The organism is Spirosoma koreense (assembly GCF_054777875.1).
In genome coordinates this window covers 1-57150 of the sequence record NZ_BAAHAC010000002.1, presented here as the reverse complement: position 1 = coordinate 57150, position 57150 = coordinate 1, and the positions used below count along the sequence as shown (strand labels likewise).

54 protein-coding genes and 1 riboswitch are annotated in these 57150 nt (G+C 51.2%); of the genes, 17 read left to right on the top strand and 37 right to left on the bottom strand.

All coding sequences use genetic code 11. From position 1 onward, the window contains the following. Positions 1-147: 147 nt before the first annotated feature. Together ACYVC2_RS00890 and ACYVC2_RS00885 are read right to left on the bottom strand one after the other, a co-directional pair. Positions 148-1314, bottom strand: coding sequence for a glycoside hydrolase family 43 protein (locus ACYVC2_RS00890; RefSeq protein WP_461100380.1), 1167 nt, complete (start codon positions 1312-1314; stop codon positions 148-150). Between the two features lie 45 nt (positions 1315-1359). Continuing rightward, entirely contained in the window at positions 1360-2286 is a 927-nt protein-coding gene (locus ACYVC2_RS00885; protein WP_461100379.1) for a Ppx/GppA phosphatase family protein, read from the bottom strand. Between the two features lie 55 nt (positions 2287-2341). On the opposite strand from ACYVC2_RS00885, the gene rpsU reads away from it, so the two are divergent. Next, the gene (gene rpsU / locus ACYVC2_RS00880) at positions 2342-2539 is read left to right on the top strand and encodes a 30S ribosomal protein S21 (RefSeq protein ID WP_093830837.1); all 198 of its coding nucleotides are present in this window, start codon (positions 2342-2344) and stop codon (positions 2537-2539) included. A gap of 300 nt (positions 2540-2839) precedes the next feature. Then, entirely contained in the window at positions 2840-3736 is an 897-nt protein-coding gene (locus ACYVC2_RS00875; RefSeq protein ID WP_461100378.1) for a tyrosine-type recombinase/integrase, read from the top strand. Positions 3737-3927: 191 nt separating this feature from the next. Here ACYVC2_RS00875 and ACYVC2_RS00870 read toward each other — a convergent pair whose 3' ends face one another. After that, entirely contained in the window at positions 3928-5736 is a 1809-nt protein-coding gene (locus ACYVC2_RS00870; protein WP_461100377.1) for an SGNH/GDSL hydrolase family protein, read from the bottom strand. A 184-nt stretch (positions 5737-5920) separates the two neighbouring features. Here ACYVC2_RS00870 and ACYVC2_RS00865 point away from each other — a divergent pair, with 184 nt between their 5' ends. Further along, positions 5921-6595 carry an EboA domain-containing protein gene (locus ACYVC2_RS00865; RefSeq protein WP_461100376.1) on the top strand — a complete coding sequence of 225 codons (675 nt, stop codon included), beginning with the start codon at positions 5921-5923 and terminating at the stop codon, positions 6593-6595. A gap of 28 nt (positions 6596-6623) precedes the next feature. On the opposite strand, the gene ACYVC2_RS00860 is transcribed toward ACYVC2_RS00865, so the two are convergent. Then, positions 6624-7298 (bottom strand): porin family protein, encoded by a 675-nt coding sequence (locus ACYVC2_RS00860; RefSeq protein WP_461100375.1) that lies wholly within the window; start codon positions 7296-7298, stop codon positions 6624-6626. Between the two features lie 6 nt (positions 7299-7304). Further along, positions 7305-7979, bottom strand: coding sequence for a DUF4136 domain-containing protein (locus tag ACYVC2_RS00855; protein WP_461100374.1), 675 nt, complete (start codon positions 7977-7979; stop codon positions 7305-7307). Positions 7980-8146: 167 nt separating this feature from the next. Here ACYVC2_RS00855 and ACYVC2_RS00850 point away from each other — a divergent pair, with 167 nt between their 5' ends. Next, positions 8147-9079: a TatD family hydrolase gene (locus ACYVC2_RS00850; protein ID WP_461100373.1), complete on the top strand. Its 933-nt coding sequence runs from the start codon at positions 8147-8149 to the stop codon at positions 9077-9079. Between the two features lie 88 nt (positions 9080-9167). Continuing rightward, positions 9168-10043, top strand: coding sequence for a UbiA-like protein EboC (gene eboC / locus ACYVC2_RS00845; protein WP_461100372.1), 876 nt, complete (start codon positions 9168-9170; stop codon positions 10041-10043). An 80-nt stretch (positions 10044-10123) separates the two neighbouring features. On the opposite strand, the gene ACYVC2_RS00840 is transcribed toward eboC, so the two are convergent. The 10 genes from ACYVC2_RS00840 to ACYVC2_RS00795 form a co-directional block, all read right to left on the bottom strand. After that, entirely contained in the window at positions 10124-10555 is a 432-nt protein-coding gene (locus tag ACYVC2_RS00840) for a BrxA/BrxB family bacilliredoxin (RefSeq protein WP_461100371.1), read from the bottom strand. Between the two features lie 96 nt (positions 10556-10651). Next, positions 10652-10963, bottom strand: coding sequence for a DUF59 domain-containing protein (locus tag ACYVC2_RS00835; protein WP_191038809.1), 312 nt, complete (start codon positions 10961-10963; stop codon positions 10652-10654). Positions 10964-11060: 97 nt separating this feature from the next. Beyond that, positions 11061-11489 (bottom strand): SufE family protein, encoded by a 429-nt coding sequence (locus tag ACYVC2_RS00830; protein ID WP_461100370.1) that lies wholly within the window; start codon positions 11487-11489, stop codon positions 11061-11063. 4 nt (positions 11490-11493) lie between these two features. Continuing rightward, complete coding sequence (locus ACYVC2_RS00825) at positions 11494-11778, bottom strand: type II toxin-antitoxin system RelE/ParE family toxin (protein ID WP_461100369.1); 285 nt, start codon at positions 11776-11778, stop codon at positions 11494-11496. 10 nt (positions 11779-11788) lie between these two features. Beyond that, positions 11789-12007, bottom strand: a complete 219-nt coding sequence (locus ACYVC2_RS00820; RefSeq protein ID WP_461100368.1) for a hypothetical protein — start codon at positions 12005-12007, stop codon at positions 11789-11791. Between the two features lie 26 nt (positions 12008-12033). Beyond that, positions 12034-13272, bottom strand: a complete 1239-nt coding sequence (locus ACYVC2_RS00815) for a SufS family cysteine desulfurase (protein ID WP_461100367.1) — start codon at positions 13270-13272, stop codon at positions 12034-12036. Between the two features lie 89 nt (positions 13273-13361). Next, the gene (locus ACYVC2_RS00810; protein ID WP_461100366.1) at positions 13362-14285 is read right to left on the bottom strand and encodes an esterase-like activity of phytase family protein; all 924 of its coding nucleotides are present in this window, start codon (positions 14283-14285) and stop codon (positions 13362-13364) included. A 100-nt stretch (positions 14286-14385) separates the two neighbouring features. Beyond that, entirely contained in the window at positions 14386-15711 is a 1326-nt protein-coding gene (sufD, locus tag ACYVC2_RS00805) for a Fe-S cluster assembly protein SufD (RefSeq protein ID WP_461100365.1), read from the bottom strand. 78 nt (positions 15712-15789) lie between these two features. Beyond that, positions 15790-16539, bottom strand: a complete 750-nt coding sequence (gene sufC / locus ACYVC2_RS00800; RefSeq protein WP_461100364.1) for a Fe-S cluster assembly ATPase SufC — start codon at positions 16537-16539, stop codon at positions 15790-15792. A 129-nt stretch (positions 16540-16668) separates the two neighbouring features. Further along, entirely contained in the window at positions 16669-17382 is a 714-nt protein-coding gene (locus ACYVC2_RS00795) for an SDR family oxidoreductase (RefSeq protein ID WP_461100363.1), read from the bottom strand. Positions 17383-17613: 231 nt separating this feature from the next. Here ACYVC2_RS00795 and ACYVC2_RS00790 point away from each other — a divergent pair, with 231 nt between their 5' ends. Then, positions 17614-18429, top strand: coding sequence for a porin family protein (locus ACYVC2_RS00790; protein WP_461100362.1), 816 nt, complete (start codon positions 17614-17616; stop codon positions 18427-18429). A gap of 374 nt (positions 18430-18803) precedes the next feature. On the opposite strand, the gene ACYVC2_RS00785 is transcribed toward ACYVC2_RS00790, so the two are convergent. The 6 genes from ACYVC2_RS00785 to ACYVC2_RS00760 all read right to left on the bottom strand — a co-directional run bounded on the left by ACYVC2_RS00785 (position 18804) and on the right by ACYVC2_RS00760 (position 27182). After that, positions 18804-19013, bottom strand: a complete 210-nt coding sequence (locus ACYVC2_RS00785; protein WP_461100361.1) for a hypothetical protein — start codon at positions 19011-19013, stop codon at positions 18804-18806. Between the two features lie 47 nt (positions 19014-19060). Then, on the bottom strand, positions 19061-19528 hold the full coding sequence (locus ACYVC2_RS00780) for a MarR family winged helix-turn-helix transcriptional regulator (protein WP_461100360.1): 468 nt from the start codon (positions 19526-19528) through the stop codon (positions 19061-19063). Between the two features lie 179 nt (positions 19529-19707). Continuing rightward, complete coding sequence (gene ctlX / locus ACYVC2_RS00775; RefSeq protein WP_461100359.1) at positions 19708-20637, bottom strand: citrulline utilization hydrolase CtlX; 930 nt, start codon at positions 20635-20637, stop codon at positions 19708-19710. Between the two features lie 85 nt (positions 20638-20722). Continuing rightward, positions 20723-22231, bottom strand: a complete 1509-nt coding sequence (locus tag ACYVC2_RS00770) for an arginine deiminase family protein (RefSeq protein WP_461100358.1) — start codon at positions 22229-22231, stop codon at positions 20723-20725. Between the two features lie 251 nt (positions 22232-22482). After that, on the bottom strand, positions 22483-23982 hold the full coding sequence (locus ACYVC2_RS00765) for a RagB/SusD family nutrient uptake outer membrane protein (RefSeq protein ID WP_461100357.1): 1500 nt from the start codon (positions 23980-23982) through the stop codon (positions 22483-22485). 20 nt (positions 23983-24002) lie between these two features. Continuing rightward, positions 24003-27182 carry a SusC/RagA family TonB-linked outer membrane protein gene (locus ACYVC2_RS00760; RefSeq protein ID WP_461100356.1) on the bottom strand — a complete coding sequence of 1060 codons (3180 nt, stop codon included), beginning with the start codon at positions 27180-27182 and terminating at the stop codon, positions 24003-24005. 988 nt (positions 27183-28170) lie between these two features. Here ACYVC2_RS00760 and ACYVC2_RS00755 point away from each other — a divergent pair. Next, positions 28171-29523 (top strand): amidohydrolase, encoded by a 1353-nt coding sequence (locus ACYVC2_RS00755; protein ID WP_461100355.1) that lies wholly within the window; start codon positions 28171-28173, stop codon positions 29521-29523. Positions 29524-29606: 83 nt separating this feature from the next. Here the strand turns inward: ACYVC2_RS00755 and ACYVC2_RS00750 are convergent, their stop codons facing one another. Genes ACYVC2_RS00750 through ACYVC2_RS00740 form a run of 3 tightly spaced genes read right to left on the bottom strand, consistent with a single transcriptional unit; the run spans position 29607 to position 32357 of the window. Beyond that, the gene (locus ACYVC2_RS00750) at positions 29607-30404 is read right to left on the bottom strand and encodes an SDR family oxidoreductase (RefSeq protein WP_461100354.1); all 798 of its coding nucleotides are present in this window, start codon (positions 30402-30404) and stop codon (positions 29607-29609) included. 10 nt (positions 30405-30414) lie between these two features. Continuing rightward, entirely contained in the window at positions 30415-31317 is a 903-nt protein-coding gene (locus ACYVC2_RS00745; RefSeq protein ID WP_461100353.1) for a S66 peptidase family protein, read from the bottom strand. Positions 31318-31370: 53 nt separating this feature from the next. Further along, a complete protein-coding gene (locus ACYVC2_RS00740; protein ID WP_461100352.1) occupies positions 31371-32357 on the bottom strand; it encodes an ion channel in 987 nt (328 codons plus the stop codon). Positions 32358-32470: 113 nt separating this feature from the next. Here ACYVC2_RS00740 and ACYVC2_RS00735 point away from each other — a divergent pair, with 113 nt between their 5' ends. The 3 genes from ACYVC2_RS00735 (at position 32471) to ACYVC2_RS00725 (ending at position 36010) form a co-directional block, all read left to right on the top strand. After that, positions 32471-34072 carry a Na+/H+ antiporter gene (locus ACYVC2_RS00735; protein ID WP_461100351.1) on the top strand — a complete coding sequence of 534 codons (1602 nt, stop codon included), beginning with the start codon at positions 32471-32473 and terminating at the stop codon, positions 34070-34072. Positions 34073-34253: 181 nt separating this feature from the next. Further along, positions 34254-35255: a glycosyltransferase family 2 protein gene (locus tag ACYVC2_RS00730; protein ID WP_461100350.1), complete on the top strand. Its 1002-nt coding sequence runs from the start codon at positions 34254-34256 to the stop codon at positions 35253-35255. Then, on the top strand, positions 35204-36010 hold the full coding sequence (locus ACYVC2_RS00725) for a polysaccharide deacetylase family protein (protein ID WP_461100349.1): 807 nt from the start codon (positions 35204-35206) through the stop codon (positions 36008-36010). The genes ACYVC2_RS00730 and ACYVC2_RS00725 overlap by 52 nt, the downstream gene beginning before the upstream one ends. A 119-nt stretch (positions 36011-36129) precedes the next feature. On the opposite strand, the gene ACYVC2_RS00720 is transcribed toward ACYVC2_RS00725, so the two are convergent. Then, positions 36130-36456, bottom strand: coding sequence for a DciA family protein (locus ACYVC2_RS00720; RefSeq protein WP_461100348.1), 327 nt, complete (start codon positions 36454-36456; stop codon positions 36130-36132). 182 nt (positions 36457-36638) lie between these two features. Further along, positions 36639-36743, top strand: a riboswitch (SAM riboswitch). 190 nt (positions 36744-36933) lie between these two features. On the opposite strand from ACYVC2_RS00720, the gene ACYVC2_RS00715 reads away from it, so the two are divergent. The 4 genes from ACYVC2_RS00715 to ACYVC2_RS00700 all read left to right on the top strand — a co-directional run bounded on the left by ACYVC2_RS00715 (position 36934) and on the right by ACYVC2_RS00700 (position 40797). Next, positions 36934-38250: an O-acetylhomoserine aminocarboxypropyltransferase/cysteine synthase family protein gene (locus ACYVC2_RS00715; protein WP_461100347.1), complete on the top strand. Its 1317-nt coding sequence runs from the start codon at positions 36934-36936 to the stop codon at positions 38248-38250. A gap of 72 nt (positions 38251-38322) precedes the next feature. Next, a complete protein-coding gene (locus ACYVC2_RS00710; protein ID WP_461100346.1) occupies positions 38323-39384 on the top strand; it encodes a homoserine O-acetyltransferase family protein in 1062 nt (353 codons plus the stop codon). A gap of 62 nt (positions 39385-39446) precedes the next feature. Continuing rightward, positions 39447-39995: an SGNH/GDSL hydrolase family protein gene (locus tag ACYVC2_RS00705; RefSeq protein WP_461100345.1), complete on the top strand. Its 549-nt coding sequence runs from the start codon at positions 39447-39449 to the stop codon at positions 39993-39995. 73 nt (positions 39996-40068) lie between these two features. Continuing rightward, on the top strand, positions 40069-40797 hold the full coding sequence (locus tag ACYVC2_RS00700) for an esterase family protein (RefSeq protein WP_461100344.1): 729 nt from the start codon (positions 40069-40071) through the stop codon (positions 40795-40797). Positions 40798-40819: 22 nt separating this feature from the next. On the opposite strand, the gene ACYVC2_RS00695 is transcribed toward ACYVC2_RS00700, so the two are convergent. The 6 genes from ACYVC2_RS00695 to ACYVC2_RS00670 form a co-directional block, all read right to left on the bottom strand. Further along, positions 40820-41044, bottom strand: a complete 225-nt coding sequence (locus ACYVC2_RS00695; protein WP_461100343.1) for a hypothetical protein — start codon at positions 41042-41044, stop codon at positions 40820-40822. A gap of 102 nt (positions 41045-41146) precedes the next feature. After that, positions 41147-42226 (bottom strand): lipase family protein, encoded by a 1080-nt coding sequence (locus ACYVC2_RS00690; protein ID WP_461100341.1) that lies wholly within the window; start codon positions 42224-42226, stop codon positions 41147-41149. A gap of 41 nt (positions 42227-42267) precedes the next feature. Further along, positions 42268-42693 carry an META domain-containing protein gene (locus ACYVC2_RS00685; protein WP_461100340.1) on the bottom strand — a complete coding sequence of 142 codons (426 nt, stop codon included), beginning with the start codon at positions 42691-42693 and terminating at the stop codon, positions 42268-42270. Positions 42694-42832: 139 nt separating this feature from the next. Further along, positions 42833-43669 (bottom strand): 5'-methylthioadenosine/adenosylhomocysteine nucleosidase, encoded by an 837-nt coding sequence (locus ACYVC2_RS00680; RefSeq protein ID WP_461100339.1) that lies wholly within the window; start codon positions 43667-43669, stop codon positions 42833-42835. Between the two features lie 24 nt (positions 43670-43693). After that, positions 43694-45013, bottom strand: coding sequence for an NCS2 family permease (locus ACYVC2_RS00675; protein ID WP_461100338.1), 1320 nt, complete (start codon positions 45011-45013; stop codon positions 43694-43696). A gap of 85 nt (positions 45014-45098) precedes the next feature. After that, positions 45099-45824 carry a 6-phosphogluconolactonase gene (locus tag ACYVC2_RS00670; RefSeq protein ID WP_461100337.1) on the bottom strand — a complete coding sequence of 242 codons (726 nt, stop codon included), beginning with the start codon at positions 45822-45824 and terminating at the stop codon, positions 45099-45101. Here ACYVC2_RS00670 and ACYVC2_RS00665 point away from each other — a divergent pair. From ACYVC2_RS00665 to ACYVC2_RS00655, 3 genes are all read left to right on the top strand, one after another. Further along, entirely contained in the window at positions 45823-46038 is a 216-nt protein-coding gene (locus ACYVC2_RS00665) for a hypothetical protein (RefSeq protein ID WP_461100336.1), read from the top strand. The two genes, ACYVC2_RS00670 and ACYVC2_RS00665, sit on opposite strands and share 2 nt — an antisense overlap. A gap of 233 nt (positions 46039-46271) precedes the next feature. Further along, positions 46272-47534, top strand: coding sequence for a diaminopimelate decarboxylase (lysA, locus tag ACYVC2_RS00660; protein ID WP_461100335.1), 1263 nt, complete (start codon positions 46272-46274; stop codon positions 47532-47534). Positions 47535-47608: 74 nt separating this feature from the next. Beyond that, the gene (locus ACYVC2_RS00655; RefSeq protein WP_461100334.1) at positions 47609-48322 is read left to right on the top strand and encodes a YebC/PmpR family DNA-binding transcriptional regulator; all 714 of its coding nucleotides are present in this window, start codon (positions 47609-47611) and stop codon (positions 48320-48322) included. A 115-nt stretch (positions 48323-48437) separates the two neighbouring features. On the opposite strand, the gene ACYVC2_RS00650 is transcribed toward ACYVC2_RS00655, so the two are convergent. The 6 genes from ACYVC2_RS00650 to ACYVC2_RS00625 form a co-directional block, all read right to left on the bottom strand. Beyond that, a complete protein-coding gene (locus ACYVC2_RS00650; RefSeq protein WP_461100332.1) occupies positions 48438-48989 on the bottom strand; it encodes a hypothetical protein in 552 nt (183 codons plus the stop codon). 210 nt (positions 48990-49199) lie between these two features. After that, entirely contained in the window at positions 49200-50885 is a 1686-nt protein-coding gene (locus tag ACYVC2_RS00645) for a hypothetical protein (RefSeq protein ID WP_461100331.1), read from the bottom strand. Positions 50886-51048: 163 nt separating this feature from the next. After that, positions 51049-51552, bottom strand: coding sequence for a hypothetical protein (locus tag ACYVC2_RS00640; protein WP_461100330.1), 504 nt, complete (start codon positions 51550-51552; stop codon positions 51049-51051). A 262-nt stretch (positions 51553-51814) separates the two neighbouring features. Then, the gene (locus ACYVC2_RS00635; RefSeq protein ID WP_461100329.1) at positions 51815-52432 is read right to left on the bottom strand and encodes a hypothetical protein; all 618 of its coding nucleotides are present in this window, start codon (positions 52430-52432) and stop codon (positions 51815-51817) included. A 78-nt stretch (positions 52433-52510) separates the two neighbouring features. Continuing rightward, on the bottom strand, positions 52511-54553 hold the full coding sequence (locus ACYVC2_RS00630; RefSeq protein ID WP_461100328.1) for a hypothetical protein: 2043 nt from the start codon (positions 54551-54553) through the stop codon (positions 52511-52513). 974 nt (positions 54554-55527) lie between these two features. Continuing rightward, positions 55528-57048, bottom strand: a complete 1521-nt coding sequence (locus ACYVC2_RS00625; RefSeq protein WP_461100327.1) for a glycoside hydrolase family 140 protein — start codon at positions 57046-57048, stop codon at positions 55528-55530. Positions 57049-57150 lie beyond the last annotated feature (102 nt).

Below are 57150 nucleotides of genomic sequence, written 5' to 3'. Positions count from 1 at the left end.
TCGGAGAAAATACATGTGACTGTCTTTTGTCCTGCTGACGAAGGAAGCATCTTAATGGATACAGCCTGTAAGATGCTTCCTTCGTCAGCAGGACAAAGAGTCAATAGTATAAACACTTGTGCCTGAGTCTTTTATAAGCGTAGGCGGTTATTTGCCGCTAACCGTCGTCGGAACGCCCGAGGGAAGTTTCTGGGGCGTGGTAGTCGGTCCCAGGATTTTAATCCGGCCCTTGTCGACCTGCATGCGGTCGATAAAAACGACCCGTTCATCACCAGTCTTAGCGGTTCGGCCGTGGTAAACGCAGAACATTTCCCGACCATCGGGCGAGTACGTCACGCTGTTGTGACCCGTGCCCGACACAGAGCCGCCCCGGTCGGTATTTTTCTGCAAAACCGGATTGTTGGCCGCTTTCTGGTACGGACCTAAGGGCGAGCGGGCTGTGGCGTAGCCAATGGCGTAATACTGCCCACCGAAATGGTTGGCTGAATACATGATGTAATATATATTGTCTTTCTTGAAAGTAACCGAACCTTCGGTCCAGCGCCGGTTGACTTCGCGGGCCATAACCGACCGGCTCTCCCATTCGGCCTGTTTGTCGCTGAGAGAAACGGGCGGCCGAAGTACTAAAACCGGTTCGCCAATAACGCCCGATAAATCGGGTTTAAGCTGCACACCATACACCCAGCTTTCCTCAATCTGGTTGAACCAGCCTTTTTTGCGGGCCAGATCGGCTACTTCGCTCTCGACCGGATGTTTATAGCAGCACCGCGAGAAATATAGGTAGGCTTTGCCGTCGGTGTCGAAAAAGACATTGGCATCGATCACTGGGTAACCTGGATCGAAAAGGGGTTGGCTGGCCAAGTCGATAAACGGACCGGTCGGTTTGTCGGCAACAGCTACACCAATCCGGAAATTCTCGACTTCCTTCGTCGGGTTATGCTTCCACTGGGCGCTGTAGAAGAGGTAATATTTGCCTTTTACTTCATATACTTCCGGCGCCCAGTAAGCACCATTAAAGGCGCTGTTGGGTTCGCTCCAGCCATTTTTGTTATTATGAAAATAGACCTGGCCTTCTGGTTTCCAGTTGACCATATCTTTCGAAGAGTAGGTCACAAACCCTTTGTCCGCACCACCGCCTGTGCCATACATATAGTACATACCCTGCGTATGGAGCATGTACGGGTCACCGAGCTGGACCGGCAAGGGATTGGCGTAGGTGGTTTTGGCGGCCGTAGAACTCAGGGTCGTCTGGCCTGGCGATGGCTGCCAGGCCAGCGCAGTCAAAACAAAAAGAAGAAGTTTTAAATGTTTCATTAGGTCGAAGATATCACCGGCAAAGGTAGTCATGCTGAGCCCAACTTATTCACTGATTGAGGCCAGCACACCTTCTTTAAGGGAAAAGGTCGAGGTTCGGATTTGGGGAATGTTGTAGGTTTTCAGGACGAAATCGATCAGGCAAACGGCCACCACGATCATGTCGACGCGCAGTTCGATCATGCCCGGAATCTGCATGCGCTCGTCGTGGTTGCGCTGAACCAGCAGCTGGTAAGCGCGGTAAAATTCAGCGATGGGTAGTGTAAAGGTAGGACGTGCAGAGTCGGGGAGATGGCCCCGTTCGTGCATGTACCACATATCGACCAGCGTATCGAACGAGCCCGACGAACCGACCAGAACCGTCGGCTGATACTGATGAATGGCGTTTGCCAGGGGCAGTAGTTGTTCCTGGAAATAATCGTGAAGCCGCCGGATACTGCCCGGACCGATAGGATCGGTGGTCATGAAGCGTTCGAGAAGTCGCTGGCCCCCGATCTCAAAACTTTGTTTCCAGAACACCCGCGACTGGTTGCCCAGAATGAACTCGACGCTGCCCCCGCCGATGTCCATGATCAGCGCCATGTCGTCGTCCAGCGCGCCAGCGGCCCGGATACCCTGATAAATATAGTCTGCTTCCTGGTCGCCCGAAATAACCCGAATCTGAAGCCCGGTTGCCTGCCGAACCCTATCGATGAATTCCTGCTGATTCCGGGCTACCCGGATAGCACTGGTTCCTATAGCGATTACCTGTTCGGGAGCTACCTCATACTGATCGAGTACCTGCCGGAAGTTGGTAAGTACGGTTAGCGCCCGACCAATGCCTTCTTCGGTAATCACGCCCTGATTGATACCTGCTTTTCCTATTTTGGCGGAGCGGCTTTCCCGAAAAACAGTCTGGTAGGTAGTGCCGGTTTTTTCGGCGATGAGCAGGTGAAATGTATTGGTTCCTAAGTCGATAATGGCTTGCTTCATAGTTGCAAAACTATTATCTTTGCCGTCCGGTTTTAGCTAAATACCATATTTAAACATGCTTATTATTAACGTAAAAGACAACGAGTCGATCGACAAAGCCCTGAAACGCTTCAAAAAGAAGTTCGAAAAGACGGGTGTGTTGCGGCAGTTGCGGTCGCGGACGGCTTTCCAAAAACCGTCGGTAAAGCGTCGCACTGAGATTATCAAAGCCACGTACAAAGAAAGAATGTACGGCAATCACACCGAGCAATAGACCGCCCGGTGATCCGCAGCTAGCCATACGCCACTGAATGCGCAGTCAGTTGGTGTACTGGAAGAAACAGCACAGAAAGCAGCAGGCAGCGATGTCTGCTGCTTTTTTATGACCGGGGTTTTTGTGATTTTACGGAATCACCGGAGAGACTGAACGGTTAGATAAATCTTCGACCAAATTAATGGCCGAATTACCCTGATTCCGCAAATCTTAGTAAACTTGTTAGTGATACGACCGAAACCTGGCAGAATCAATTGAGGTAGCTCATCCGTCACAAATCATCGTAATCAATAAAATCCCATGAATTCCGGTTCTGACTTCCTTCAGCATATTCGCTACGAAAAGCGCCTGAGTCATCATACGCTGACGGCTTATACGAATGATCTGGAGCAGTTCAGTACGTTTCTGGCCGCCGAATGCAGGGTGGAGCAGCCCGAGGGGGCTGACTTCCGGCACATCCGGTCGTGGATTGTGAGCCTGGTTGAAGCGGGGCTGGATAAATCGTCCATTAACCGCAAGATTGCGACGTTGCGTGCGTTTTACGAATTTCTGTTGCGCCGGAAGGTCATCCAGATTGATCCGATGACAAAGATTCAGGCAATGAAAGTCAGTAAAAAACTGCCGCAATATGTCGAGGAAAAACCGATGGAAATGCTTCTGAACGATGTCGAGTTTCCTGACACGTTCGAGGGTGTCCGCGACAAGCTGGTGCTTGAGCTTTTGTACGGAACGGGCATCCGCCTGAGTGAGCTAACGGGCCTGAAAACGACCGACGTGAACCTGTACGAAAAAACGATTATCGTGCTGGGTAAGCGGAATAAGCACCGAATCGTGCCGTTGACGCAACCGCTCTTCGAACTGGTACAGCAATACATCCGGCTAAAAGAAGAGGCCTTTGCCGGGCAGGCAGACGCGGTTTATCTGCTGGTGAGCGACAAGGGCGTTCCGGCTTACCCGGTTCTGATTCAGCGAATTGTGAAGCGCCACCTGACGCTGGTGACGACCCTTGAAAAGAAAAGCCCGCACGTATTGCGTCATACATTCGCGACGCATCTGCTCAACCGGGGTGCCGACCTGAATGCCATCAAGGATCTGCTGGGGCATACCAGCCTGGCTGCCACCCAAATCTATACGCACACCAGCCTCGAACAACTCAAGAAAACCTACGACCAGGCTCATCCGAAAGCGAAGAAGTAAGGGGTAGAGTTTATTTCGACAGAATTTACAGGATGAGTAGAAAGTGTTTAGGAATTTGAAAAGTGAGTTTGTCATTCCGCACCGGCGGACCGGTCGGAATGACAAACTCACACTCTGACCAGCAGTTAAGTACTTATTAAATTTGAAACCCTGGACAGGCTTGTAATGAAAATCCTGTTCATCCTGTCGGACTATTTCCTGCGTTTCGAAACGGGTGTCGGTTCTGCAGCTTTCAGGTATGGTTGAAGTTTGGTTACGAACTGACGATAGCCCTCTGCGTTGGGATGCAACCCATCGCCAAATAATGATTCATCGATTTTTCCATCAGCCTTCAGGAAGACTGTACCCGGCTGGATAAACGTAACGTTTAGCTCACCGGCCGTCTGGGCGATTTTCTGGTTGAGCGCGGCAATTCGGGCCTCTTCATTTCGGCGGGGTAATATGCCAATCATCAAAATATCCGCCTTAGGCTGTCTGGTTTGCATGGCCCGGACCAGAAACGCGAGCCCGCTACTGATTTCAGCGTCCGTATTGAACTGAAGGTTGTTGGTGCCGATCATAAGGACAATCTGAGCGGGCGAATAATCGTCCAGTTCGCCGTGATAGACCCGCCACAACACATTTTCGATGCGGTCCCAACCGTACCCCAGATTTGCCGTTCCCAGCGGCTCCATAATCGCATTCCAGCTATCCGAACCGCGTACGGTTGCCCCGGTCGATTCGCCACCCCAAAAGTGCGTAATCGAATTGCCGAAAAAAACGATGCGTGGGGGTTTGCTTTTCAGGCGGGCCATAATATGGCGGTGGCGGGTTTCCCAGTCGTAGACGCGGGCATCTCGGTACTGTGTTCGGGGCTTCGTTGTCGAAATGTCGCCAACTGGTTCGGCTAGAATCGTACGAATGATGCGTTCGTAGGCGTCGGCGTATTGCTGCATGCCCAGATCCGTCGGATGTGTCCCGTCGACCGTTGCATCGGTATCCAGATTGATGGCTGATTTCGGCAGTAGGTAAATTTTCTGGATGCCCTCGCTCTTCAACTGCGCAAAAGCCTGCTGCATCAGTACGTTGACATCAGTATATAACTGCCGCCGGGTGGGGTTGATACTGCCCTCGCTGTAGCCCGCATGTTCGACCAAAAGGATAGGCGTTTCCGGACGTTTCTGGCGAAGCGTTTTTACCGATTCGATGATCCGGAATTTTATCGAATCGGGTTTGATGCCGACCGTGGCAACTAAATTAGGCAGGCAGTCCAGCACGTACAGCTTTGCGTCCAGTTCCGGCAATAGGGTAACGATTTCCTTTTCCAGCCGTCCGTTGCCCGAAAAACCCAGGTTAATGAGCGGCCGATCTAATTTGCGACTCAGAATAGCGGGCCAGGCCATGCCCGGCCGCGAAGCACAGGCTCCCTGGGCAATGGATGTACCGTAGACCACAATGGGTTTATCGGCCCGAACGGGCAAGGGAGTTAAGGTCACGCCAGTGGGAACACCAATTTCCAGCCATTTAACGGAGTTATAAAGCGGAAGATACAGCCGGTACTCGCGCCCTTTCTGATGATAGCTGTCGTTGGCTTCGAGGTTTGCAAACTGATACTGAATCGTGTCGCCGAAGGTGTACTTGCCCGCGCACCAAAGCCAGTCGCCGTCGCTATTGCCGGCGTACAGATCGATGCCGCTGACTCCCGTTGCGGGCATATGTGGGAGAGCCTGCTTGCCTGTAACCGCATACCGAACGACTACCTGATCGGTGCTGGCCCGGAATCGGATCATCAGTCCGGCTCCGTTGTGCGACAAGTTCCAGACCGGGCTACGGACGGTTTTTTCGGCCTGAGCGGGGAGCCTGTCGTATGGACTTTGCAGGCTTTTTCCTGACCAGCCCTGGCCTTCGATTACGGCCATGTCTGTCTGAACCGGATTCCACCAGACGTAACTGGTGTTTGGTTGAGCGAAAACAAAGTGCTGTATGAGCCCAAGAAGCGCAACGAGTAGCGTTTTTTTCATCACAAAATAGCGAACCTGAACTTTATAAAGGTGAGTATAGCAATAGCCTAATGTGTTTTTGAATAGAAAGAGTCAGGGCTTTTGCGGATAGCCCTGCCACGTTCATTGAAGCAGTGGCAGAAACCGTAGCACGGCTATCCGCAAAAGCCCTGAGAGTAATAGTTTCTTCTGGTACTTTTGCAGCATGAATATTTCTCAGATGAGCCAGACGCTGTTTTATTTGATCGAACAGCAGGCCAATTCCGAAAAAGCGGTCGGCTATCTCCGTCAGCAGGCCGATGCGTTTCAGGCTAACCCACAAACGGCCACCTTCTACCGGGTATTTACGGCTATTCCACGCTTTGTCGGAAAACAACCTATTGAGGTGCCGACGGATATGGCGTTTGCCATCGAACGAATCCGACCGGGCTTTACCGTGACGGGCTGGACGCTCGACCGGCTAGCGCGGGTGTGGTGGCTGCTGCAACTCCCGATCGACGACCAGCCGACGTATACTCAAACCATCTCGCAGCTGTTTAAGGCGGGCGAACTCAACGAACTGGTTGCTTTGTACTCCGCTTTACCGGTGCTGGCTTATCCGGAAGCGTGGCGGTTTCAGGCAACGGAAGGGATTCGAAACAACATTGCCGATGTGCAGTCGGCCATTATGCTGCATAATCCGTACCCGATGGATTATTTCGATGAAGCAGCCTGGAATCAACTGGTGCTGAAAGCGTTTTTTACGGATAAGGACATCACACAGATCAGCGGTCTGGATGAACGCAAAAACGCCCGGCTGGCCCAGACGCTGGCGGATTATGCCGCCGAACGCCGGGCTGCCGGACGTAGTTTACCGCTGAATATCGAGCGGTTAATGTAAGGAGTAGTGCGGCCGACCGTCCACGTTACTAATAGAATCGGTACGCAATCCCGGCCGAAATCATCAGCGATGGGCTGCTGTTTTTGAGCAGATCGTAATTGAAGAACACGTTCTGGTACTGCGCCTGAATTTCGGCGCCGAAGCCCTGCTCGCGTCGGCCGTAGTATTTTACCCCAATAGCGGGAGCAATTGCCCCTTTGAAGCCATTTTTCTGATCGGCCAGCGTGCCAAAATAATTGGTGTAATCGATGAAAGCACCACCACCAGCGAACTGAACATAAGGTCGGATAGCAGCCGCATTATCCGCAAAATAGTACGAGAGTGACACCATAGCCGGAATAACCGACAGGGTTCGGGTTTGTACCGCCGAAATATCCTGTCCGGTGTTGCCATCCACGTAGTTATAAACCGAGCGCCCCAGTCGTTGCTTGTTGTACTGATAACCGGTTTTCAGGCCAATCGAGAACCGCTTTGGAAAGAGCCATTCGCCTTCCAGCGCAAAGTTAGTAGGCGACATCCGGTCAATGTATCCCTGCTGACCGCCCATCGGAAAAGCCACTCCGTAACGGGCCGATATATTGAAGGTGACGTATTCATTGTAGGGTGACTGAAACAGGTCATCACCCGAATTGTCGTTTCGATATTGCGCCCAGGCCGTTGTGGTTAAGGCCATAAACGCAAGGACTCCTATGATCGATTTCATAATGGCTTATTCAGTTGCCCGTAAGTAAGGCGATTGATTAAAAATAGCGCTGGTTGCTGCGTCGACAGACTGCGGGTCGGTAATGTCTGTCCCGCGGATCGTAGCGTCGAAAATGACGTTCAGCGACTGCTGGTTGTTGCCGGTAGTGGCCTGAGGTCTGTTTTTTAGATCCACAATCTGGATTTCCCAGTACTGGTCCGTTACCTGATAGGTGTAGTAGCTTGGGTAATACGGATAATAACCGCCCAGTCCACCTAATCCGCCGTAGCCGCCATACCCCCAATAATTCGAATAATACGAATAAGGGTTGCTGGCAATGCCCGTATACTGGTTGTTGACCCGGATGATAGCGATACCCAGATCAGCCGAATCGCCTTTGCTCGCGCGTCTGAAGCCATTGGTGGTCATGGCCGAAGCTACATTCGAAACGAACCGGTCAGATACGCTGGTTTTAACGGCTGCGTAACTATCGTTAGACTGAACGATGACCGAATCGGGCAGGCTAAACGTTTTATACTGACCGAAGTTGATCGAACGGTCATAGTTCGTGATATAAACGGGACTATCCGCCGGGCTTAGATCATTGATGGCATTCTCGCGACAGGCGGTCAGGGTTCCGCCGATCGTTAGCAGTAGGATCGCCCAAAGGCCCCCTTTTCCTAACCTGAGATGATGAAGCATATGCATGGTTGATTTGTTGTTGTACTAACTATAAAACGAATAGATCACAGCGAAGTTTGCGTAATCACAATTAAAATCTAACTAAAAAGGGTAGGGGTCGAGCTGGATTTTTGAGAACTTTGTTGACGAATTACCGCGTGTATCGACCCACTTAATGCTGAAGAAATATGGATTTTATGGATTCAATTCGGGGTATGTCGTTCTTCGACATGCACGTTCACATGACCTCCCGCACGACTGACGATTACCAGGCGATGGCCGACGCCGGTGTCGTAGCCCTGATCGAACCGGCTTTCTGGCTGGGGCAGCCTCGTACGGGCGTCGATTCGTTCCGGGATTATTTCGCCAGTCTGGTCGGGTGGGAGCGGTTTCGGGCATCCCAGTTCGGTATCCGGCACTATTGCACGATCGGGCTAAACTCAAAAGAAGCCAACCAGGAAGAACTGGCTGAGCAGGTTATGGAAATCCTGCCTTTATTCATTTACAAAGAAGGCGTAGTTGGCGTGGGCGAAATCGGCTTCGATGATCAGACAGCCGCGGAAGACAAATACTATCGGGCGCAACTGGAACTGGCTAAAGAAGCCAATCTGCCCGTACAAATCCATACGCCCCACCGCGATAAAAAGCAGGGAACAAGCCGCAGTATGGATATTGCTCTTGAACATGGCATCGATCCGGGTATGGTCATTGTCGATCACAACAACGAAGAAACCGTACGCGAAGTACTGGACCGGGGCTTCTGGGCAGGCTTTACAATTTACCCCTTCACCAAGATGGGCAATGAACGCATGGTGGAAATTGTAAAGCAATACGGACCGGAGCGTATTATGATCAACTCGGCCGCCGACTGGGGCATCAGCGACCCGCTGGCCGTTCCGAAAACGGCTGCTTTGATGAAACAACACGGTATTTCGGACGAAGCCATTCGGCTGGTGACATTTACCAATGCCGTAACGGCCTTTGCGCAAAGTGGTCAGTTAAGTCTGGACGATCTGACGCAGCCGATGGGCATCGACCAGAGCCAGCGCTATAACGGCAGCTCGGTACTTCGAGGTGGCCAGGCACCGCGGGTAGACAAGGAATCAACGATTATAAAATGAATAATGGATAATGAACAGTGAATAATAACTGTAGGCTGGTACTATTCTGCATTATTCGTTGTTCATCATCCATTATTCATTATTCATTATGATAAAGGCGCTTCTTTCTCTTACCCGCCCGGCTAATCTGGTGACCGCGATTGCCGATGTGCTGGCAGGTATGGCTATTGCGGGTTATTTCAGCCTGCCCGATCCGTCTGCTGCTTCGGTAGGCTGGCTTAGCCTGGCCACAGTTTGTTTGTACGGAGGTGGGGTGGTATTCAACGATGTCTTCGATGCGGAGCTGGATGCCGTCGAACGGCCCGAACGACCGATACCGAGCGGTATAATCAGTAAAAGTCAGGCTACCCTACTCGGTTCACTTTTATTGGCGGGCGGTATAGGTGCCTCATTTATAGTCAATCAGACCGCTGGTTTGCTGGCCGTGGGTATTGCTGTCGCATCGCTCGTTTACGACCGGTTTGGGAAGCATCACAACTGGCTGGGACCGGTGAACATGGGCCTGTGCCGGGGACTGAACCTACTGCTGGGCGTTAGTATTTTGCCTGATCAGGTGATGCCCTGGGCGTGGATTGGGTTGGTACCGATTGCCTACATTGCCGCCATCACGATGATCAGTCGGGGCGAAGTACACGGCGGCAGTCCGACAACCCTGCGCGCGGCCGGGCTGCTCTATGCGCTCGTGATTGGATGCGTAGCCGCTCTTGCACAACGCCAGCAACAGCTGGGAACAGCGTTGCCGTTTCTAATTCTGTTCGGCTATTATATTTTTCCACCACTCTGGCGGGCTGTGAGGGAGCCGGTTGGCCGAAACATTGGTCTGGCCGTGCGGGCGGGTGTACTGGCGCTCATTGTCATGAACGCGGCCTGGGTAGCCGCGTTTGCGTCATTTCCGCTGGCGCTGCTGGTGTTTTGTCTGTTACCGCTGTCGCGTTTGCTGGCGAAGGTATTTGCGGTAACCTAACTATCTGCAAAATCAAAGCTGCGGCTTTGGGAGTGTGAGCAAATAGCTTCACTCCCAAAGCCGCAGCTTTGATTTTACCCTTATGCGTTGGCAGGTGTACAGAATTCTTCCAGCGCCATTTCCAGGTGCTGTGCGATCATCTGTGCCGACCGTCCTTCGATATGATGCCGCTCGATAAAGTGAACCAGCTCACCATCTTTGAAAATGCCAATGGCAGGCGACGAAGGAGGGTAGGGAAGCAGGTATTCCCGCATTTTCGCCGTTGCGTCCAGGTCACCACCCGCAAAAACGGTCACCATTTTGTCGGGCTTCACCGGGCTGGCAGCTAAGGCTGCTTTTACACCCGGACGAGCTGCACCCGCTGCGCAGCCACATACCGAGTTTACCACAACCAGCATGGTGCCTTCGGTGTTTTCCATGGTGTTGACCACCGCATCGGCAGTGGTAAGTTCTTCAAACCCAACGCTCGTCAGGTCTTCCCGCATCGGGACAAGCAAATGAGGAGGATACATAATAATTAGTAGTTAGTCGAGAGTTGTTAGTAGTTAGTCGAGCGAGGCAGTTGTTTTATACTGACAACTCTCGACTAACTACTAACAACTTATTTTTTACATAAATCCAAGTTCCAGTTTCGCTACTTCCGACATCAATTCGGTCGAATAGGGCGGGTCGAAAGTCAGTTCAACGCTTACGTCATTGACGCCTTCGATAGCCCGTACTTTTTCCTCGATTTCTGCGGGGATCGAACCGGCCGATGGACAGGAGGGCGAGGTCAGCGTCATCAAAATATAGACGTTGTTAACCGGAAATATTTTGATGTCGTAGATAAGCCCAAGCTCGTACACATCTACCGGAATTTCGGGATCATATACGCCTTTAAGGGCCAGTACTACCTGTTCTTTTAATTCTTCGTCTGTCATTGCCTTAGTTTGTGGCAGCGCCGGCAACCCGGTTCTGCCCCATAAAACAAAAGTGCCCCCACCTAAGATTCCTTTGCGGGGACGAAAATTGAAAAAATTAAGCCGTCTGACCTGAATAGGCCCGGCCGTAGGCTTTCATGCGTTCGATCATCGAAGCCAGGCCGCCCGCCCGCAGGGAAGTAATCAGGTTACCCATACCGACGCGGGGAATAAAGTACAGGTCAGCAGCCGCGATGTCTTCGGGTTTTTCGCCCGACAGGACCCGAATCAGTAGGCCAACCAATCCTTTGGAAATCTGAGCCGTAGGTTCACTATCTCCATAGAAATAGAGCCTGTCGCCCTTCATTTCGGCATCGACCCACACCTTCGACTGACAACCCACAATCCGGTGTTCGTCAGTTCGTTTGGATTCGGGCATAGGCGGTAGCTTTTTGCCCAGATCGATAATGTACTGCGTCTTATCGAGCTGATCCTCGAACAGGTCAAACTCGTCGATGATCTCGTCCTGCTTTTCGTTAATTGTCATTTTCTCAAATTTTGCCGAGAGGTTGCCCCATTGGCCGAACAGCTAAAATCCGGAGTGTTTCCTCCTGATATTGATAAACCAAGCGGTAATTCCGGACAAATACTTCACGAATAAAACTAATTTCGAAGTCAGGTACTATGCGTCCCATCTCGGGAAATGTCATCAATAGGGCAATTTTTCTGTCTAAATCATCCGACCAGTCTTCTGCTAGAACAGGGGAATAATCGTAATAATTGCTATAAGCTTTTCTGACATCTTCCTTCGCACTGTCGTACCAGATGAGCGTCATAATAACTACCCTATTTTTCAGCTCTTTTTTGAGCTTTATAATCATTAAATTCACGCATAAAATCTTCGTGCGGGGTTCCCGAGCTTCTTTCTACTTCCTGAAGTCGCTCATTTATCAGGCGTATAAATAAGATCCGCTCGATAAGCTGATCTGCCGTTACCTGATCTGGTAAGTTCCCGAAACTTTCGATTACCTGACTCTTATTCAACAACGTCTCTGCTGGTTCCATAATTTGGTCTGTACGGTTTTACTGGATCAGAGCATCATTTTCTGGACCCGGCGTAGTCCCTGAACGAGTCGGTCAACTTCGTCTCTGGTGTTATAAACTGCAAACGAAGCGCGCGTAGTTCCGGCAATACCGAAGCGCTGCATCAGCGGCATGGTGCAGTGATGACCCGTTCGAACGGCAATGCCCTGCTGGTCCAGAATCACGCCAATATCCTGATGGTGAATGCCTTCCATGACGAAGGAAATCACACCAATTTTATGCTTTGCCTGCCCCACAATCCGCAGACCATCCAATTCGCTTAACTGCTCGGTAGCGTACTGAAGCAGATCGTTTTCATGAGCGGCAATATTTTCCTTTCCTAAGCCGGCCATATACTCCAGCGCCGTCTTCACCGCTATGACATCGGCGATATTGGGCGTCCCTGCTTCGAACTTGTAGGGAAGGTCGTTGTAGGTAGTTTTCTCGAATGTGACTTCCTTGATCATTTCGCCCCCGCCCCGGTAGGGTGGCATTGCGTCCAGAATCGCCTTTTTACCGTACAGAACCCCCATGCCCGTTGGGCCATAGAGTTTATGCGCCGATAACACGTAGAAGTCGGCATCGAGCGCATGTACGTCGAGGTCCAGGTGAGAGCTGGCCTGCGCACCGTCGATCAGGACTACAGCCCCAACTTCGTGGGCTTTGTCGATAATGGTTTTGACCGGATTGATCGTGCCCAGCGAATTTGAGACATGCACACACGAAACGAACTTAGTACGCTCTGATAGCAAGTTTTCGTATTCTTCCAGAATCAGTTCACCATTGTCGTCGACCGGAATAACCTTGAGCACGCAGCCTTTTTCTTCGCAGAGCATCTGCCAGGGAACAATGTTCGAATGGTGTTCCATAGTCGAGATGATGATCTCATCCCCTTCCTTTAGAAACCGGCGACCGTACGACTGAGCGACCAGATTGATGCCGTCTGTCGTGCCATACGTAAAAATGATCTCCTGCCAGTGTCTGGCATTCAGAAATGCCTGGATTGCCCGGCGCGAAGCTTCGAAAGCTGCCGTAGCCTGCTCGGCCAGGTGGTGAATACCCCGGTGTATATTTGCATTATACCCCTCATAATAGCGGGTCAGCGCGTGAATGACCGGTAAAGGCTTCTGATTGGTAGCTGCATTGTCTAAATAAACTAATTTCCGACCGTTTATTTCCTGATCGAGTATGGGAAAATCCTGACGAATTTTCTGAATGTCAAGGGGCATTTCTATCGCTGATTGCATAGTGTATTCGTACTAAGAAGAGGCAATTGAAGGCATTTTTGCCCAAGAGTCATTAGTAAAACAGCAACGGAAGGCCATTAGGTTCGGCCCTAGCGTCGGTGAAGCATAATTACCTGATTCCGGAGAGTTCGGTTGCTTCGGAAGTTATCGTCGGCGATCAGGACCAGTGTTTTTCGCTGCTCATCGGCCCAGGCCATGGCTTCCAGATTGCAAACGACGCCGGGAAATTGCCGGGTAAAATCGAACGCCAGCTCTTTAGTCAACGTGTGCGTTTTTTCATCCAGTGTGGCTACATACAGGCTGGCCGTTACCTGTTTCTGTTTGGCATCGTAGCACCGCTCCAGCACTAGCAGCTGCGACTCATCGATGGCCAGAATTTCGGAAATACCATTCAGTCGTTCTTCGCCCTGCGCAAAAAAGCAGCGTTTAATCGGATAGGCAAAGCGTTCCACCGCGGGATCAGACGCAAGAGGAGCAGGGTAGCGGTAAAATGAAATGGTATCCTGCTGCATCCGGGTCTGGCCTTCCCAGCCCGCTTCGGGAGCTACCCAGAGCGCGCCCGATGCCGTAAGCGCCAATCCTTCCAGGCCTTTGTTTGAGCCAGGCAACGGCATTTTCAGCAGCACCTGGCGGGCGCTGTCGTTAATCGATTTACCCGCCCATAAGGAGGTTACAAACTCATGCTCATCGGTCCAGAAATAGGTGCCGGTGCGAGAATCGTAGCGAATACTTTCCAGCCAGAAAGGCGTCCGTTCGACCGACTTCAGGTGCCGGCTATTGCCCAGGTCGAGGAGACTATGGATATCGCTGAAGACAAAATGCCGACCCCGGTCGCTGACGAGATGCCATTCGCCGGAGGCCGGGATGATATCGAGACCCGAAATACCACGGAGGCTGTCTATGCCGAGTGGAATCGTGGTCGAATCGCCTTCGAAAGTAAACTGTATGCGTTGCGCCGACGCTACGGTAGTCGCCACAACAAGAGCCCAGAAAAGTAGTCCGGATAGTCGCATTGGCTGCAAGATACTTCGTCGGCCAATAAAAGTGACTCGGTCGGCTAAACAGCCACGAAAACTGTTTAACCGACCGAGTCAGCCTAGTCGATACACTTGTTTATTTGGTCAGTTTCTCCGTAACCACCCGTTCCAGGTATTCACGAATAGGCTGAATTTTAATCTGACTCAGAACATCCTGCGAGAAGGCATAGAGCAGTAGGGTCCGGGCGTCGTCTTTCGGAATGCCACGCGAGCGCATGTAGAACAGCGCTTCGTCGTTCAACTGACCCGTAGTGGTGCCATGCGAACATTTGACGTCGTCGGCAAAAATTTCCAGCTGAGGCTTGGTGTTCATCGAAGCGCCCGGCGACAGTACCACGTTTTTGCACGACTGGTAGGCATTGGTTTTCTGAGCGTCGGGCCGCACGAAAATCTTCCCGTTGAACACGCCCGTGCTGTTGTCGTCCAGAATACCCTTGTACAGTTCATTGCTGTACGAATTCGGCATCGCATGATCGACCAGCGTATGATTGTCGACATGCTGTCGACCGTTGGGCATGTATAACCCGTACATAAACGCTTCGGCATGCTGTCCATTCAGCACGATGTTCAGGTTGTTGCGAACGAAGTTGCCGTTCAACGTGACCGTTGCTGAATAAAAATGACTATTGTCCGACTGGCTGACCTGCGTGGTACCGATGTGGTACGCTTTTTCGGTTTCATTCTGCACTTTGTAGTATTGCATCCGGGCGTCGCGGCTAAGCACAATCTCCGTTACCACATTTACAAAACTTGCCTGCTCGCCAAGAGTCCGGTACGACTCGGCCATCATTACTTCGGCATTTTGGCCGACGGTAATCAGATTTCGGGGCTGCGATGAGTTGTTTTTCTGCCGGGCGTCGGTAATGAAGCGCAGAATAATTGGCTGTTCGACTACCGTATTGGCCGGTACGCGAACGATCACGCCATCGCTGGCCATTGCTGTATTCAGTGCCGTAAACGCATTGTCCTGATAATCGGCATAATGCGCAAAATGGGCGTCAATAAACTCAGGATCGGTCTTGATCGCTTCGGCAAAACTGGTAATCTGAACCTGGCTGGCGGGGCTAACAATCCGGGAAAGTTCGGGATGAAAGCGGCCATTGACGAAATAAAGAATATTTCCGTCCAGATTCGGAATCTCCAGCGGAGCCAGATCTTCCGGGGTCAACGTGGTCGTTTCGTCGAGTTCAAACGATTCTTTCAGAAGCCCGTTTACATTCGAATATTTCCATTCTTCGTGCCGAATGGTCGGAAAGCCAAGCAGATCGAACTGTTTCAGAGCCGCACGCCGACGCTGATGAAAGGGGGCTTTCCGCTCGCCGTTCATCCGCTCTTCGTTGTCCCGAAAAGCCGCCAGCAACTGGTTTTTAAAATCGTTGTAAGATGCGTAAGAAGGAGTCATCTTTTTTCAGTGAAGAATGAAGAATGAAACGTGAAGAATATAGAGCAGGATAGTCTTTATTCCTTACGTTTCATTGAATTATGCCGCTTCGGCTCTGATCCAGTCATACCCTTTTTCTTCCAGCTCCAGCGCCAGCTCTTTGGGGCCCGACTTGACAATACGGCCTTTGTAGAGCACGTGAACGTAATCCGGAACGATGTAATCCAGCAGCCGCTGGTAGTGCGTTACAACAATCGTGGCCCGCTCCGGCGAGCGAAGCTGATTGACCCCGTCGGCCACGATCCGTAGCGCGTCGATGTCCAGACCCGAGTCGGTTTCATCCAGAATTGCCAGTTTCGGTTCGAGCATGGCCATCTGGAAAATCTCGTTACGTTTTTTCTCTCCTCCCGAAAAGCCTTCGTTCAGCGAACGACTCAGCAGCGACTGGTCGATGTTGACGAGCTTCATTTTTTCTTTCATCAGCTTCAGGAACTGCACGGCGTCGAGCGATTCCTGCCCACGATATTTTCTGATCTCGTTGAGCGCGGTTTTCAGAAAGTTGGTTGTGCTGACTCCCGGAATTTCGACCGGGTATTGAAAAGCGAGGAAAATACCTTCGGCGGCCCGTTCTTCCGGAGCCATTTCCAGCAGATTTTTCCCTTGAAATAGTACACTGCCGCCCGTTACGTCGTAGTCGTCGCGACCTGCCAGCACCGATGCTAGTGTGCTCTTACCAGCGCCATTGGGCCCCATAATCGCGTGCACTTCACCCGCATTGACCTCCAGGTCAAGACCTTTCAATATCTGCTTGTCGCCAATAAAGGCTTGTAAATTACTGATGGATAACATAGTAGAAATATAGCGTGACGGCTAAATGAAGCCGCAAAGATAACAGACGAAACAGTATCTGACCCGATAGGGTAACAAAATCGGGTCGTTAAAAGTTGACACCGTCTGGTTTATTATCCGCTTCCGGATCTACCAGTCGACTTCCCGCTGATCATGCCAGAATTTTCCAGTTTCCGACTGGGATGCATCGGCTGCCAGCCACACGATCGTTTCGGCCCCCTTTTCGAGTGAGCGGCTCGCATTCGGGCCACCCATATCAGACCGTACCCAACCCGGATCGACGCAGTTGACACTGATGTTGTCTGCCCGCAAGGCTCCCGCGAATTGCTTCGTAACGGCATTCAGCGCGGTTTTGGAGATGCTGTAAGCGGGCGCATAGGTGTTCATGTTTTTGAGGGCACCAGCACCACTCGATACATTGATGATACGACCACCCTGCGGACTTTTTCGGAGGTGCGACACAAAATCCTGCGTGACCAGAATCGGACCGGTTACGTTGGCTTTCAGGGTTCGATCGAGCATCTCGGCGTTCAGGTTCAGAATCGTTTCGCCGTGATCTTCCAGAATACCCGCATTGTTGATAAGTACATCCAGGTGATCGGCTTTCTGAGAGAAGGTGCCGCAGGCCGTCCGAATGCTGACTGGGTCGGTTACGTCGAGCTGAATAAATGTCGATTCGTAGCCCTGCGCACAAAGCTCCTCGGAGGTTTCCCGCCCTTTGGTAATGTCACGGGCACCGATAAACACGGCAAATCCGCGCTGGGCCAGTTGCCGGGCAATTTCTTTGCCGATTCCTTTATTAGCTCCGGTAATAAGCGCTGTGCGTCGGTGTTCGGTTTTCATACTTGTTTGGTAAGGACTACTGCAGTTGGTTGATCCTGCAGCTCGATTAAACTATAACCCGCTTTTGCCATCAGAGTAATCGGCAACCGGCAGGTATGGTTTATCTACTTAACTTGCCCTTAAAATGTTTCCGAAAAATAGCCGTATGCTCAACTGAATAACCGTTTCCTCAGATATGTTAGGGAATATTATCGTTTAGTGATTAATCTTACACTATTAATTTATTGACCAATGAAACCGTTTTATCCGTTAGTTGCCCTTATTCTGCTGCCCGCTGGCTTGGCTTTCGCGCAGGCGAGTGGTAGTACCACGTCCCCCACGTCGACAACCAGCACGAATCGGCAACAGGAGCTTTACGATCAGTATCACGGTATTACAAAGAAACCGGCAACGACCGCTCCGGTCACAACACCTGCCCAAACGCAACGGCGTACCAGCGATTATAGTGGTTCATCTAGCAGCTCAACGACCAGTCGCACTACTAAGGCGTATCCGGAAGCGAGCACATCGGGAACCCGGATCGGTATTCGGGCGGGCGGAACGTATTCGTTTTTTACAGAACAACAAAGTTTGTTCAAACCGACGGCTGGTTTTGTGGGAGGCCTGACCTTTAATTTCGGAGCAGGAGCCGTTTCGTTCCAGCCAGAAATCAATTACGCCCGTTACGGCCTGAAACTAGAGGACAGTTTCACGGGAATATCCATTAAAGGCGCAGCCGATGTGATCGAAGTACCGTTGCTGGTGAAGTTTTCGTCTGGAACCTACGCCGGTAATCGCTTCTTCGTCAATGTTGGGCCGTATGCCTCTTACCTGGCCAGCGAAAGCACAAACGGGAAAAAGACACCCATCGACACTGATACAGAGCGATTTTCGTTTGGAGGAGCGCTAGGACTTGGAGCTGCTATAAAAGCTGGTCCGGGGCATGTTACGGTCGAAGCTAGGGGGATGTATACACTAGGTAGCCCCGATACAGGATTTAATACCGACACCAGGGTCATTCGCAGTCAACTGACGGTTGGTTATTCGTTTCCACTGAGCGGTCGGTAAGACTAAAAATTTCTCATAGAGTGGGTTTTCAGAATGGCGACAACCGGTTGGGTGTCGCCATTTTTGTCTCTATGAGCTCACTTAAGCGTATCATTTTCGAAGAAGAGTTTGCTTATTCTTTGTCATCCCGACGCCAGGAGGAATTTTAAAATCGCCTATAAACTAAGCTTAAGATTCCTCCTGGGGTCGGGATGACAGAAAAGCTGGCCAGTTCAAACGGACTTTACGAATGCGCCGACATAAAAAAAGCGCTCGGTGGGAGCACTTTTTGAGATGACTAACGAAGATTCGTTGCTCAGCCGGCAAGTAATAAGTTACTACTTATCAGTCGGTATGATTAGTAAGTGCAGTCGGCACGGCTGGAAACACTACTATTAGAACAGCAGTTTCCAGCCATTGAAAAACAAATCTTTACCCGGCTGGCCCGACCATTGGCGGGGGGCGTCGTCTACTTCCGGTTCCGTTATTTCTTTTTGCACAACAATGGCTGAGATTCCTTTTTTAGCCAATGAACGGCAAATATCTTTTGTCGTATCGGTTGCGTTGCCGATCAGGAGTCCTACAGTTTCTTCGTTCGTTTTCATGGCTATAATTTTGTTGTATGTGCAACCAAATTTTTCGGATATTTTTTTTACTGCCCTTCGCCCAGAGCTTGTGCTGCTTTAAACACCTGCTGAGTTAACTGGCATACATTCGATGCGCCGATAAGCTGAGAATAGTTTTCGCCGACGCGATCCCAGGCTTCGGCAATCTCGGGCTGCAACGCTTCTCCTTCTGTGGTTGGGTAAATCAGGGTTTTTTTACCTTCCGATTCCCGCCGGACCAATCGTTTCTGTTCTAACTTTTCCACCAGTCGAGTGATGGTAGAGGGCGTCAGATACAGCGTTTCGCTCAATTGAGAAGGACTTACTCCTGGCTGAGCGACCACTTCACACAGTAAATAAGCGTGTGAATAGCATAAACCAAATCGACCAAATTCTTCGTCACCGATTGCGGTAATGGCCCGCGCCAGGGCATTGGCGGAAAACAATAAACAGGCACTAAAGCGGGTTGTTGTTTTCGCGTCATGAGCCACGGCTACGGCTTTTTCTTCTGTCATAGGTTCTGTATTCAAACTTCGAGGACAAAGGTATAAAGCGATATTTGTATGTGCAAACAAAAATTAAAAAAAGTAGCGCCGTACTCCTTTACGGCTCATGAGCGTCAGCAATTCACCGGCACTAGTATCCAGTAATCAGCAATTAAACCACTCGGTCATGCGACGTAACCCGTTGCGCTCTACTTTCTGGGCAGATGAACCTCTGCCAGCATACACCGGGCCGAACCCCCACCGGCGTTTTCGATGGTCGACAGGTCGAAATGCAGGAGGGTAGCGTAGTCGTCGAGAATGTCGATTTGCTTAGGAGTCAGGGATTCGAAAGCACGGGTAGACATTACCAGCATTTTCTGGCCTTTTTTGGTCAGAACCATCAGCATATTACCGGCAAAACTGGCCAGTTGTTCCAGCGAAATGTCAACGATCCGCTTATTGAGTGCTTCCAGCTCATGGCGAACCATCAGCCGTTCGTCGGGATCGGTAATGGCCGAGAGGCAGACAATAGCGAGCGTATCGGTGATGCACATCAGCACATTGGTATGGTAAATAGCCTGCCCGTTGGCATCGGCCGACCGGAACGATACGGTCCGGTAGCCGGTCTGACGGGCGAACTCGGCCAGCACATCAGGATGTGTACGGGGCGACAAACTGGCAAATGCCACGCGGTTCATCCGATCGAGAACCAGACTACCGGTACCTTCCAGAAATTTCCCTTCCTGTTCGAAATGGGTCAGATCGATAATGCGGGCGACGTGAAACGTTTTGGCCAGATCGTCGATGATGTCCTGCCGCCGTTCGAGCCGCCGGTTTGCAGCCTGCATAGGATACAGCACGACTGTGCCGCTGGCATGAAACGAAACCCAATTGTTCGGGAAAATAGAGTCGGGGGTGTGAGGTTCGGGTGTATCTTCATACACCATGACGTCTACGCCAATTGCCTGAAGCTGCCGAACCATCTCGTCGAACTCGCTTTGGGCATCTTCCTGGGTAGCGTCTATTGTCGGTGCGGCCAGGTTGACAACCTGAAACGCATTCGATTCCGCCGTCTGTTCATTGAACGCAAAATGAACCGGACGAATCATTAGAAGACGGGAGGTAGCCTGTGATTGCATGAATAAAGTCGAAAGAAAGTTGTCCTTAACCGAAGCAAGTTAGCACCAAAGCCTTAATTCAGGAAATTGTTACCAGCGCACCTGGCTAAACGATTTCCTGCCGCAGCAGCGGTAAACTCATGCAATGCGAACCGCCCCGCGCTCTGGACAGCTCAGCCGAAGGCAGCATAATGAACGTATTTTCAATCGTTTCCGGCGACGACTGCTTCTGCTCGAACCGGTCTAGTAACTTCGCAGCGCCGATCACCTCGAACCCGGCGGCCCTGAAGGCGTCGGCGGTTTTATCGTTGCGGTCATAGCCAATCACAACCCCGTCTTTCAGCGCCAGCAGGTTGCAGGAATCGGTCCACTGCTCCCGGGCTCCGAACGGAAACTCATTGTTGCCGGAGTAAATAAATTGCACAGGTTCTGTAGCGCCCAGATCGTTGGTACTGATATCGGTCAGGAGGTCTTCAAGGTTTTCGATCTCGATCGGCTTGTGGTCCAGGCCTTTGATAAACTGAAGAATTTTTAATTCCTCGGAGAGGTCTTTCGGCGCGAAAAAATGCAGAACATCCCGTTTTTTGGCCTCATCGCCCGTACGAGCCAATGAACCCAGCAATACCCAGACATTGCGCTTTACCTGGGTAAAGATGGTGTCGATGTGCATGTAATCCCGTTTTTTGGGAATCTTGATAATCGTCACTTTCTCGACCAGATTTTTGCTGAATACGAGCCGCATGACTTGCTGAGCTGCATACAGTGTTGTCCGTTCGCTAACCCCGATCAGCAGGTGCCGTTTGGCAATCATCATGACATCTCCCCCTTCGAGGGTCGAGCGGGTAACGTCGCGGTTGACGTCGGCGTCGGCCAGCAGAAAGGCATGTTCGTTATCCGGAATTTCAAGGATTTTATCCTGATAGTCAGCGAACAGGGGGTGATTGAAAAAAATGTACTGGGTCAGCAGCGCTTCGCGGGTACGAGCGAGTTTGGCGGGTTTATTCAGGAGAATGTGGTCGTTGATGACAATACCAATGTCGCGCGTGAAAATAAAATTCGGTAAGGGAGCAAAAAGCAGCGTCAGATCGGGCAGTGATCCCGAAATCATGATCTTGGCAAGTTCCGCTGGGTCGTACTGATTCAGGTGCTGCTGGGTCCGAAACGAAGTGCGTTCGATTCCACAAATAGCGGCAATCAGTCGCGTACGAATGCTTTCGTCAGCCAGAATGTCGGATAATAGCCACTGAATATCGATGACCTTATCGGACCGATAATAATCGGCATGGCCAGGTTTGAAGAACGAGCGATCCTGACCGGGGCTGAGCGAAGCAACTTTACCGCGGATGACGTCTGGGTCCAGAAAATATAACAGAAGCTTTATATAGTAGTCGTACTCATCCCGGCGCATCATGTCCAAGTGCACGATGTCTTCGAACAGCCAGTCCTGTGCTTTTGAGGGAACAACCTTACCCAGGCCTCGATCGGGACTATGGATCAGCAGCCGCTTGAGCGTCCCGATTTCAGAAGAAACCTGAATGGCGGGCGAAGCGAGCCGATTTTGAGCAATATCGGCAGTTGCTTCGTCAGGTTCGATAAATTGACGTTCGCTTTTCATACAATTGAGAAGCCTGGAGAGTCAGGCCCTTGGCAAGGTAATACAAGCCGTCTGAACCCATAACAGAAAATTATTATTTTTTGCCTTGATACGTTTCGGCATGCCGTGTTTACTAACGATACTTTACTTTCTCGTTTATAATAAGAAAACGACATGATTATGCATAGATATAAACAATTTAGCTCGTTTAGACCAACAAAAAAGGGTACCTGTCGACAGGTACCCTTTTTTGTATTGAGCTATTTTATCGACTAGTTATCGACAGCAAGCTTATTCAGCGCCAGTTCCGACGCCGGGATTGGCCAGATGTAGCCATTATCGGCGGGAGCTTTAGACTGAGCGGTTCCCTTGGCAGGAATGGTTTGCAGCAAACGCATCAGGTCGTTGTTCCGTAGTCCTTCTCCTAAGAACTCAATACGACGTTCTGTCAGGATCGCATTGATCAGATCGGTAGACGAGGCAAAGCTGGCTGCGGTAAAGGTTGTCGTTGCATCCGACCGATTCCGCACGGCATTCAATAAAGCAACTGCCTGCGCATCGACGGTATTACTGGTACGCACTTTAGCTTCAGCCAGATTCAGCAGCACTTCAGCATAGCGAATTACGGGTACGTAATCTGTGTACGGACTGGCTGTCTTGTACTTGTTGAGCCAGTTCTTAACGGTAGTTGTACCCGATTGCTTGATGAACGACCGACGTTTATCAGTTGCTTTCCATCCCGTATTGGCGATAATTCCGTTGGGATTCAGCGAAAATTCTCCATTCCCGACCCCACCATTGGTAGGCGTAGGCGAATAATAATACGCCAACTGATTCTGCGTTCCCGGATAATCACCCGCTGTGGTCGTCATCGGCAGGGAGAAGATAGATTCCGATGTCGTATACGTTGTGAAGACAGTCGTAATATCAGACTGTAATGCGTTCGCAACGTTTGACGGCGACGAGAATGGAGCCGTAGCGCTTACGATCTTGTTGGCCTCCGTAATGACGCTGGCGTAGTTCTGCATGCTCAGGTAAACGCGTGTTTTCAGCGCAATCGCCGTATTCTTGTGAGCACGGGTTACGTTGTCGGAAGCCGCCGTGTACTTTGAGGGCAAGTCCGTTTCCGCATCGTTGAGGTCCTTCAGCACCTGGGTATACACATCCGCTACGGAACTTCTCGCCAAGTCAGACTGACCGGCTCCTTTAATGCCGGTAAGACGCAAAGGAAGACCAGGTTTGCTACCGTTGCCATCCGCGTAAGGACGAGCGTAGTACTGAAGCAGGCTGTAGTAAACCAGGCCACGAATCAGTTTAGCTTCGGCCACGTATTGTTTTCCCAAATCGGCTCCTACTACTTTGGTGCCACCCGCAGCCATGCCGTCCAAAAAGATATTACACTTGTTGATCGTCAGATAAGCGGCATTCCATAGCGTCGTAACGGCGGTAGCGCTGTTGGTTGGGTTTTCAGCCCACACGTCAGAGTTGGTGATTAGGTTACCCGTTTCGTTGATAAAATCTTCGCCACGAATATCGCCGTACACTACGTAGCGACCTCCATATAAGTTACCGTCTTTAAGACCACCGATATTGGTTGCATTGGCTGATCCATAAAGCGACAGTAACTGAGTTTGTACGCGACTGACGGTGCTGAACGCCGATGCATCTGATACCGACGTTTGCGGAATTGGACTGAGCAGATCCCGATTACAGCCACTGAAGCCCCAGCTAAGTGCGCATAAGGCGGCCGAATATATTATTTTCTTTTTCATAGAATCTTTGATGAAAGGCATTAAAAACCGGCGCGTAAGCCAACTGTAATCGTACGTGCGTTACCGATTGTGTTTCTGTCGACACCTTGTGACGAAGTACTGTTATTGCTGCTGGCTCCGTTCGACGATACTTCTGGATCCGGACCAGGGTATTTGGTGATAAGCCCCAGATTCTGGCCACTTACGTAAACCCGCAGGTTGCTGATCTTGGCCTTCGACGTTAGCGACGCAGGCAGCGTATAGCCCAGCGACAGGGTTCTCAGTCTCAGGAAATCCCCTCTGAAGACGTTGATATCCAGCGGCATGGCAGAACCGTTTGACACGTTATCGCCATAAACAGGCTTCGCGTACTTCTTGCCGCTATCACCTTCTTTCTGCCAGGCATCCGTCAGGACATCGCTGGCATTGTTCCACCAGCGTTGATCATGCAGACCAGCATTGGTTCCGTAATACACGTAGAAGCCTAATTGGTACGTAAGCAGAACGCTCAGGTCGAAGTTTTTATACTTGAACGTGTTATCCCAGCCACCGTATTGCTTCGGTAGTACGTTGGCATACATGACCCCATCTGCGGCCTGCGTAATAGCCGATCCACCCGTTGGGCTTACATATTTTGTCGTACCATCAGGCGTAGTTGAGTACTGAGACTGACCCGTTGGCGCGTAGTATTGATAATATACGTTCTGGCCCTGCGAGTTGACAAAAATCCGCTTTCCGGTTGATGGATCAACGCCGTTTGTACGAATTACCCAAAGTTGGCCCAATGAATACCCAGGAGCAGTTTGGTTTACTGTTTCGCTCGTGCCGCCACCAATACCTGTTTGAATGACGTTCAGGCCGGGAGCCAACGAAGTAACCTCGTTTTTGTTGAAGGTGATGTTGAAGTTAGAATTCCACTGGAAATCCTTGGTGTTGATCACCCGGGCGTTCAGCGAAAACTCTACCCCTTTATTATACATCGTCCCTACGTTCTGAGGAGGGTTGGTAGGCAGACCGGTCGATGAAGCCTGTGCTACGTACAGGATCAGGTTGTTGATGTCGTTTTTATACCAGGCGAACTCACCCGTGATCCGATCGTTGAACAAACCGAAATTAAAGCCGACATCGGTCTTCAGGCTGGTTTCCCATTTCAGATTGGGGTTACCTACGTTAGAGAAATACAGCGTAGAAGCGCCCCCATATAAGCCAGAAGCATAGGTAGAGTAGGGGGTATAGTCGCCGATACCACCAATGTTACCTACTTTACCGTAGCTACCCCGTACTTTAAAGCTGCTGAACACATTGTCGAGATGAGCTGCTTTCCAGAAGCCTTCCTGAGCAATTTCCCAGCCTGCCGATGCGCCCCAGAAAACGCCCTTCTTCTCACCCAGTGCGGAATATTCATCCTGACGAACGTTACCGCTCAGGAAGTATTTTTCTTTATAGTTATAGTTCAGTCGGCCAAAACCAGATAACAAATAGTTCTCGCCATAGGTCATACCCGTAGCGTTATTGGTCACCCAGCCTGCCTGAATTTGTGTGTAAGCATCGTCCGACAAACCCTGGCGATTGATCCCATACGCATTTGAGGTGCGCCGTTGCTGCTCCTGGCCGACCAGTAAGCTTACATTATGGCTACCCCCGAAAGTCCGGTCGAACTGCGCTGTATTGGTCAACACCCAGGTTTTGTAGGTGCCAGAAATGGCGCTGCCATAGCCGCTGTAGCTATACCCATCTCCACCTTTGGGCGACCAGAAAAGGTCATTGTTGACCAGCAGGTAATCGATACCGTAGGTGCTTCTCAGGGTAATCCAGTCCAGAGGCTTAAACTGCGCATAGACGTTAGCCTGGATATGATTGCTTTCAGAGTTAGACCGGTTATTATCCAGCGTAACGACTGGGTTGTAATAAGACAATGAGCTTATGCCGCTGATGTTCGACGACCCGATAGCAGCCCCGTTCGTATTGTACGAGCCATCATTGTTATAAGGCGAAATGATGGGGGGAAGTACAATGGCCAGACGCCCAAGGCCACCGGTATTGTACGCTTCACCATACAGCGAGCCGGAGGAAGTTGCCGACAGGTTTTTCTCATTCGAATAAGAAATTTTACCGCCGACCGTAAATAGCTTGCTGAGCTTGCTGTCCATGTTGAACAGGGTATTGATCCGCTGAAAATCATTTTTCTTCAGAATACCCTGCTGATTCGAATAACCAACCGAGAAGTAATAGTTGGTTTTTTCAGAGCCACCGGAAATGTTTACGTTATGGCTGTGAGAAACTCCCTGCCGATAAACCTTGTCATACCATTTCGTGTCGATAGGGTTGCCGTTTGCATCGTTTATCTGAGTATACTTGATCGCGCTGGCTGTTGGGTTATTGGCTACGGCCTGCGTTTTGAAATTAATATACTCCTGTGCGTTCAACAGCGATGGTAATCGATACGCGTCTGAAAAGCCAACCCAGCCGTCGTAATTTACTTTAACCGCCCCTGACTTACCCCGTTTGGTGGTGATGAAGACCACGCCATTGGCAGCACGGCTACCATAAATTGCCGTTGCAGCGGCATCTTTCGCTACGTCTATGGTTTCAATATCGTTCGGGTTGATACTGGCCAGTGGGTTAGCTGGTGCGTTTGTCTGCGAATAGTCTCCTGTGAAAGCCGGAACACCATCAACGATGATCAACGGCTGGGAGCTAAGCGAGATAGAGTTTGTCCCGCGAATCCGAAAAACAGGCGGGTTATTGAGTACGCCGTTCGGAACTGTAATCTGAACACCCGCCGTTCGACCAGCCAGTCCAGATTCGAAACTCTGAATAGGCATGTTCGCAATCGTGGGGCCCTTTACGGAAGCAATGCTTCCCGTGGCATCGCGCCGGGTCTGGGTACCATAACCAATAACGACGATCTCGCTCAGTTGCTGAGCATCGCCCGCCAGGGCGACATTAATGGCTGACCGATTGTTGATGTCGATGGTTTGTGAGGTATAGCCGATGAAGCTAAACACCAAAGAGCCGTTGGCAGGCGCATTTATGCGGTAGTTTCCCTGCGCATCCGTGTTGGTCCCGCGGTTAGCTCCCTTAACTTGTACGGTCACGCCTGGTAGGCCCGACCCATCTTCTGATGAAGTGACGCGGCCGCTAACGGCTACATCCTGTGCCAGAACAGGCAGGCAGAAAAGTAGCGATAACAACCAACTTCCCAATAAAATTTTGTTCATAATGAAACAGAAGTTATAAACCTGTCTAAAACCCAAAATTGGGGATACAAATTTAGGTGTAGATTAATAACATTGTTACGTTCATGTAAAATTTTTTGTAATATTCCGATAATACTGGTTCTATAGCCACCACTTATAGCTCTATTCATCTGTCATTTAGTTCGATTTGCGCTATTCTTTCTGTGGAGCTTTAAATCTTCGGTAAATCCTTTTATCTATTAGGGAAAGTGACAAATTTTTCCCCTGACATCAGTCGGAGTGATGCAGTAAGCTGGAACGCTACCCGACTAGGTTGACCTGGCTGAGAAGATATACTCATCTAATGGCTGGGTAGGCTGATACCCAAAATGTAATAACTAACTGTCAGTCTGACAGAAGCTTACCTTAATACAGCGAAGCAATAATTACTGAATGTATATGAAATATAACCAGACTGTATGCACACAGCCGGAATCTATATCCTGACTGAATGAGTAATTTTAGTTTTTTAAAGTAATATTCTAAATAAAGGCAATAAATAGGTATAAAAAACTATATTTCATTGATTTTATAATATTATATATTGTAACAGTAGTTATTAGTTGGTGATTAATACGGAAATCATCAAATTGTATAATTCACAGATAAGTCATCTTTTGGTTACATAAGAATCTATTTATTTTAAGCTTGAAATTATTGCACTATTTTTATTTTACAGACCGTAAAATAAACCTTTCGCTATGCCTGTATCGGGGTAACCAGTTCCGTAGGAAAAGATTGATGGTCACTAAGTGATTTATGGTGTGCCAAAACCGGTACCAGGACACAAAAAAGACAGACGAACTGACTGTGCAAAAGCATGGTCTATTAATCGAGAAGATGAATTATTTTATAAAAAATTGAATTTGTGTCATAATGTTAGGGCTTAGGGCAGCTGCGTCAATATTTTATTTCGATTCTGTATAAATTGCATAAGACAAATTTTTATACGGATAAATAAGATAACAGGATGAAGAACTATCAACTGGGCGCTGCACTGCTATCCATGCTAAGTCTGGCCAGTCAGTCGACGTTCGGCCAGAGTACTACGCTGAATGCACGCATGGACAAAACCGCCGAAGGGCTTGAGAAAAAAGTAGTGGCCTGGCGTCGGGATTTTCACCAGCATCCGGAACTGGGAAACCGTGAATTTCAGACGGCCGCCAAGATTGCCGCCCACCTGCAGTCGCTGGGTATGGACGTAAAAACAGGCGTCGGGAAAACAGGTGTGGTCGGCCTGCTGAAAGGTGGAAAGCCTGGTCCCGTCGTGGCGTTACGAGCCGATATGGACGGCCTGCCGGTGACGGAGCGCGTCGATGTACCGTTTAAGTCGGAAGCCCGAACGGAGTATAACGGCCAGCAAACGGGCATCATGCACGCCTGCGGCCACGATTCGCATGTGGCGATTCTGATGGGTACGGCCGAAGTGCTGGCCTCCATTAAAAATGACCTGCGGGGTACGGTTAAGTTTATCTTTCAGCCTGCCGAAGAAGGCGCTCCGACGGGCGAAGAGGGGGGCGCTTACCTGATGGTTAAAGAAGGCGTACTGGAAAACCCCAAAGTCGATGCTATTTTTGGCTTACACATTAACTCCCAAACCGAAGTGGGCGTAATCAAATACCGGCCGGGGGCGACTATGGCGGCAGTGGATTCGTACGCCATCAAAATTAAAGGAAAGCAAACCCACGGAGCCGCTCCCTGGTCGGGCGTAGACCCCATCGTGACGTCGGCGCAGGTGGTTATGGGCCTGCAGACCATCGTAAGCCGAAACGTGACGCTGACCGACAACGCAGCGGTGGTGACGGTAGGTGCTCTGCACAGTGGGATTCGGCAGAACATCGTGCCGGAAGAAGCGAACATGATCGGCACCATCCGGACGTTCAGCCCTGAAGCGCAGAAACTGGTTCACCGGCGCATCAACGAAATTGCAACCAACATTGCCGAAAGTGCAGGAGCCAAAGCCGACGTCAAAATCGATGTAATGTACCCGGTTACCTACAACGACCCAAAGCTGACGGACCAGATGGTGCCGACGCTCGAAGCGGTGGCGGGCAAGAAGAATATTCAGATCACCCCGGCTTCGACGGGTGCCGAAGATTTCTCGTTCTACCAGCAGAAAGTTCCGGGCTTCTTTTTCTTCCTGGGCGGCATGACGAAAGGGAAAAAAGTGGAAGAAGCCGCTCCGCATCACACCCCCGATTTCCAGATTGACGAAGGTGGATTTGTACTCGGAATAAAGTCGCTTTGCCGACTCACAACCGACTACATGGAATTCGCCAGCAAGGGTGTCGCCATCAAAGAACTGACGGCAAGCGGAAATTAAATTTTTTCAACACTGAGCCACAGAGAGCACGGAATAATCAATAAAACCGCTGTGCTCTCTGTGGCTCAGTGTTGAAAACCAATCTAAGTACCCTCCCGGTTTCTAAGTATTCGGGACAGTAAATTCGGGAAAAAACGCTTGAGATAAATTCCGTAGATCTCCGTTCCGCCGATGTACACTTCTTCTTTTTCCTGAGAAACCGCTCGTATCAGCCGCCGGGCAAAGTCATCAGGAGCCATGCCTTTCTGCTGGTTTTCATCCATCTCTCCGTGTGGGCGTCCATCGGCTTCGAGCGCATGGATGGATATGGCGGTGCGGATATACCCAGGGCAGACAATAGTGACCCGTAGGCCCGCTTCGTATGTCTCAGCCCGCAGCGCATCGAAAAAGCCGTGGAGCGCATGCTTGCTGGCCGAATAACCCGATCGCTGTTTGGTCGCTAATTTTCCGGCAACGCTGCTGGTAACTACAATATGACCGCTGCCCTGAGCAATCATCAGCGGCAGGACGGCTTTGGTAAGCGCCACGATCCCAAAGAAATTGACGTCCATCAGGCGTTTGTAAACAGCGAAATCAGTGTTCGAAACCGTGCTTCGCTGGCTGATGCCTGCATTCTGGAACAAGAAATCGATTCGGCCAAACCGCTGTTGCACAGCTTCGACCTGAGCCGGCAGGCTATCTGTATCGCTTATGTCCATAGGCAATACCAGCAGGTCTGTAGCTGGTAAACCTGTTTGCCAAGCCACGCGCTGTAACTCGTTTTCCCGCCGGGCCGACAACACCAGCTTAACGTTCGGCTGTTTGGCTACTTCCAGGGCAATGGCTTCTCCAATACCCGAGGATGCGCCGGTGATCCAGATCACAGCGTTTGTAAATGACATAAGACAGGCTTCAGAACTTGATTTGGGCGCTGTCGGCCTGTACGGCCAGTGTTATTATTTGCCCGATGGGTAACGCCAGGTTGTAGGTCACGTGTCCGGCCGGAAAATCGTACAGTACCGGAAAATCGTAGCCAGAAACGGCGTCGGCGATGATCTCGAACGAGTCTTTGCCAAAAGGCAAGGCTGAATTCAGACGCATATCGGTAAACTGCCCAACAACCAGCCCTGCCAGCCTGGCCAGTCGACCCGACCGGCGGAGTTGCCTCATCATTCGGTCGAGGGAGAACAGCGTTTCGTCGATGTCTTCGATGAAGAGGATTTTGCCACTATAATCGATATCGGTCGGCGTGTCGAGCGAGTTGATGAGCATCGTCAGGTTACCACCCACTAGCGGTCCTTCGGCCTGACCGAGTCGGTTGAGGGAATGTACCGGAGCGGTATAGTGGGTCGGACACTCGCCAAAGAGCCACTGCCGCACCGACTCCAGCGATTCGGCCCGATCTGGATCGCCAAACTGGCGGGCCATTAGGCCATGCAGCGAAACAAAATCGTTTCTGTGCAATAAGCTAAGCAGAACCGTGATGTCACTAAACCCAACCAGCCATTTCGGGGCAGCCTGCAACGGCCTCAGGTCCAGGTCGTCGGCAATGCGGTAGCAGCCATAACCACCGCGGGTGGCAAAAACGGCCCGGATCGTCGGATCATCGAACATACGCTGAAGATCGGCTCGCCGGAGATCGTCGGAGCCGGCAAACGGGCCATCTTTAGCCCGCAGGCTCCGACCTTCAACGACATTGAGTTGCCAGTCATCACGCAGAATTCGCAGGCCATCGACCAGTTCCGCATAGGGAAACCAACTCGCCGGAGAAACAATACCGACCGTATCGCCGGGACGCAGAAAAGGAGGACGCATTCGATAAAGAGTTAATTCAGTTGGTGGTCTTTGCAAAGACCGGAATTTGGTTGTCAATTCAGGTCGACGGCGTCGGTTTCGTCGAGCTTATTCAGGTCCAGTTTCTGCTGCTGATCTCCGTCGAACATGGGCCGAAATTTATGACCCCAGCGAATTTCGTTGTAGCGGTACGAAAACCGGGTGTGAACATTCTGGACAAAAGTATCATCTAACGCTTGTAGAGAAATCAGAAATTCGGCGTCTGCCTGTTCGAGTTGTTCGGCTGTACAGCCGTATAAGGGGCTCTGCTCCGTAATGGGATGCACCAGTGTCCAGTTGGCTGGAAAGAATGATACGCTGTTGCGCTCCAGATGGAGGTTATAATATTTACGGTAAAGTGTGCCGTCGGCTTTGGGTTCGAGCCGTGTCAGAGAAACTTTTACTTCCAGGTTGATCAGTTGGTTGGCGCGGGTATTGATGATCCGGAACATCCAGGCGTTTACGTCCAGATAAGGCGCAAATACCGAATGCTTTGAAAAACGAATGTGGGCAATAGGTCTCGAAAACCGCCCGTAGAGCAGGCCTGTTGCAAGCGCGAAGGCCAGCAGCCCGATCATCGATTCGAACGCGGCAATGGAACTGGTCAGGAAGTTATTCGGGGAAATATGGCCATACCCCACGGTCGTGAGGGTTTGCGAGCTAAAAAAGAAACACTTCCAGAAGGGACCATCGATCAGCTTTTCATCAATGCCCACCAGCGCATCCGAGCCCGCCAGCAAATAGATGCCCGCAAAAAGCGTATTGACAACCAGATAACTCACCAGTAACCACCAGAAAAACTGCACCCAGCTCATCGTGATGAGCCGGTTATAGATATTCAGCCGATCCCAGAGCGAACTGTGGGTGCGGATCAGGTTAAAGCTACCATCCTGATTGACCAGCCGCGTCGTAACGTCGGTGAGTACCGTACCGAAACCAAGATCATTGCGTCGTTCCTCCTGCTCCACTAACTGGCTGTTGTGGGGTGCTTTATTAGAAAGTTGACGTGACGATGAATTCATAAGGATCAAGTTTGTTAATAAGCATACAGCCGGAATAGGTCAGCAAACAAAGTTATAGCAAATTTGCCCTGCTCATCATGGCTTAACCCGAATCCACCGCATTCTGCCGTTCAATGCATCCAATTGAAACCGTAACCGCTTTACTCAGTTTGACGACGCTGCTGGCGGTAATAGCCCGGCGTTTCCGAATATCGTATCCAATCCTGCTGGTTTTGGTTGGTTTGTTTATCGGCTGGATTCCCGGTTTGCCCGCCGATATATTATCCCCCGACGTCGTCTTTCTCATTTTTCTGCCTCCGTTACTCTACGCGGCTGCCTGGCAGATCGACAATATTGAACTGAAGCTATATAGCCGATCGGTGTCGATGCTGGCGGTTGGACTGGTCTTGTTTACATCGACGGTGGTCGCTGTCGTCGCGCATGCGTTCATTCCTGGTTTTTCGCTGGCGCAGGGGTATCTGCTGGGTGCGATCATTGCCCCTCCTGACGCCGTAGCCGCTTCGTCGGTGATGCGTGGATTGAACGTGCCAAAGCGGATCAACACGGTCTTGGAAGGCGAAAGCCTGGTAAACGACGCGACTAGTCTGATTATTTACCGTTATAGCCTGAGTGCGATTTTGACCAGTCAGTTTGTGCTTTGGGAGGCCAGTCTGAAATTCGTTGGTATTGCCATCGCCAGCGTGGCGATCGGGCTGGCGATCGGCTGGTTACTAATCTGGGTGCACCGGGCCATTAGTAAAGATGCGGTCATCAATACGGCGATCACGCTGCTGACACCTTACGGATCGTACCTGCTGGCTGAAAACTATCATCTATCAGGGGTATTGGCCGCCGTAACGACTGGTTTGTTTCTCTCGGCCCGTTCGTCCGAACTTTTCTCTTATCACAGCCGGCTGCAGACCAATTCAGTCTGGGAGATTATCGTCTTTCTGCTGAATGGGCTGGTCTTTATCCTGATTGGCCTGCAATTGCCCATGATCGTCGCCAATCTGAACGGTTATACCCTGACAGAAGCCCTGACGGACGGCCTGCTTATCAGTGCCGTTGCGATTGTCTGCCGGCTGGCCTGGGTATTTCCGGGTGCTTATCTGCCCCGTTTGTTTAGCGCCCGGATACGGGAAAAGGAAATTCGGCCGACCTGGCAACAGGTAATGGTCCTTGGCTGGGCGGGCATGCGAGGGGTCGTGTCGCTGGCGGGTGCACTTGCTCTGCCAAACACCTTACCTAATGGTGAACCCTTTCCGGCCCGCGACCTGATTCTCTTCATTACGTTTATTGTCATCTTTATCACCCTGGTTGTGCAGGGGCTAACCTTACCCGTAATCGTGGAAACACTCAACGTTCGGGAAGTAATCGACGAAAAGCAGGAGGAGCGTAAGTTACGGCAAAAAATGGCACTGCAGGTGATCACACATCTCGAAGCCAATCACTCGGCTGGATCGGTGCATGACGATGTGTTGAACTACGTAAAAAACGAATACGAATTGAAAATCAGTGAATTAAACGGGATGCTCCGTGCAACTAACAGCTCGCAGCGCCCGGCCGAACTATATCAGCAGGCCATTCGGCTGCAACTCGAACTGATCGATGTAGAGCGAATGGTTCTTGTCGAACAGCGGCAGAACAGTTTGCTGGATGATGAAATTCTTCGGAAAATGGAGCAGGAACTGGACCTGGAGGCAGCCCGCCTTTCTCTGGTACAGCCTTCACACTGACCTTGTATTCCTGTGCAGTCAATCGAAACCGGCCGGACCTCTTAACGTACCAAAATGAAAGAGGCAGGCACACGAGTAATTTTTTCTTTATTCTGGTTAGAAAACATTGAGTAAATATACTTAAGTTAGCGGAAGTTTTTCAGCATAGCTAATCCGTACGGATTTTAACGATAACCCACTCATGAAGTCTTTACCAGGTATGATCAGCCTGATAGTACCCGCTTTTAACGAAGAAGAAAACTTACCCGTTCTGGTTCATCGGTTAATGGCAGTTATGGAGCCGTATGGTTCCTACGAAATCCTGATTATCGATGATGGCAGTTCTGATCAAACGCGCTATGTACTGCGGCAGTTGAGCAAGGCTTATCCTGTGGTGCGGTTTCTGTCCTTTTCCCGGAACTTTGGGCATCAAATGGCTCTTCGGGCAGGGTACGACAACGCCCTGGGTGAAGCGGTCATCTGTCTGGATGCAGATCTGCAGCATCCTCCCGAGCTGATTCCGGCCCTGATCGACAAGTGGCGGCAGGGCTATGAGGTGGTATACACGGTCCGGCAGTCTGACCCCAAATTATCGCTGTTCAAACGTACAACCTCGAAATATTTCTACCGTATTCTGCGGACTGTCTCCAAACTTCAACTGGAAGACGGAGCCGCCGACTTCCGACTGCTCGACCGGAAGGTGGTCAATACCCTGAAACAGTTCAAAGAAAACGATTTGTTTTTGCGCGGAGCTATTTCCTGGGTGGGTTTCCGACAGTGCCGGATTCTGTATGAACCAGCCGCCCGGTACGCGGGTCGTTCTAAATATTCGTTCCGGAAAATGCTCAAACTGGCGGCTATGGGCATCACCTCGTTCTCGACTCGCCCCTTATACCTGTCGGTACTGCTCGGATTCAGTATGTTTCTACTGGCCAGCTTATTCGGCGCCGAAGCGCTGTATGAACACTATTTTACGAACGCAACCGTATCAGGCTGGACAACCCTGGTGCTGCTGCTAGTGCTCATTGGCGGTGTGCAGTTTATCATGATCGGTATTATCGGCGTATATTTGGGCAAAACGTTCGTAGAAGTGAAAGGACGCCCCGCCTATATTATCAGTGATACGAGCGACATCGAGGAGAGCGTAACGACATGGCAAGCCCCATCCGAAGAGGACGTGATATTTTATTCACCGTTGACGTAGAAGAGTTCGATACTGCCGTTGAATTCGGTCATGCCATTCCGCTGTCGGAACAAGTGGCCGTTTCAACGAAAGGGTTAAAATTACTGGCTGAACGCTTCGACGCGATCGGTGCCCGAACTACGCTCTTTACAACGGCGAATTACGCCTTGCATGAGCCGGAATTGATCCGCGCCCTGTCGCGCAAACACGAAATTGCCTCCCACGGGTACTATCATACTACCTTCGAACCCGCCGACCTGCTCAAGTCCCGGCTGGCTTTGGAAGAGTTATTGAATCAGCCGATTCTGGGTTTCCGCCGGGCACGTATGGGATTTGTCGATCCGAACGATGTGTACCAGGCTGGCTACAAATATAACTCATCGTTGCATCCGACCTGGCTTCCGGGGCGGTATAACCACTGGGGCGAACCCCGGCACCCGTTTCGGGAGATGGGCGTGTGGCAGATTCCGGCGTCGGTTACGCCGACGCTCCGATTGCCGCTGTTCTGGCTGAGTCTGAAGAATTTCCCATTCGCGCTCTATAAACAGCTTTGCCGGCAAACGCTACAGTCGGATGGGTTTCTGAATTTGTACGTGCATCCCTGGGAATTTACCGATTTGTCTGCCTACGAGCAGATCCCTGCCTACGTCCGCCGACACTCGCGTGATGCTCTGCTCGACCGCGTTGATGAACTCCTGCGCTATCTGAAACCAATGGGTGAGTTTAGCACCATGGGCGAATTCACAAAACGACTAGGGATTGTAAGTCAGAAATAGTCATTGATGGTCATTAATTGACTTTAGATGCCTAATGATTACCTCTGACTAACAATCCCTAAAAACGAGAAAGCGCATCGATCCTGATCGATGCGCTTTCTCGTTTTTAGGGTCAATTATCAGATAAAGATAACGTCATCGATGACATCGGAGCCCATGTCTTTATTGACCAGTTGAATCAGCTTCTGTTTGGCGTTGACAAGTTCATTGCGTAGCGGAGCCGAAGCAATTTCAATATGAAGTTTCCGATCGCGGACGTAGAGCCGGTTGGTACGGGAAGCAATAGCGGGGCCCATCATCCGCCCCCAGAAGGCTTCGAGGTACGTTTCGTTGAAGCGGGTCTGAAGCTGATACGCTTTCAGGAGTTGACCGATGGCGTCCTTGAGAGTAGTGGTTCCGGCTACTCGGGTGGCATTTTCGCGGTTGTATCGGTACGTCTGATTCATGGGCAGGTGTCTTGCCACAAAAGTAAACAATGAATCGACTTGACAAGCGTCGGTTTTCTGTCTGGTAGTAAAAAAAGTTACCCTACAGAAAAACCGTGTCCTGTTTGGATTCGCGCCGTTTGGCTGTTATACTTGCGGCATCAAGTCAATTATTACGCGCCAATTACCTTCTGGCACGAATTGATTTATACAGAAGCGGGGAGAGATCAGGCTCTACGAATCGCTGGCAACCTACCTCACGGCAAGGTGCTAACTCCTGCCTAAAATCATTTTAGGAACTATAAATCGAATACGCACATGCTCTACCATCAGAGATGTCAGTCCCGGGCTGGATGGCCCCGGGCTGAAACCTGCTAAGCCTTCGACACGTTGCTGCACCGCTGAAAATCGGGAGAGGTTTTCTGCGGCATCCTCACGTTTACGGTAGCCCAATACCTACCGCTGATCAATGACTACACAAAACCTCAGTTTTTCAGTATGGCCTCTCAACTTCATTTTGACACGCTCCAGCTCCATGCCGGGCAGGAACCCGACCCCACGACCAACTCCCGGGCTGTTCCTATTTACCAGACCACTTCGTACGTATTCAATGATTCGGCGCACGGTGCGGATTTGTTTGCACTGAAAGCATTCGGAAATATCTACACCCGCATCATGAATCCAACCTCAGACGTATTCGAGAAGCGGATTGCGGCTTTGGAAGGTGGAGTGGCGGCTCTGGCGGTGGCCTCCGGTCAGGCGGCTCAGTTCATTGCGCTGAGTAATATTCTGAGTGCGGGCGAAAACTTCGTAACGACCTCGTTTCTTTATGGCGGCACCTATAACCAGTTTAAGGTATCGTTTAAGCGGCTGGGCATCGAGGCTCGCTTCGCTGAAGGCAGCGATCCGCAAGCCTTCGCTAAACTGATTGACGATAAAACAAAAGCCATTTACCTCGAAACAATCGGTAACCCAGGCTTCAACATTCCCGACTTCGACGCCTTTGCGGCTCTGGCCAACGAGTATGACCTGCCACTGATCGTTGACAATACCTTCGGAGCAGGCGGCTATCTGTTCCGGCCTATCGAGCACGGTGCCGCTGTGGTGGTCGAGTCAGCCACGAAATGGATTGGTGGCCACGGAACGAGCATTGGTGGGGTCATTGTGGATAGCGGTAACTACAACTGGGGCAATGGCAAATTTCCGCAGTTTACAGAGCCATCTGAAGGCTACCACGGCATGGTCTTCAATGACGTATTCGGCGTGGGCGGGCCGTTTGGTAACATTCAGTTTATTATCCGGGCCCGCGTAGAAGGCCTGCGCGACTGGGGGCCGGCGATCAGTCCGTTCAACTCGTTCCTGTTGTTGCAGGGGTTAGAAACCCTGTCGCTACGCGTCGATCGTACGGTGCAGAATGCGCTGGCGCTGGCACAGTGGCTCCAGCAGCATGAGCAGGTCGAGTCGGTCAACTATCCGGGTCTGGAAAGCAGCCCGTACCACGAGCTGGCTAAAAAATACCTGAAGCGGGGCTTCGGGGGCGTATTTACGTTCAAAGTGAAAGGTGGTAAAGACGCAGCTGACCGGTTTGTCAACAGCCTGAAATTAATAAGCCATCTGGCGAACGTCGGCGATTCGAAGACGCTGATTATTCACCCGGCGTCGACGACTCACCAGCAACTGAGCGAACAGGACCAGGCCAGCGCCGGTGTTTCGCTGGGCGAACTGCGCATCTCGGCGGGTATCGAACACATCGATGATATCAAAGCCGATCTTGAACAGGCATTTGCTCAGATTGCCGAGCCAGTATTGACGTAGTTTTCGGCTTGCCGTTCATGGCAATTGTCAGTCTGCCATGAACGGCAAGCAGTAACTGTAAACTCTTTTCAATTGAACCTCCAGTATTTCGACTATAAATATTCATTCCCGCTCGAGTCGGGCGAGACGTTGCCGAGTTTCCGGTTGGCCTATACCACGCGCGGCACGCTGAATGACGATCAATCGAACGTCGTGTGGATCTGCCATGCGCTGACGGGCAATGCCGACGCTGGCGACTGGTGGGGAGGGATGGTCGGGGCTGGCAAATATTTTGATCCGGACCGGCATTTTATCGTCTGTGCCAATGTACTCGGATCCTGTTACGGCTCGACGGGCCCCTTGTCCGTAAATCCGTTGACGGGGCAACCTTTTTTTCATGATTTTCCGGCCGTAACGGTCCGGGACATCGTAGCTACCCTCGATTTATTACGTCAGGAACTGGGTATCGAAAAAATTCACACCTGTATCGGTGGATCTCTGGGTGGAGAGCAGGCCGTCGAATGGGCCATTCTACAACCGAACCTGATCGCGAATCTGGTCCTGATTGCGGCTAGCGCTGTGGCTTCGCCGTGGTGCATTGCGTTCAACGAAGCCCAGCGAATGGCGATCGAAGCTGACCCGACCTGGACCGAACGAAGCGACAAAGCGGGCGTAGCCGGTATGAAAGCCGCCCGGGCTATGGCGATGATTTCGTACCGCAATTATGATACCTATGGCTTCACGCAGGCGCTGGATAATAACGAGCAGCTGGATGGCTATAAAGCGGCTGGGTATCAGCGTTATCAGGGCGAAAAGCTGGCCGATCGCTTCAATGCATTTACCTACTGGACACTCTCGAAGATGATGGATTCCCATAACGTGGGGCGCAACCGGGGCAGTATTCTTAATGCCCTGGCTCAAATCAAAGCCCGGACGCTGGTTGTGGGTATTCGCTCCGATTTGCTCTTCCCGCCCTCGGAACAGCAGTTTCTGGCGCGTCATATTCCCGAGGCCGTTTACGAGGAAATTGATTCATTATATGGTCATGACGGCTTTCTTATCGAATTTCGGCCATTGACAAACATTATTCGGAAGTGGGTAGCCAGCACAACCTCGGTCGACGTGCCGTTGTCAGCTACCGTAAAAATCCGTTAGTCCTCATTAATTACCCTGGTATGGTTTGGTACGAAGCCGACGTTCAGCAGCTGGAAACAAAAATGACATCATTACCTCCGGCGTCCGATCGGATTGTGTTTTATGGTAGTTCATCGATTCGGCTCTGGACGACATTAGCGCAGGATTTCCCGCAAATTAACCCCCTTAACTTAGGATTCGGCGGCTCGACACTAGCGGCTTGTACCTGGTTCTTCGAGCGTATCCTGATTCCGGTGGCGCCCAAATCGATTGTTTTCTACGCTGGAGACAATGATCTCGGCGATGGCCGGCATCCGGAAGAAGTCCTTCTTTTTTTCTACGCCTTCGTCGAAAAAATGAGCAAGTATCTACCCGATGCACCCCTGTCTTTTTTGTCCATCAAAGTCAGCCCGGCCCGCTGGGGTATTGCCGAGCAGATACGGCATACGAATGAACTTATCCGGAACGAAGTGGCAAAAAACGACCGCTACCGGTATGTCGACATGACGACGCCTTTGCTGGACGGCAACGGGCGGCCGCGACAGGAGTTTTTCGAAAAAGACGGCCTGCATCTGAATCCGTCGGGGTATCGGGCGTGGCAGCAGGCGCTCCAGGGGGCACAAATTTTTTAACGATTTGTTGACGCTACAGTTACGGTAATATAAGCCAAAAGTCGCAACTTCACGGATACATGAGGTTACTGTTATGCGTCGTGAGTATCACAAATGGTTCAGTCCGAATTTAAATCGTGACATGGAAATGCTGGTCTTCGGTCATGCCGGGGCCCGTGTGCTTGTCTTTCCTACCCGCCGTGGACGGTTTCATGAATACGAAGATCTGGGTCTTGTCGAAGCCCTGACCGAGAAACTGGAAAGGGGCTGGCTGCAACTGTTCTGCGTAGACAGTGTCGATTGTGAGAGCCTCTACAACCGCTATGCAATTCCTCAAGACCGTATCCGTCGGCATGGGCAGTACGAGCAGTACATTCTGAACGAAGTGCTCCCGCTTTCGCGACTGAAAAATCCCCAGCCATTCATGATTTCACACGGGTGCAGCCTGGGCGCTTATCACGCCGTCAATATTGCGTTTCGGAATCCGCAGTGGTTCGGAAAAGTGGTGGCCTTTAGCGGTCGGTATAGTCTGTCTGAGCCTGTCGCTGAATTCCGGGGCTTGTTCGATAATTATTACGACGAGGACATCTATTTCCACAGCCCGAACCATTTCCTGCCTAATTTGGGCGATGATGCGTTGCTCGATCGGTTACGCCAGCTGAAAATAGTGCTGACAATTGGTATCGAAGACCCTTTTCTAAACAGCAATCTGGTACTCAGCGAACTGCTTTGGCAGAAGGGCATAGACCACGAACTCTACACCTGGGATGGGCGGGCTCATCAGGCTAGCGACTGGCAGCGAATGGTACCCCTGTATCTGTAGAGCTCCTGATCGGTCAGTGGAATCAGTTCCTGTCGACCTCTTTAAAGCTCGTGGTGCTGGCGCGAATTTTCCTGTCTGGCATCTCGGCTATCTCCATCAGAAACGTGATTGTCCCTCCTTTTCCCTCGGTGATGAGCGTAGCGTGGCGCTGGCCACCCGAAGGATCGTCAAAAACCGCTTCGATAACCGGTTTACCTTCCTGATAGGCTGTGCTCCAGTTGCAGGTCGTCGACTCGATAGTTCCCATCACTTTATGATCGGCATTGCCCGGCGTGATAATAATCTGCGACTTACCGATGTCGATGGTGCTTTGTTCACTGCCCTTACCTCTGTTACCGGCAAATTCGGCTCACGGTAATTTTTGTGCCAGTTCGATATAGGGACCCAGCAAGTGATGAACAAAGATCGTTTTGGGATTGTCCGGATGTTTCTGGTAATAGGCTTCATCGGCCAGCAGTATCACAAAGGTGCCGGTTCGGACGTAATCGCTCGATTTGTAAAAAGCGGGTGGCACGTATTCTTTCAGGTTTGTTTTCACGTATCGGCTCGCAAACCCACCCAAATACTTCTCGTAGTTCTTCTGCGCTTTTTTAGCCGGTTTCGACAATTTATTGACGACGTACTTCAGGGCCAGATTTTTTGGAAATTTCTGTTTTTTTAGCATCGCCGGAATGTTGGCGAACGGATTGGTCGGGTTGAAATCGTCGATGGTCTGGATGGTAATAGGCACTTCGGGCACCCAGTCGGCCGAATTCACCACGTTGAATCCCCAACCACCCGCCGTCAACGCTTCGTATTCGTAGGCATAATACAGATTGCCGGGTTTAGGGGCCGCACTACAGTATGTTTTGAACCGAACCGTTGCCGGAATCTTACCCTGGCGTTGTAGCTGCCGCAGGTGCGATGTCATCAGGTAAGAAATAGCACCGCCCTGGCTGTGGCCCATGATGTAGAAATTATTGATGCCTGCCCGTACGCAGGAGTCTAGCTTAGGCAGAATATTCTGTGCCAGAAAAGCCGTACCGATGAGCCAGCCAATATGGACCGCAGCCTTCGGATTATCAGCCAGTTGGTAATCGAATTTATAATCGTTTGTCAGCACCAGATGGCCCTTGGCCGGCACCATCGCAGCATAAAAATTTTCCAGCCAACCGGCTGGCTCCAGCGTAGTTCCCCGAATGCTGATGACGGCCACCGAATCGGCCGAGGTCCACAAATCCCAACGGTTATCCAGGCCCACCACGGGTGACCGGTAAACGAAGTTAAATCGTTTGGGGGCAGGAATCATATTGGCCGGAATGGTGTCGACCTGCCGGGCAAATACGCTCATCAACTCAAGGTATTCGGCTTTATCGAAGCCTGGTTTAAGCTTCTGCCCGAACGAAGCGACCGACAGAGCAAGCAGCGCAGAGGTAAAGAAGGCTTTCATGGAAAGAGTAGTTTGGTGGATGAATCGGACTGGCCCTGTTTTTATTGTGATAATTCGACTCGGAACCGGGCGAGGATATATAACCCATCCTGCAGCATTAGCTCCCGGCCCGCAATGGTGTAGGCGTTGGTGGCTTCGAGCGCTTTTATAAAATCACGCTCCACGCGCATGTTTGGGCAACTTCTTCGGGTGGAACCGATGCCGATAAAGCGCATTTTATGCTCGCCAGCCGATTCATATTTGCCAAACACGTGGTTGCAACCAGTAGACCCGATGAACCTGTTTCCGGAGGGAGAAAATTCGAGACGTACTTCCTGATTCGTACCGGGGTGAATAATCGACTTCCCTTGCAGCTCGACTAAAGCCCAGCGGGTTTTAGTCAGTGGGACGCTTACTCTTTTGGCTGATTGACAGGCTAAGCTGATCAGGCTTATCGTGATCATGAGCGCGAGAGTCTGGGCTTTCATGGTTACAGGTTTTCTGGCAAGATTATATCTTCTCGATGTTCCACTAACTCAACGAGTGAAAGGCTGGTTTCGAAAGGTACATCTTTTCTGGTCGCTCTGGCTCGTAACCGGCTCGCACGTCAGCAAACAGAATGTGTATTTACAGGGCTTTCACCAGCGCAATGACCAGTTTGGCTGAGTTACGGGCCGCTGTTGGATAAAATTTATCGTAGGCAATGTGCGCTTCGGCATCGGCCCGGTCGCTCAGGCTGCGGATTATGAGGTGTGGCACCTGAATTTGGTAACAAACCTGCGCTACGGCGGCTCCTTCCATCTCGGTAGCATCGGCCCCAAAGTCAGCTCGCAGGTTTTTGACTTTGTCGGGGGAGGCTACAAAAACGTCGCCCGTCACGACGGTCCCCGTCATAACCCTGACGGGTCGATTGGAAACGCCCCCCGCTGCCAGCGGAATACCTTCCAGCGATACGGTTTTCACGACGGCCTGCGCCACACGCAGCAACGCCGAGTCGGCCGGAAAATAAACCGGATTGAATTGTTTCGTGATTGCATTACGGGTTTGTTTGGTTGGCGTATTTTTATCCGTAATCGACCCATAATCGTGGTGGGCTGTCCGGCTCGCGATCACGATGTCGCCGGGTTGCAGATCCGGGTTCGTGCCCCCGGCTATCCCGGTAAACAGTACCTGTTTAGGCCGAAAATGATCGAGCAGAAGCGCCGTTGTCATGGCCGCATTGACTTTGCCGATCCCCGTTTCAGCAACTACAACCCGCTGCCTGCCGATCCGCCCCGTTGTGAAGCTAACCCCATCAACGACAACCATTTTTGGTTTTTTCAGGGTTTCTTTGACCAGCGCGACCTCCGCGCCAAACGCACCCAGCAACCCGACTACCGGCCGGGGTGAGTAGCGCTGGGCGAAGGATACAGACTGAACCAGGGAAAGGCTGAAAACAAACGCAATAAAGAATAGCTTTCTCATAATTTTGGTGAATCAGGTCTGATGTCAATGTCCCGTTGCTAGGGCCAGTACGCAAAACATATCGACGATCCACAGGCCCAGCGGTACCTCGTTCTGCTTACCGACGGCTATCTTGATAAGGGTCCAGGACAAAAATCCCCAGATAAGCCCCTGAGTGATCGAATAGCTGAACGGAATCAGAACGAGCGACAGAAAAGCAGGCAGCGCATCGTCCAGTCGGCTCCAGTCGATGCGCGTAACGGGTTTCATCATGAATGCGCCGACCAGCACCAGGGCCGGAGCCGTAGCGATCGACGGAATTACGGATAATAACGGCGACAGGAACAGGAACGGCAGGAAGCAACAGCCCGCTACCACCGCTGTCAACCCCGTTCGGCCGCCCTGTGCGATACCCACCGCCGATTCGATGTAGGCCGTTCCCGGACTGGTACCCAGCAAACCCGCCAGCGTAGTCGATACCGCATCGGTCAGCAACGAACGGTTCAGGTTGCGGGGTTGTCCGTCGGCATCGTGTAAGTTACCCGCTTCGGCAACGCCCACGAACGTAGACAGGCTGTCGAACAGGTCGGTAAACGCAAAGGCGAAAATAACCGGCCAGAGCGACCAGGTGAGCGACCCCATCAGGTCTAGTTTTCCCAGCAGCGAAAAGTCAGGGGTAGCCCATATTCCCTGCATGTTGACCAGCGTTTTTTGCCCGAAATTAACCGCAGACGCATCGCCCCAGAGCCGTCCGATGGGCCAGGCTGCCAGGGTAGTCAGCAAAATGCCGATGATGATGGCCCCCGGCACATCGCGCACCACCAGTACACTGGTCACTAATAAACCGAAAACGAATGTCAGAACGATCGGATCATCGACGTGAGCGATACCCACCAAGGTTGCCGGATTGGCCACGATAAATTTTGCATTCTCGAACCCGATCAGGGTGATGAATAAGCCGATACCCGCCGAAACGGCATATCGGATGGGCGACGGAATAGCTCTGACAATAGCCGACCGGACGTTTAGCACCGATAGCATTAAAAAGAGTATGCCAGCCCAAAAGACGGCTCCCAGGGCTATTTCGGGGCGGATACCCATGCCTTTGACCGCTGTAAAAGTAAAGAACGCATTCATGCCCATGCCAGGGGCTACCACGATCGGATTCCGAGCGTAAAATCCCATCATCAGGCTGCAAAAAAACGAGAGTAGAACCGTTGCCGTTACGACACCGCTGAAAGGCAAACCCGACTGGCTCAGAATAGCCGGATTGACCACGATGATGTACATCGTTGCCAGAAAGGTCGAAATACCCGCTAGAATTTCCGTTCGGCGGGAAGGTCGGGAAAGGTGGTCTTTGGTCATGTAAGGTCAGCGGGCTTCATTCATGGCTGAACATACGGTGAATGGTCAACAATGCCAACCTCCGCCGGGGTAAAAACGCGTTTATTCAGCCTAATAAACTACCGGCGGCCTCGTCGATCCAGACCTGGGCATTGGGCTGAATCTGCAGAATGCTGGCCGGGATTTCGGTCGTGACCTGGTCCTGTAGCGCATCGCGCAGGATGGCGGCTTTCTTCGCTCCACTGACCAGTAAGAGTACCTGATGGGCCTGAGTAAGGTGCCGAAGTCCCAGGGTAATTCCCTGCGTCAGCGTAGTTGCCTGGGTAAAATATTTCTGACCAACCGTTTTGGTGCTTTCGGCCAGCTCGACCACATGGCAACCCAAATTAAACGGCGTGCCCGGTTCGTTGAGGGCAATATGTCCGTTCAGGCCCATGCCCACCAGCAGCAAATCGAGGCCACCCCGCGCATCGATCAAAGCATCCAAGCGGGTACACTCGGCGGCCAGGTCATCGGCTTTTGCGTCGAACACGTGAATCTGATCGGGACGCAGATTCAGCGGTTTAAACAAATCCCGGAACACATAATACGAGCAACTGCCGACATCCTCGGGGCCAAAACCAACCCATTCGTCGAGGCCGACGAACGTGCATTGGCTAACGTCTACGCGCTCGTCTTGCACCAGTGCCACAAACCGACGGAAGGTTTCGACGGGCGTATCGCCGGAAGCCAGGCACAACAGCGCATCCGGTTTCTGGTTGATAACAGCCGCAAGGTGCTCAGCAGTGTGCTGCGAGAGGGTTTCGTAATCAGGAAATTGGTGAATGGTCATGGAAGGTAAAATTAAGGCCGGTTGCTGGAAATGCCCCAGTGATGTCGTACCCACCGCTGGTGGATTTGTCGGATCGGTCCGTTTCAGGGTCGTTGACGCAGGCGCAGCTTCCGACGGCGAAGTGGAAAGCCGGCGGGGCCGTTTGCCACGGCCACCGGTTTTGGATTTGAAACAGGGTCGGGTAGGGCAGGCTCACCTTCTGGCCCTCGATTGACACGTCGTATGCGTACTTTTTGCCGGGTTCCACCTTGTCGGCGAGCAGGTGGGCTGTAAAAACCGGTTGCGGATGGGGTCGTACCGATGAAATTTGAATAAAAGACGACCTCTTTGTCAACCGGTCTTGCCCAGCCAGATTCCAGGGGACTGATAACGTGAGCAATAAGAGTAGCAGATGAATTTTGTACATGCTGGAAGATGGCGTAATTTTGCGGCTCGTTTACTGAAATTATGCAACTCTCAAACCAACGATACACAATTCAGGGCGTCGACGTACTGACCGTTGCCGATGAGTTCGGCTTACCGCTATACGTGTATGACGCCGACAAAATTACCGAAAAAATCGGCTTACTCCGGTCTTCATTTGCCGGAGTCAACCTACGAATAAAATACGCGGCCAAAGCCCTGACCAACCTATCCATTCTAAAGCTTATGCGGCAGCAGGGGGTTGAGATGGATTCGGTTTCGGTCAACGAAGCGCGGCTGGGTATGCTGGCGGGTTACGAGCCGGGTCAGATCATGTTTACGCCCAGCGGTGTGTCGTTCGACGAAATTCGCGAAGCCATCGAACTCGGTCTGCAACTGAATGTCGATAGCCTGCCCCTGCTCGAATGGGTCGGTCAGAATTATGGCGGGCGGGTGCCGGTCAGTATTCGGATCAACCCGCATATCAGCGAAGGCGGAAACATTAAAATTTCTACCGGTCATGCCGACTCTAAATTTGGCGTGTCGATTCTGCAACGGGCCGACCTGCGTGCCATTGTAGAGCGATACCAGATTTTGGTAACTGGATTGCACATTCACACCGGATCGGATTTCAAGAATGCCAACGCCTTTCTGAAAGGCGCCGACGTCTTGTTCGATCTCGCCAGCGACTACCCTGACCTGACCTTCATCGATTTTGGTAGTGGCTTCAAGGTTGCCTACAAAGAAGGCGACCATATTACTGACGTGGCCGAACTGGGCCGTCAGGTTTCAGCTGCTTTTCAAACCTTCTGTCAGCGATACGGGCGGGAATTGGAGCTTTGGTTTGAGCCGGGTAAGTTTCTGGTGAGTGAAAGCGGGCATCTGCTGGTCAAAACCAACATCGTCAAGGAAAACCCGACCCGGACGTTCGTTGCGGTGGACTCAGGCCTGAACCACCTGATCCGGCCCATGATGTACGACGCTTATCATGACATCAAAAACATTTCGAATCCAGCCGGCGACAGGAAGGTGTACAATGTGGTAGGGTATATCTGCGAAACCGACACCTTTGCTACCGATCGGCCGCTACCCGAAGTTCGGCCCGGCGATGTGCTGTCGTTCGAAAATGCCGGGGCGTATGGATTCAGCATGGCGTCGAATTACAATGCCCGCTTTCGGCCGGCCGAAGTGCTGGTGTATGAAGGCAAACCGTACCTGATTCGCCAGCGGGAAACGTTTGAGGATCTGTTGCGTGGGCAGGTAGAGCTGGCTGTTTTCAACCAGCAGGAAGTCCTAAATGTATCATGAACCGAGTATGAAGTACAGTGTCATTTCGGGCATTGTTCACTTTATAGTCTCCATCTACTATTATTTTTTCAACAATGGGAAGAGCGTTTGAATATCGGAAAGCGCGTAAAATGAAGCGGTGGGGGCAAATGGCTAAGACCTTCACCCGTATTGGCAAAGACATTGTGATGGCCGTTAAAAGTGGTGGTCCCGACCCGGATTCCAACGGTCGGCTTCGGGCCATTATCCAGAACGCCAAAGCGGCTAACATGCCGAAGGAAAACGTAGACCGGGCCATCAAAAAAGCCTCGTCGAAAGAGCAGGAAGACTACAAGGAAATCGTATATGAAGCGTATGCACCCCACGGCATCGCGCTCGTCATTGAAACGGCCACCGACAACCACAACCGCACGGTTGCCAACGTACGCAGCTACCTGAACAAACTAGGGGGGAGCCTGGGTACGCAGGGCATGCTGGATTTCATGTTCGACCGGAAGTCGGTCTTTCGGATTCCCGCCGAGGGTGTCGATCAGGAAGAGCTTGAGCTGGAACTGATCGACGTGGGCGGTGATGAGATCGAATACGATGAAGATACCAACCAACTGGTTATTTATGGCGAGTTTACAGCCTTCGGAAGTCTCCAGAAATTTCTGGAGGAAAAAGGTTACGAAATTAAGCAGGCCGAGTTCGAACGGATTCCAAACGATTACAAAGAGCTGACCGATGAAGAAGTCGCTGACGTCGAAAAACTCATCGAGCGAATCGAAGAGGACGACGACGTGCAGACCGTTTACCACAATATGAAATAACCTGAAGCTGGCTGAAATGTAATACCTAGCAGACTTTTTTAACAAAAAGAAAGCGGTGACGAAACATATCGTCACCGCTTTCTTTTTGAGAAACCGTGCCGCATGAATCAGGAATCTACTGCTGGAATCTAACTTTTGTTGCTGTGTTATTATTACCCGGATTAAGTTCACCTCCTCCTGTTACTATGGCCGCAGAAAAAGATACATCGCTGGCTACATCGATTGGAATCGATGTCCCTGTTAATCCAAAGCCTAGCAGGCCTTGAGCCCCTATTACGGTTGAGGTTGTCAAAATATAATAGTTTGGGTTGGAGGAGCTATCAAAAGTCCAGCTTGCATTCTGAACCGCTTGTCCGCCAAGCGAAGTCGCTGTAGCATTGAATGTAAAAACTACTTTCGATGGGTTTTTGGCAACCAGAACCTTAATTAATCCATTGGTTGGTACATCATTGATTTCATAAACCTTAAGAACTGCTGTCATCAGTTTAGCTCCCTGAACAACGTTAGGTTGTATGGTTAATACAGGCACGACATCAGGAACAGGATTATAATAGCGCTTGATACGATTACCAGCCTGGTCATAATCAAAATACGTCTGGGCCCGGCTTGTCAGGCTGAAACAAGCAAGGGCTACTAATAGATACCACTTCTGCATAATCAGGGTCACGATACGTCGTGGACGAAATTGGTTTATAGTACTACACTCTGAAAGCTTAAGGAGTATGATTGAGGGAGAAGAAGGGTTACTTTAAAAATCACTTCATAGTTGCGGATGCGGCCGTTCGTGTTGATGAAGGTAAACGCATCGAGCATCTTGTGGCCGGTATTGCCCCGGTACAACCAGTCGGGCAGGCTGGGCAGGGCGTAGTAAGACCAGTTAGTAGGGTTTCGTCGTCGCCCCCAGGCATCGAAGTTTTGCCGCTTCGGCGGTCCGATCGACCTCGACGCTGCCAGAGCTATTAGTCAGGGTAAGGATGGAGCCCAGGTGGTCGGTATAGACGTAGTGGTAGGCGTCGGCGCCGTTCTCCCGCACCACCAGGGCGATCAGCCCCGCCGGACTCTCGATGTAGTGGATCTCCCGGCTGGCTCCCCCGTTGACGATGTCTTTCTCGTAGCCCGGTCCCGTGTAGTAGCGCGTGCGCATCAGGTTGTTGTTCTGCCGCAACACGCTCCGGATGCGCTCGTAGTCATCTCCGTAAGTGTAGGTTAGCTCGTAGCCGTTCTCACTGATGACCTGCGGTTGCAGGAACGCCGTATAGCTGATGGCTTGCTGTTGCCAGGGAATGACGTTGGTGGGGTTGGTCACCGCCGATACGGCATTGGGTTTGCCGGTCAGGTAGGAGTAGGTGCCCGCATCCGACTTGTCGGTGATGTTGCCGTCGGCCCCATAGCCCATGTACAAACCAGCGAAGGCACCGCTCACCTGGGCACTCTCCAGCCGGTTGAGGTTGTCGTAGGTGAAACTCTCCTCCTTGTTCTTGATCAGGTCCTGTCGCTTGAGCAGGTTGCCGCTGCTGTAGTGCCAGGTCAGGTTCAGATCCTGCACGCCGGGCGTGTAGTAGCGGGTAGGCTGCCCATACGCATAGGTGTTGGTCGAGGTTTTGCCGTTGCCCAGGGTATAGGTGAGCACCTGGCCCAGCCCGTTCTGGGTCCCGGCGTTGTAGAGGGTTACGGAATTGTCGCCATTCTGGATGCTGGTTGGATACCCATTGCCATCGTAGCTGTGGTTGGTGGCAAAGCCCGACGGATACGTTTTTCGAGTAACGTCGCCGTAGGTATTGTACTGATAACTGGTCGTGTACGCCGTTCCGTCGATGGTTTCGGTACTGCTGCTCAGTCGGCCATATCCGTCGTAGCTGTAGTCGGTGGTGTTGCCCGCAAAGCCGTAGACTTTTTTGATCTGGTTGACCGAAGCCGAACCCGCCGGATAATACTCCGTGGTCGTGGTTCCTTCCGGGCCGCTACGGGTTGTTACGCGGCCCATGAGGTCGTAGCTCATGCTGTGCGTATGCCCGTTGGCATTGGTCTGGGTGGTCAACTGTCCCAGCGCATCGTAGTCGTAGGTGGTCGTGCCGGCATTTTGATCCGTCAGTTGCGTCTGCCGGCCGTAGTCGTCGTACTGGTGGGCCGACACAGTTGCCGACCCGTTCATGACCGTGAGCAGATTTCCCTGCGAATTGTAAGTATACGTCAGCGTACCGCCGTAGTCGGTCGCCGAAATGGTTTGCCCGCTGGCGTCCGTCACTTTGCTGCTGACCTGATTGGCCGGATTGGTGGTGGTCGTTGTCAGGTTGCCGCCCGCGTAGCTGTAGCCCATCGTCGTCGTACCGATACCGGTAACGTTAACCGTCGACACCCGATTATACGTATCATAAGTCGTCGTGGTCGTGAGCTGGGTTTCGCCGGGCAGGTAGGGTTGCGTACTGGTAGATACATTCCCCCGCGCGTCGTAGGTCTGGGTTTGGGTAAGCCACTGGCCGTTGAACCCTTCGGTCTGTTTCTTCACCTCCCGACCCAGCAGATCATACCAGGTTTTGACGTCGGGCTTGCCCGGATGCTTCACCAGGTTGTAGTAAACGGCCGGTGCGGTCTGATCCCAGCCCCAGTTCTGGCCCAGAACGTAGCCCTCGGGCAGGGTGGTCTGGGTAGTTCTGCCCCAGGCATCGTACTGGAAGGCCGTCGTCAGTCCATCGATTCCCGTACTGGTAAGGGGCTTGCCCTATTGCTCAAAGCGATAAGCCTATGCGGACTTTGCCATCTTTTTGGAAGATAACCTGTGAATTGTTTCCGCCACTACTGCCCATAGTGATCACCGACGGGAAGTACTCCCACATTTTCGGCTTACCATCTTTATCCAGGACAGGCTGACCTTTAGGGTCCGTTTGAGGTACCATTTTGGGTGGGATGGGCTTGGGCGGAAGAATTCTCGCGTATTGACCCACTAGCTGCTGCAAACAGCTAGCTTCTGCTTTGGTTAGGGTATCTTCCCGCTGGTTATAGTCATACCGGATTACTAACCGATTCGACACCTTCGTCCAGCCTGAGGGCGCATAGCAATCCCTACAATAACCCCGAAAGGGAGCCATCCAGGTATAGGATTGCCAGTCTTCGCGGGCGGCCACCTGCCAATTAAGCTGGCCCTTATTGTCGGTCCACTCTGTTAGATCGATAAACCCTGAATCCGGTTTTAAAAAGCCTTTCCTCTCACAATCATGAATAAAGCGTTTCAACGTTTTAAGTTGCTTCTTATCGGTAAAGTCAACTTGCCTGCAAGGTTGGGCGATTATCATAAAGCAGTTTGTCAGGATGAGCAAACAAAAGGTAACAAGGAGTTTCATAGGGGGCATGTGAAAAGCCATTGTTTGTGACAACGGGAGCAATGCCTAGTGACTATCCGTAGGGATCGCTGGCCCACCATTGCCGTAAGAATGATCGTTACTCCTATGTGCAGCACGCTTCATACCTATGTGAGTAAAGTTAAATGGCCTGTCGCTACAACGGTCTCTTTTTAACTATTGATCCGTCTTTTTGAAATGTAACGAACAAATCATTATGTCCACTACTCCCACCATATAATGGCCACCGATAAGGCTCCATCTGTACACGACCATTTTTATCCATTAGCAACTGACCATTGTAGTCTTTGCGGGGTACTTCTTTTGGAGGAATGGGCAGGGGAGGCCATATGGCGACTGTAGGGGCTAGCAGTTGTTGTAAACAACGGGACTCTTCCAGACTTAAGGTGTCTTCGCGTTGGTCGCTAGCATGGCGCAAAACGACATGGTTGTCGACTTGAGTCCAGCCAGATGGCGATAAACAATCTAAACAATGGCCCACAAACGGAGTCGCCGGTTGATACCGTCGCCAATACTTGCGAGCGGTCAAATACCAAACTAATTGGCCCTCCCTATCTCGTCGTTCCGAGAGATTAACCATTCCCGAATCAGCGGTCAGGAATCCTTTTTTCCGAGAATCCCGGATAAACTTCGCTAAAACCTGTCGTTGTTTTTTGTCCGTGATATCTAAGCGCTGGCAGGGTTGATGCTGGGCTTGTAATGTACTTACCAGCATAATCAAGTGCATAATTAGTAAAAGCCGTGTTCGATTCATATTATTGATTTATTGGCCGTACTGAACCGAGCACTCGGTTCAGTACGGCTTTTTTTTACATCTTTTTAGTGTATCAAATCAATTTTGGCGGTCACAGTTTTTCTGTCTGTTCTCTCGAGGATCAAGTGCTTCCTGCTTCTCTTTTGTAGTACCATTTGGATCATAATGAAAATTTATGATCTTATCCGATGTGATAATTTTCCCGGGTATTCCATAATCTTTACTTAACTGCCAATCGCCGTACGGTTGATAAAAATCACCATCCCTTATTTCGGGAGTGGGATCATAAGTATGATGACTGCCATCGGTGTAAGGATGCGTATGCACGTAACTTACAATCCGAATATCTTTGGTTAAATCCTGTGACATGCCTTTTACCGCATCCAGTGTATTGGGCAATAATGCTCTTTGCTGAATCACAGGACAATTGCAGGCGAGACTTACTTGAAAACTGTATTCGTAAGCCCCCGTGTTGTCTTGCCATTTTCCATTTACATCAAAATCCACTCTGTCCGGTTTGTTATTTTGCCAGGGAATAGATAGAAAGGTGCCATCCGCCAATTCGAACCCAGCCATCTCTCGGGTGTTGGCGTCATTGTTTGAGTAACTCCAAGCCCACAGGTTATTGATTCCCGCACAGCCAGCCATCCGAATGGCCTTGGTTTGAGCCATTTTTCTTAATCCTCTATCGGTCGGTGTTGGCTGATATTGCAAACCTGTCGGTGAATTACTACCGTCGGAGGTGTTCTGGCTGCGCACGGCGAGCGCACCCCCGACGTAGTAGTACACTGGTGGGGGCGCAGTCACGGTGGTGCCCAGGTCAATGATCGTGATGCCATTGTCGATGATGGCACCGCCCGTTCCTCCACCTCGCGTGATCTCGTCACACTCACTATAGCCATAGTCATCTGTCTGATAAATCGGCTCCTCCGACAGCGTTACCTGGTCAGGAAAACTGGCCGTTGGCTTTTTGAGGATCGGTAAGGCCAAGGCCCCAGGGTGGGGGCTGAGGGCTACCCCGGACTCTTTCCTGAGCGAAAAATCGCCTAAGTAAACTGGTGTTTTGCTGCGATTATGCAGATTGAGAACAGCATACCCGTCCTGTGGTGCCTCGCCCTCCAGCTGAAGCAACTGCCAGGCCCCCCTGGCGGTTTTATTGATCAATACCTGTTGGCGCTGGATAAACTTACCTTGCCTGGTGTAGAAAGCCAGTTCGGCTCCTGCGTGGGGAAGCGGATTGCTCAACAGCGACTTGGCCAGCGGCACTACTAAAGCGCTACTCAAGCCTAGCAGAGGAGCCGTAGAGCCAGCGTGTCTTTGGTCGGGACCTAAAGGCTGTTTTTGAGCCAGCGTCAGGCCGGCCACCACCCCACCGACAACTGCTGAGGTTAGCTGAGGCACCAAGTTCCGTTTTACCCGATCGGGCGTAAAGGCGTAGGCTTCCAGGCTGAGCCGGTCCCCTTGCTGGACAGGGATGAACCGACTCCGCAAAGACGACAGGCTCCCGCTTCCCTGGTTACTCAACTTCAGCACCGTGGCTCGGCTCGGGTCCACGGCCGCCGATCGGGCCTGTTCACTCTTGGGAAACACGCGCGCTAAACCACAGTTGGAGAGAGTCGCCGGTCGGGCACACAAGCCCGTCGTGCGGGGGCTACCTGGAATGTCGGTTAGCGTACCGGCATACTTAATCGAGATGATTAATGGAACCCCGACTTTATAATTGTTGGGCAGGAGGATGTCGAAACCAAAGGCATTGAATCCCGAAACATGGTAGGCACTGGCCACGTCGGGTCGACTTTTATCGGCCAGCATATTAGGGATGGCTAACCAACCGTTCACGTACACATCGAATCGCATTGATTGATTCGGCGCATTCTGATCCATTATCCAACCACTGAATGCCGAGCAGGTGGCGTAATCGAAGTAGCCCGTTAAGTTAGGACTACTGGGATTGGTGGGGTTAGTTGGATTGGTGGGGTTAGTCGGATTGGTCGGCATATTGCAGCCGTTGGTAAAATTGATCCCAATCGAATTTCCGGCCTGAGACGCCGAGCCCGATACCGTTCGTCCGCTTCGCCCATCGGCCGGAAAGGTGTAGCTAGCCACTGTGTTGGGAATCATACTCCCCCCGAATATACCCGGTAAACTTACGCTGACCGGTGAACTATCATTACTAGTAAATTGATATTGTAAGACTCCCGTATTGCAGTCATAACTAACAATCTGGAAGGCAAGCCCACCGCTGGAAGGTGGGTTGGTGGGAGGATTAGGATTAGAAGAACAGTTAACGGATACAGTAGCTGAATTGATCTCATTGGCGTCGTTATTTACCTCCCGAACCTTGGCATAGTATGATCCATTCCCACTTAGCGAGAAGGTTTGATTGAATGAGGGGCCAGCAATATCGGATCTAACCGAAACGATCGTATTATCCTTAAATAGTAAGATACCCAGCCTATTATTGCTGGTTGATAAATAACCATTAACAGTTAAAGTAGAACCGCTACAGTTTACCGATAATGAGACTGAGTTTTGGGCCCAGGCCGTCATACTGTAAATCATTAATAAGCTGGCAATCAGCCCGCACCTGGCACTGTGTGCGAAGAAATTTTTCATAGGACAGATTATTTAATGAAAACTAAAAGTGGATTGACCCATTTCGTTAGGGTGCTAGCAAAGTAGACGTGAACATTAAGCGAAGTCATCAAAATGAGGGCGCATTCTGTCTGAAATCACCATTTTACCGGACGAAATCACCCAAAAAGTTTAATGCGAAAGAGTAGCAGGCTTTACTATATAAAAAAATCTATAAAAACTATATGTTAATCTATAAATTATCATTTACAGTATATATAGTGTACTTAAGTTACCAACTGTCGATGCCGGTCAAACAAACTCAGCTTCACTAGTTTATAGCTATGCGTGGCGTTATGTAGATGAAGAATACGAAAAAGTAAATGTGTATAAAGAAGCGGTAGCGAGCACCAACACACTGGTTTTTGTCGTGGTCCTGATACGAAAAAAAGCTGTAAGACTATATTCTCATTTGGTTGAAAATATAGTCTTACAGCTTTTTTTCCTGGGGTATATGGCGCTTATAACTTTCCGGGAGGAAGATACCGTTTTGCGGCATCATCGATCACCAAAACCCAATCTAGATTCGTAGGTAAGTTAGTCGAGGCAGGCAACGTTAGCGTGACGACTCCGGCAAGGTTTCTGGCTTTTTCGCGTAGGGCTCTCCCGGTTCGGGGGTTATACCACCAAATCTGCTTTTTGGATCCGGAAAGTCTGGATAGGTCGACTGTGACGGATTGGCCCTGTGGTAAGTAAATCATAGCGTAGGTTCCTTCAGCGTCGCGGGTCGCCATAAGCTGATCCTGATACGTTTTTCCCCGCCCGGAGGCAATCAGGGTCTGGTCCGGAATCCGGGCGAAATACGGGCGTGACAGGAGCAGGTTTTTCAGGTACTGCATCTGCCCGGCGGCTTCGGCCCGACAGGCTTGCCGCCACCCGATCAGCGTATCGCCTACGTTTAAAGGCGCATAAAGCGCCGTGTCTAAAAACTGCCATACCTGATGATGCCCATAAGTAAATCCGCACATGCCCGCAAACACACTCCGGTATAAGCGGGAGCGGATGTCATAGGCATTGAAATAACCACGTTGCTTTGTCCACTTCCCATCCCAGGGATTGATAGGGTGGTCTTCGTAACAGGGTTCCATATCCAGAACAGGCTTCGGCGGTTGAAGCGCTAAATCGCGGGTGACCCAATCCCAGGCCGGTACGTCTCGGGAGCCGTGCCCCGACTGAAAAGCATTCATATCCAGCCAGGTTTCTGTATGGAGCGATTGAGCCGACGACGTAGCGCCTGCCGGATGGTACGTCATCAGGTGTCGTTGCGTTCCTTCGCCTTCTTTAATGCCAACTGCCAAAGCGCGCCAGATAGGCCGGTCATCGTATGGCTTGTGATCCTTTGTGGTATAAACGGGTGGACAGTCTCCGCCTAAAACCCAGATGATATTCCACTGACGGGCGTACCGTTTACCCAGAAACTGGCCATAACTCCGGGCATTCTGCTCATTGAAAATAACCTCTTTCGCACTCCAGTGATGGGATACGTGATCACCCCAGGTTGGCCCAAGCGCAAGGTACATACCCTTGCGAGCCGCCGTCTGAATAACGAAATCAACGTGATCCCAGTAGTCATATTCTGCACTATCCGTTGGGTTGCTACCGGCCGTGATGGCCAGCCGGGCCGGGTCATTGTCAATGAATGGAAAATCACCGTAGCGGTTCGGCTTTCGATTGTCAACTTCGTTGGCAAACGCCAGCGCTACTGCCTGAATCACCGTAAAGCCTTGTTGACGGCGCGTTTCCAGGTAGGTTTCGGCATCTTTCCGGTTTACTCGGTGAAACAGCTCCCAGGCCGTATCGCCCTGCCAGAAAAAGGGTTTCCCGTCTTTGTCCTGCAGGTACCGATGGTTCGAATGCACCCGAATCTGAGCCTCAGCAGCCGTGCCCAAACAGCACGTCAGCGCAAACAGAAAACAGGATTGCCTGAAGCGACAGGAGCGCACGATGCTTAGTAAATAATGGCCAGCCAACCTCGGAATCATCTAACGGAAACGTTTTCTCGCAGGATCTGCACCCAGCCCTTCAACAACTGAGGGGGCGCTCCCCGATCCAGCAGCGAGTAGCTCACACTGGCCTGGTAGTAG

Excerpts from the sequence above, each read along its gene's own strand:
- ACYVC2_RS00890 (WP_461100380.1), bottom strand. The coding sequence starts at position 1,314 with ATGAAACATTTAAAACTTCTTCTTTTTGTTTTGACTGCGCTGGCCTGG.
- ACYVC2_RS00630 (WP_461100328.1), bottom strand. The coding sequence starts at position 54,553 with ATGATTCCCAACACAGTGGCTAGCTACACCTTTCCGGCCGATGGGCGA.
- ACYVC2_RS00860 (WP_461100375.1), bottom strand. The coding sequence starts at position 7,298 with ATGAAATCGATCATAGGAGTCCTTGCGTTTATGGCCTTAACCACAACG.
- ACYVC2_RS00720 (WP_461100348.1), bottom strand. The coding sequence starts at position 36,456 with ATGAATCAGACGTACCGATACAACCGCGAAAATGCCACCCGAGTAGCC.
- ACYVC2_RS00745 (WP_461100353.1), bottom strand. The coding sequence starts at position 31,317 with ATGCGTCCTCCTTTTCTGCGTCCCGGCGATACGGTCGGTATTGTTTCT.
- ACYVC2_RS00885 (WP_461100379.1), bottom strand. The coding sequence starts at position 2,286 with ATGAAGCAAGCCATTATCGACTTAGGAACCAATACATTTCACCTGCTC.
- ACYVC2_RS00820 (WP_461100368.1), bottom strand. The coding sequence starts at position 12,007 with ATGGAACCAGCAGAGACGTTGTTGAATAAGAGTCAGGTAATCGAAAGT.
- ACYVC2_RS00835 (WP_191038809.1), bottom strand. The coding sequence starts at position 10,963 with ATGACAGACGAAGAATTAAAAGAACAGGTAGTACTGGCCCTTAAAGGC.
- ACYVC2_RS00760 (WP_461100356.1), bottom strand. The coding sequence starts at position 27,182 with ATGAACAAAATTTTATTGGGAAGTTGGTTGTTATCGCTACTTTTCTGC.
- ACYVC2_RS00725 (WP_461100349.1), top strand. The coding sequence starts at position 35,204 with ATGGCAAGCCCCATCCGAAGAGGACGTGATATTTTATTCACCGTTGAC.
- ACYVC2_RS00870 (WP_461100377.1), bottom strand. The coding sequence starts at position 5,736 with ATGAAAAAAACGCTACTCGTTGCGCTTCTTGGGCTCATACAGCACTTT.
- ACYVC2_RS00700 (WP_461100344.1), top strand. The coding sequence starts at position 40,069 with ATGCGTCGTGAGTATCACAAATGGTTCAGTCCGAATTTAAATCGTGAC.
- ACYVC2_RS00665 (WP_461100336.1), top strand. The coding sequence starts at position 45,823 with ATGGAAGGTAAAATTAAGGCCGGTTGCTGGAAATGCCCCAGTGATGTC.
- eboC (WP_461100372.1), top strand. The coding sequence starts at position 9,168 with ATGATAAAGGCGCTTCTTTCTCTTACCCGCCCGGCTAATCTGGTGACC.
- ACYVC2_RS00730 (WP_461100350.1), top strand. The coding sequence starts at position 34,254 with ATGAAGTCTTTACCAGGTATGATCAGCCTGATAGTACCCGCTTTTAAC.
- ACYVC2_RS00670 (WP_461100337.1), bottom strand. The coding sequence starts at position 45,824 with ATGACCATTCACCAATTTCCTGATTACGAAACCCTCTCGCAGCACACT.
- ACYVC2_RS00750 (WP_461100354.1), bottom strand. The coding sequence starts at position 30,404 with ATGTCATTTACAAACGCTGTGATCTGGATCACCGGCGCATCCTCGGGT.
- ACYVC2_RS00740 (WP_461100352.1), bottom strand. The coding sequence starts at position 32,357 with ATGAATTCATCGTCACGTCAACTTTCTAATAAAGCACCCCACAACAGC.
- ACYVC2_RS00655 (WP_461100334.1), top strand. The coding sequence starts at position 47,609 with ATGGGAAGAGCGTTTGAATATCGGAAAGCGCGTAAAATGAAGCGGTGG.
- ACYVC2_RS00795 (WP_461100363.1), bottom strand. The coding sequence starts at position 17,382 with ATGAAAACCGAACACCGACGCACAGCGCTTATTACCGGAGCTAATAAA.
- sufC (WP_461100364.1), bottom strand. The coding sequence starts at position 16,539 with ATGTTATCCATCAGTAATTTACAAGCCTTTATTGGCGACAAGCAGATA.
- rpsU (WP_093830837.1), top strand. The coding sequence starts at position 2,342 with ATGCTTATTATTAACGTAAAAGACAACGAGTCGATCGACAAAGCCCTG.
- ACYVC2_RS00765 (WP_461100357.1), bottom strand. The coding sequence starts at position 23,982 with ATGAAAAAGAAAATAATATATTCGGCCGCCTTATGCGCACTTAGCTGG.
- ACYVC2_RS00755 (WP_461100355.1), top strand. The coding sequence starts at position 28,171 with ATGAAGAACTATCAACTGGGCGCTGCACTGCTATCCATGCTAAGTCTG.
- ACYVC2_RS00825 (WP_461100369.1), bottom strand. The coding sequence starts at position 11,778 with ATGACGCTCATCTGGTACGACAGTGCGAAGGAAGATGTCAGAAAAGCT.
- ACYVC2_RS00815 (WP_461100367.1), bottom strand. The coding sequence starts at position 13,272 with ATGCAATCAGCGATAGAAATGCCCCTTGACATTCAGAAAATTCGTCAG.
- ACYVC2_RS00635 (WP_461100329.1), bottom strand. The coding sequence starts at position 52,432 with ATGAATCGAACACGGCTTTTACTAATTATGCACTTGATTATGCTGGTA.
- ACYVC2_RS00770 (WP_461100358.1), bottom strand. The coding sequence starts at position 22,231 with ATGAAAAGCGAACGTCAATTTATCGAACCTGACGAAGCAACTGCCGAT.
- ACYVC2_RS00695 (WP_461100343.1), bottom strand. The coding sequence starts at position 41,044 with ATGGGAACTATCGAGTCGACGACCTGCAACTGGAGCACAGCCTATCAG.
- ACYVC2_RS00705 (WP_461100345.1), top strand. The coding sequence starts at position 39,447 with ATGACATCATTACCTCCGGCGTCCGATCGGATTGTGTTTTATGGTAGT.
- ACYVC2_RS00865 (WP_461100376.1), top strand. The coding sequence starts at position 5,921 with ATGAATATTTCTCAGATGAGCCAGACGCTGTTTTATTTGATCGAACAG.
- ctlX (WP_461100359.1), bottom strand. The coding sequence starts at position 20,637 with ATGCAATCACAGGCTACCTCCCGTCTTCTAATGATTCGTCCGGTTCAT.
- ACYVC2_RS00790 (WP_461100362.1), top strand. The coding sequence starts at position 17,614 with ATGAAACCGTTTTATCCGTTAGTTGCCCTTATTCTGCTGCCCGCTGGC.
- ACYVC2_RS00680 (WP_461100339.1), bottom strand. The coding sequence starts at position 43,669 with ATGAGAAAGCTATTCTTTATTGCGTTTGTTTTCAGCCTTTCCCTGGTT.
- ACYVC2_RS00690 (WP_461100341.1), bottom strand. The coding sequence starts at position 42,226 with ATGAAAGCCTTCTTTACCTCTGCGCTGCTTGCTCTGTCGGTCGCTTCG.
- ACYVC2_RS00785 (WP_461100361.1), bottom strand. The coding sequence starts at position 19,013 with ATGAAAACGAACGAAGAAACTGTAGGACTCCTGATCGGCAACGCAACC.
- sufD (WP_461100365.1), bottom strand. The coding sequence starts at position 15,711 with ATGACTCCTTCTTACGCATCTTACAACGATTTTAAAAACCAGTTGCTG.
- ACYVC2_RS00735 (WP_461100351.1), top strand. The coding sequence starts at position 32,471 with ATGCATCCAATTGAAACCGTAACCGCTTTACTCAGTTTGACGACGCTG.
- ACYVC2_RS00780 (WP_461100360.1), bottom strand. The coding sequence starts at position 19,528 with ATGACAGAAGAAAAAGCCGTAGCCGTGGCTCATGACGCGAAAACAACA.
- lysA (WP_461100335.1), top strand. The coding sequence starts at position 46,272 with ATGCAACTCTCAAACCAACGATACACAATTCAGGGCGTCGACGTACTG.
- ACYVC2_RS00830 (WP_461100370.1), bottom strand. The coding sequence starts at position 11,489 with ATGACAATTAACGAAAAGCAGGACGAGATCATCGACGAGTTTGACCTG.
- ACYVC2_RS00685 (WP_461100340.1), bottom strand. The coding sequence starts at position 42,693 with ATGAAAGCCCAGACTCTCGCGCTCATGATCACGATAAGCCTGATCAGC.
- ACYVC2_RS00875 (WP_461100378.1), top strand. The coding sequence starts at position 2,840 with ATGAATTCCGGTTCTGACTTCCTTCAGCATATTCGCTACGAAAAGCGC.
- ACYVC2_RS00715 (WP_461100347.1), top strand. The coding sequence starts at position 36,934 with ATGGCCTCTCAACTTCATTTTGACACGCTCCAGCTCCATGCCGGGCAG.
- ACYVC2_RS00810 (WP_461100366.1), bottom strand. The coding sequence starts at position 14,285 with ATGCGACTATCCGGACTACTTTTCTGGGCTCTTGTTGTGGCGACTACC.
- ACYVC2_RS00855 (WP_461100374.1), bottom strand. The coding sequence starts at position 7,979 with ATGCTTCATCATCTCAGGTTAGGAAAAGGGGGCCTTTGGGCGATCCTA.
- ACYVC2_RS00625 (WP_461100327.1), bottom strand. The coding sequence starts at position 57,048 with ATGATTCCGAGGTTGGCTGGCCATTATTTACTAAGCATCGTGCGCTCC.
- ACYVC2_RS00840 (WP_461100371.1), bottom strand. The coding sequence starts at position 10,555 with ATGTATCCTCCTCATTTGCTTGTCCCGATGCGGGAAGACCTGACGAGC.
- ACYVC2_RS00850 (WP_461100373.1), top strand. The coding sequence starts at position 8,147 with ATGGATTTTATGGATTCAATTCGGGGTATGTCGTTCTTCGACATGCAC.
- ACYVC2_RS00675 (WP_461100338.1), bottom strand. The coding sequence starts at position 45,013 with ATGACCAAAGACCACCTTTCCCGACCTTCCCGCCGAACGGAAATTCTA.